Genomic DNA, 54,339 nt, shown 5'->3' with positions numbered 1-54,339 from the left:
GGAACTGTTAACGCGTGCTGACGCTCATCCCCGGATCGTTTGCCGTATAGAAGAGGATAACGCTATGGCCGGTCTCGTTGCCGCCGGGTACGGCGTGGCCATTATGCCTGATTTCTACCTCCTCAAATATTATGCTGTTGAACGGATTCCCATTGCCGATAAGGCGGATCGCCGTTATCTGTTCATGGCCGTCCATAACCGGCACAATATGTTGCCTGTAGTGGAACGGTTCCGTAATTTCGTTCTGGCCAGAGGCAGGAATACGGAGGCATGATGGAAGCGTTTTGTATGAAGAAAAAGGAGGCATATATGCTTTAAAATAACTGTCTGAAGCCGTTTGCCGCAGCGGTTAAAAATTGTTGACAGATAGAAGTTTATTGGCTATAATTGGTTATGTTCTGTTAGGCGAGCCGACATAGCTCAGTTGGTAGAGCAACTGACTTGTAATCAGTAGGTCGTAGGTTCAAATCCTATTGTCGGCTCCAGAATCGGTGGGATTCCCGAGTGGCTAAAGGGAGCAGACTGTAAATCTGCCGGCGTCCGCCTTCGAAGGTTCGAATCCTTCTCCCACCACCAAATATTGTCGCGGGGTGGAGCAGTTGGTAGCTCGTCGGGCTCATAACCCGAAGGTCGTAGGTTCAAGTCCTGCCCCCGCTACCAAATTTTTTTTGCCTTTTCGGCAAGATAAAAGCATAGCTTTGAACGGTTTTAAGCTGTTGTAGCTCAGTCGGTAGAGCGTATCCTTGGTAAGGATAAGGTCACCGGTTCAATCCCGGTCAATAGCTCCATACTTGGCGGCTTAGCTCAGTTGGCTAGAGCATGCGGTTCATACCCGCAGTGTCCAGAGTTCGAATCTCCGAGCCGCCACCATACTCAAATGACCTCGTTTATCGAGGTTATTTCTATATAAGAAAGGAAACCGGAAGGATTTTCCCGTTTTATATAGAATATATAAAGTGATGTACTCTGTCTTTTCCTAAAAGGAGGAAATGAAAAATGGCAAAAGAAAAATACGAAAGAACGAAACCGCATGTCCTTTAGGGACAATCGGGCACGTAGACCATGGCAAAACGACATTGACGGCGGCCATCACGAAAGTATTGTCGGAAAAAGGCTATGCGGAATTCTCGGACTATGCGAATATCGATAAAGCACCGGAAGAACGGGAACGGGGGATAACGATCAATACGGTGCACGTGGAATACCAGACGGACAAACGGCACTATGCGCACGTGGACTGCCCGGGGCACGCCGATTATGTAAAGAACATGATCACGGGAGCGGCGCAGATGGACGGGGCGATCCTGGTGGTATCGGCGGCGGACGGACCGATGCCGCAGACGCGGGAACACATTCTGCTGGCACGACAGGTAGGCGTACCGGCCATGGTAGTCTTTTTGAACAAAGCGGACCAGGTAGATGATCCGGAACTGATAGAACTCGTAGAAATGGAAGTGCGGGAACTGTTGAGCTCGTACGATTTCCCGGGAGATGAAATCCCCATCATCGTAGGGTCCGCGCTGAAAGCTCTTGAAGGAGACGAAGAGGCGAAGAAAGCGATCCTGGACCTGATGGATGCGGTAGACGACTACATTCCGACACCGGACCGGCCGACGGACCAGCCGTTCCTGATGCCGATAGAAGACGTATTCACGATTACCGGCCGCGGTACGGTAGCAACGGGCCGAGTAGAACGTGGGACGGTAAAAGTAGGGGATACGGTAGAAATCGTCGGGATGCAGGCGGAAGCCAAATCGACGCGACGAACGGGCGTAGAAATGTTCCGGAAACTGCTTGATATGGCGGAAGCGGGCGACAACATCGGGGCCTTGCTGCGAGGGATAGACCGGAAAGAGATCGAACGGGGACAGGTACTGGCCAAACCGGGCTCGATACATCCGCACACGAAATTCAAGGCACAGGTATACGTGCTGACGAAAGACGAAGGAGGGCGGCACACGCCGTTCTTCACGAACTATCGTCCACAGTTCTACTTCAGAACGACGGACGTAACGGGCGTTATCCAATTACCGGAAGGGGTAGAAATGTGCATGCCCGGGGACAACGTAAAAATGGAAGTGGAACTGATCACGCCGATCGCCATTGAAGTAGGGCTGCGCTTCGCTATTCGCGAAGGGGGCCGGACTGTAGGCGCCGGTGTCGTATCGGAAATCGAACAGTAAGGCAGGCGGCAGACTGACCGCCGTGACTCCCGTCGCGTCAGCGGCGGGAGTTTTCTTTACACGTAAAACTGTACTATATATAAATATATATTTCTGTATATTTTTATATAGTCAGAGATGCGGTATAATAACTCCTGGAGAGGTGATATGATGAAAGCGAAACCGAGTACGACTGCGGCGGAATCAATTATATCGACGAAGCGGTTGACCATGGCGGCACTTTTTATGGCTATGAATATAGCTCTCAGTTCATTCGGCATTCCCGTTCCGGGCGGACATCTGTACATCAACGATATTGTTATCTGTTTGGCGGCGCTTCTGTTTACTCCTAAGGAAGCTCTTTTCGTCGGCGGTATAGGGGCTTTTCTCGGAGATTTCTTCTTCTATCCGGCGCCGATGTTTGTTTCTCTGGTAACACACGGTATTCAGGCCGGAGCGATAGCGTACATCATTGCGCGAACAAAAGGCGGAAAATCACGCGGAAAAATTATCATGGCGCTTATGGTCGGCGCCGTTATCATGGTTACGGGGTATTCGTTGGGCAGAGCATATGTGTACAGTACGCCCGAATATTCGCTGATAAAATTGCCTTTTGAAATATTACAGGCCATGATTGGCGTCGTGTGTTCGTATTTCCTGTATTTTCACACATCCGTACGGGACATTTGGAAAAAGCATATTGAAGGATAAGTAGTCTAATACTATATCTGCGGTGCATCATTTGGAATATTCATGATGCACCGTTTTTTTACGGTCAATATACGGAGTTGGCAAGGTTATTGCAATTAGAAAATGACATTGCTATAATTAAAATTAATTATTATATAATAGTTATCATAGAAAGTAAAGCGATTTTTCAACACTTTCATAAATATTCGCAGTCGCTGTTGTCTAACGGAGGGAACGCGTTATGGAAAGGAAAGAGAGGTTTACGGGCTGTATGCTCGGCGGAGCGGCAGGCGATGCACTCGGCTATGTTATCGAATTTGACAGTCTTAAAGCGATTCAGCAAAAATACGGCCCCCACGGGCTGCGAACAATTTTGAAATGCAAAAAAGAAGGTAATAAGGCTGTTATTTCCGATGATACTCAATTGGCGCTTTTTACGGCAGACGGACTCCTTTGGGCGGATCAGGACGGCGCGGATCCGGTGGAACGTATTTTTCGCTCTTATATGCGTTGGTATTATACGCAGACGGAACGAATTGTTAAACCGGAACAGACGGATTGGATGAAACAACAGCCTCATGAGAGTAAATGGGGATATAATCTCATGGGGACGGAGGAGTTGTATGCGCGGCGGGCACCGGGTAAGACCTGCCTTATGTCCTTGGCAACGGGTGTGTCCTTTGCCGCGCACGAAGTACCGAACTCCAGCAAGAGCGGCGGTGCGGTGAAACGGGCGGCCCCGATTGGGCTATATTATTGCAACAATCCGAAGAAGGCTTTTTATGTCGGCTGTGCTACTGCTTTTCTTACGCATGGCGGAGCGGAAGCGGTCATCACGACAGGCGCATTTTCCGCACTTGTCGCGTTATTGTCGGAAGGGCTTCCCTTACGTGATGCGGTGCTGCGCATAGCGTCCTTCACGCGGCGGGAAGAAGGCGGCGAGATTACGGCGCAACGTCTGGAGCTGGCGCTGAGTGAAGCTGATTCGGAGCGGTTGCCTATTGAAAGTATCCGGAACCTCTGCGACAGTAAGCATGCGGCCGGGATCCTTGCCGTCGCCGTTTATTGTCTCTTAAAAACCGACAATTTGCGCAGCGCCGTGATTATGGCGTGCAACCATGATGATGACAGTAATTCATGCGGTACTGTTTGCGGCAGTTTGGCCGGGACTATTTACGGCGTCGGCGCTCTTCCGCCGGGATGGCTCAATACGCTTGAGTGTTTTGACCTTCTTGTCGGTATGGGCAATTCTCTCTATGAAGCGGTTTAGATCTTGCCTGCAGCAGATTTTACCGATTTATCCGAAGCGTATGCAAAATGGAGCGGGGAACGGCGCCGGTATTCTTTAATGTTTAAAGAGCGATCTTGTTCAGACCGCTTCTTTTTCATTTTACTTCCATGCAGGCTTGGGAAATCGTTTTGACGGCCCTTTAACGCAATTCGAATATATGGTAGAATAGGGACTACAACAGTCGGTTTTCAGGACGGTCGTCGTGTTGCCGACGAGTTACACGTATCTATGAAATAAATGCATGATCGCCATTGACGGTCACGGTAAGGAGATAGTTATGACTGTGGAAACGGAAAAGTTGACGGGGACGCTCGCTGCGGCGAGAGTACACCCTTACAAAACCCGTGAGGGCGGTGCGACCGTAACCGTATTCGTTCCGTATAATTGTTTAAATAATTGCCCTTTTTGTATTAATAAAGCGGAATATGATAATCCCACAGGATTTTCTGCTGAAAAAATTTGTGAAAGTATTCAGCGTATGGATGCGATTACACCATATTGTGATTTTGTTTTTACGGGCGGAGAGCCGTTCGCGGATTTGCGGGTTTTGCAGCAAATGCTGGATATTATCCCGCCGACGCACAAGGTATATATCAACACGACTCTGCCCGTTTCTGCATTGCAGACAGAAGACGATATAATTGCTTTTACGGCGCGTAATAAAGATAAGATTACGTGTATTAATGTATCCCGCCATATGCAGCATTATGTCGTTGAGTCGAATGACGGCCTTTTAAACCGCTTGGCCGTTCCCTTCCGCATAAATTGTGTTTTGTATAAGAACTATCCGAAAAAGGACATGATTCCTTATTTGGAACGCTTCAGGGCCGTGCCGGGCGCATCTATCCAATTTCGTTTCGATTATACGGAAACGACACCTGACAATTTGTATGAGGCGGATCATGATAAGATTTTGCTTGATTTAAAGGAAATTGCCGTATATCGCGGTCTTGACGGCTGCCGTATGCGCTGCGGGTTTCATTTTGATTATAAAGGATTGGAGCTTACGTATCATAAGACCTTACCGTACAGTACGATAGTTGAAAAAGATCCCGCAGACGGTATGACCTACGATATTTTGTATGATATTCTTATTAAACAGACCGGCGAGATTCATTCCGACTGGGACGGTACGCTCCTTGATGTACCGGCTTATGAAAAAGTGGTATATGAACCGTATGATTTACGATGGCTTGAAAAAGTCGATCCTAAGACGGGCCTTGTTTTTAAAGAAGGCCGGACAGCTGTCTGAACCGCCACCTCCGCCATATGGCGGAGGTGTTTCGCGTTTTTCATATTTTTTGACTGATTGACGTAAGAATGCGGTGAAATAAAATATTGCGGCAGTCGTATATGCCGAAAAATACCGGCCCTCATCTCATTGAAGGCCTGTAAATAAAAGTTTATTTTTACCTGTAAGTAGTATATAATAGTAACGTTAGATTATTCATAGGAAGAGTTGAAGCCGAATTGAAGCGGGTTTTAGTCAGCGTTACCAGTATCCAGCGAGATAACAGCGGGGAAGAGATAAAGTTGGAACTCGTTTCGGCGGGTAAATATTATGAGAAGGAGCGGGCTCGGTATTTCGTTTATAAAGAAAGCGAGATTACCGGCATGGAGGGCGTGACGACGGTTATTAAACTGGCAGCCGACGGAACGCTCGTCTTATTGCGCCTCGGCAAGGTTCGTAACCGTCAGGAATACGCTGTCGGCAAGGTGCGAAAATCAATTTATCAAACACCTTTCGGTTCAATGGAAATAAGCATGAAAACCTATGAAATAAAAGTCGATTTACATGACGGTATAGGTGAGATTTATTTGGCTTATGACGTTCTTCTGGGAGAACTGGCATCAATATATAATCAGTTAATTATTACTGTGCGGGAGGATAAGGCTTAATGGAAATGAAAGAAACGGTAAAACAGGGGATTGAAGCGGCGGTGCAGGCTGCCGTCCGGGAAGGGGATTTGCCGGCAGGTGAATACCCGTCTGTCCTCCTGGAAGTTCCGCCGCAGAAAGAATTCGGCGACTTTGCGACTAACATTGCCATGCAGTCCGCTCGTACGGCCCGTAAATCGCCGCGTGATATAGCTGCCGTTATCCTCAGACATTTGAAAGCGCCCTGGCTTTTGAAAGCGGATGTTGCCGGAGCAGGTTTCATTAACTTTTTTTTAAAGCATGATCTTATGTATGATACACTGCAGGACATTCTGGCGGCCGGCGGAAAGTACGGCACGGCTCCTTTGCGTGAAGACGATACGGTTCAGGTGGAGTATGTCAGTGCCAATCCGACGGGACCTCTTCATGTAGGACACGGCCGCGGCGCCGCTTACGGCAGTGCCCTCGTAAATCTCTTGCGTGCGGCCGGCTATAACGTACAATCTGAATACTATATTAATGACGCAGGCAACCAGATGGATAATTTGGCCGTATCCGTTAACGCCCGCTATTTGGAGCTTTTGGGGAAACCTTCAAAAATTCCGGAAAACGGCTATCACGGTGCGGACATTATTGAAACGGCGCGCGCCATTATTGAGCAGGACGGCGATAGATATCTCCAGCTGGACGAAGCGGAACGTCTTGTTATTTTTAAGAATCGTGCATATGAGGAAAAATTGAAGGCTTTAAAGCGCGATTTGGAAAATTTCAATGTAACGTATGATAAATGGTTCAGTGAGCGAAGCCTTCATCCGGAAGCAATTCGTGAAGCCTGTGAAACATTAAAGGCAAACGGCAATATTTATGAGAAAGACGGAGCGCTTTGGCTGAAATCGTCGGCTTACGGCGATGATAAAGACCGCGTGGTCATTCGCGATAACGGAGTGCCTACTTACCTGGCGGCCGATATTGCCTATCATAAAAACAAGTATGAACGCGGCTTTAAGAAAATGATTAATATCTGGGGCGCCGATCATCACGGGTATGTGGCCCGCGTTAAAGCCGCCATGGAAGCGTTGGGATTTGATGCGGATAAGCTTGAAATTCTGCTGCTTCAGATGGTCAGTCTCTTTCGGAACGGTGAGCTCGTCAAGATGTCCAAACGTACGGGCCGGGCGGTTACTCTTAATGAACTTATTGAAGAAGTCGGTACCGACGCGGCACGTTATTTCTTTATTATGCGGTCTCTTGATACACAGCTTGATTTCGATTTGGATCTGGCTACGTCGCACAGTAATGAAAATCCCGTTTACTATATTCAGTATGCCAATGCCAGGATTTTCAGCATATACAGACAGGTTGCCGAAAACGGCGATACGTTCGATATGACCTGGAAAAATGTCGTGTGGAACAAATTGCAGGAAGAACGGGAATTGGAGCTCATTAAAAAAATATCCGCCTATCCTGAAGAGATACAAACGGCTGCGGCCGACAGAGCGCCGCACCGTATTGCCCGCTTTGTTTATGAATTGGCAGGCCTTTTCCATGCATTTTATAATAATTGTCACATTATCCAGTCCGATAAGGAGTTGGAAGAAGCGCGTCTTGCTTTGGTTACGGCGGTTCAGATTACCATTGCCAACAGCTTGGCCGTATTAGGTATTTCGGCGCCTGAGAAGATGTAATCATATCGGCGCAACCGGTAGCAGTTTATACAGTCTTTAGTGCAGAGAAGGCGTAAGCCGGACAGGGAGGAATCATGGCTAAATATATATTTGTGACGGGCGGCGTTGTATCTTCGTTGGGAAAGGGGATTACGGCGGCATCTTTGGGGCGTCTGTTGAAAAACCGCGGCTATAAGGTGACGATTCAGAAGTTTGACCCGTATATCAACATCGATCCCGGTACGATGAGCCCTTACCAGCACGGTGAAGTATTTGTCACTGATGACGGCACGGAAACGGATTTGGATTTAGGACATTATGAACGCTTTATCGATATTAATCTCGGTAAGAATTCCAATGTTACAACCGGCAAAATTTATTGGTCCGTCCTTCAAAAAGAACGCCGCGGCGACTACCTCGGTTCTACCGTTCAGGTTATTCCTCATATTACGAATGAGATTAAAAAGAATGTGCATCGTGTAGGTGATGATGATAATGCGGATATCGTCATTACGGAGATCGGCGGCACGGTAGGCGATATTGAAAGTTTGCCGTTCCTGGAGGCTATACGGCAGATTAAAAAGGAAGTAGGCCGTAATGACGTGCTTTATATCCACGTGACGCTTGTCCCGTATATAGGCGCGGCCGGCGAGCTGAAGACAAAACCTACACAGCACAGTGTGAAAGAGCTGCGCAGTATCGGCATCCAGCCGGATGTTATCGTTTGCCGTTCGGAAAAGCCCTTATCTGAAGAAATGAAGGAAAAACTGGCTCTCTTCTGTGACATTGATAAAGAGGCGGTTATTCAAAACCGCACGCTCGACAGCATTTATGAAGTGCCGCTGCTTCTTGCGGAAGAAGGTCTTGATAAAATTGTTCTTCATAAATTGGCGCTTCCTGATACGCCTTGTAATATGGCCGATTGGGAGAAAATGGTCTATCATATTTACAATGCGGAAAAAGAGGTTGAAGTTGCTCTTGTCGGTAAATATGTCACCCTCCATGATGCGTACCTCAGTGTGGCGGAGGCATTGAGCCCGCCGGTATTGCGTATAAAGCGAAGGTGAATATTCACTGGATCGATTCGGAAGCGCTTGAAAGTGAAGATGCCGACCTGGCAGCGGTGTTTAACGGAATAGACGGAATTGTCGTTCCCGGCGGGTTCGGCGGCCGCGGTGTCGAAGGCAAGGTTCGGACGATACAATATGCCCGTGAAAATAAGGTGCCGTTCCTCGGTCTTTGTCTGGGCATGCAATCTTCCGTCATGGAATTTGCTCGCAATGTTTGCGGCATGGGCGGAGCCAATTCGACGGAATTTGATGAAGCCTCTTCCTATCCCGTCATCGATCTTATGGCGGATCAGGTGGATATTTCTGAAAAAGGCGGTACCATGCGGCTCGGTCTCTATCCGTGCAAGCTTGCTGAAGGTACGAAAGCGCGTGAAGTATACGGGGAAGATTTAATTTACGAGCGCCATCGCCATCGCTGGGAATTTAATAAATAAGTACCGTAAAGAGTTAACCGCTGCGGGTCTCGTCATTTCCGGCACGTCTCCCGACGACAGACTCGTGGAAATCGTTGAAGTTGCCGATCATCCATGGTTCGTAGGGTGTCAGTTTCATCCGGAGTTTAAATCCAGACCGACAAACGCCCATCCGCTTTTCAAAGGATTGATTAAAGCGGCTTTGGAATTTAAAGAAAATTAATATAGATCGGTTTTGATGGAAATAAATTTATAATATTGCCGCCGCTTTTCGCTATTTGCATAAGACGTATGCGTGACAATTCTGCCGCAAATAAGAGAATAAAGATAAAGGCTTATGCGAATGTAAGTGGAGCGGGAAAGTCATCTTTTATACAGAAAAATATACCGTGACAGTACATTTTAATGCATATTGATATAGTCTATCAATATGCATTTTTTGCTGTATAAACGTGTGATTGAGCCGATTTTCACGTTGAATAATGGTATTTATAATGATATAATGTAAGCGATTGAAAAGGTAATTGATTCAAAAGGTCATGCCTGCTGGAATAGGTATGCGTAAAATCAGAATAAGGTTTCCTCTTATAGACTGTTGGAGAAATCCCATTGTTCCGTGAATATACAAAACGATGGGAACCCTGAAAATGGATATTTATGCAAATAAGAAATAATGAATTATTTCCAGAAATCATCCGTGCGGTTTCGCAAGCTATGCTGAATGGACGGTACAAGACATTCTCTGACAATCGAAAAACGTTGCCTCGTATTTACGGCATGATACTTTGATCCGAACCTTAAGATTTTTGTTCAGTCTTCATTATTTTTTCATTCGTATTTTTTATATTGAGGTGATTTCAGATGATGAAAAGCTTTATCGGCGGGGTTCATCCTGATGACGGCAAGGCTTATGCCAAGGACAAAGCCATCGAAACCCCGGCAATACCGGATGAAGTAGTCATCCCTATGAGCCAGCACTTCGGCGCCCCCTGTACTCCGACCGTCAAGGTTGGCGACCACGTGAAAAAAGGCCAACTTATAGGGACAAGTGACGCGTTCCTGCATGCCGATATCCATGCATCCACTTCCGGTGAAGTTGTCAAAGTGGCTCCTATGCCGCACAACATGATGGTTACCTGTATGTCCGTCGTTATCAAAGCCGACGGCCTCGACGAATGGGCTGACGGCTTGCCGGACGAAAAAGATTGGCGGCAGCTTGATAAGACGGAAATCGTTGAACGTATCAAGAAAGGCGGCGTCGTAGGCTGCGGCGGCGCTACATTCCCGGCGCATGTCAAATTGACGCCGAACAAACCGGTTGATACGTTTATTGTCAATGCCGCCGAATGTGAACCCTATTTGACCTGTGACTATCGGCTCATGCTTGAACAGGCCGAAAAACTCGTTACAGGCGTTCAGATCTGTATGAAAGCTTTAGGCGTTGACAAAGGATATATCGGCATTGAAGATAACAAACCGGAAGCCGTCAAAGTATTGACGGAAGCATTTGCGAGTGTACCGGAAGTTACAGTTGAGGCGTTGCCGACGAAATATCCGCAGGGTGCTGAAAAAATGCTCATTAAAGCGGTGACTGACCGTGAAGTTGAGCCGGGCGGCCTGCCGATGGATGTGGGCTGCGTAGTCAGCAACGTAGGTACGGTAATTGCCATTACCGACGCCGTATGTCACGGGATTCCGTTCATTGAACGTGTAACGACGGTTACAGGCGACTGTATAAAAGAACCGAAGAATCTTTCCTTGAGAATCGGCACCCCTTTCCAATATGCCATTGATTACTGCGGCGGCTTCTCAAGCCAGCCGGATCGTGTAATTGCCGGCGGCCCGATGATGGGACTCGCTCAGTTTCAGCTGGATGTTCCCGTTGCCAAGGGCGTATCGGGTATTCTTGCATTGTCGCCGGAAAAATGCCAAGTCGGCGTGGAAGATCCCTGTATTCGTCGAGGCCGTTGTGTAGATGCATGTCCTATGGGGCTTATTCCGAGTCAGCTCAGTATTTTTTCGTCTTGCGAAGCATGGGACAAGTGTATGGAATATGGTGTCATGAACTGTGTTGAATGCGGCAGCTGTGTCTATGTATGTCCGGCTAAACGCAACATCGTTCAGTACATCCGTAACGCGAAAGCGCAGGTAAAAGCACAGCAGCAAGCTGCAAAGGCAAAAGCAGAAGCCAAATAGGCTAGTCTTAAATGGAAGAAGGGATAATTATGGAACAGAGTACACAAGAAGTCGTTCTGACTGTGTCCTCCTCACCGCATGTCCGTTGTAATGAATCCATCCCCAAGATTATGTGGACTGTTGTGGCAACTCTTGTGCCGGCAGCAGCTTTCGGTGTATATTACTTCGGAATGAATGCGTTACTTAATGTTATTGTCGCTATCGTATCGGCAGTGTTCTTTGAATGGGCTTGGGAAAAGTTCATGCATAAGAAAATTACAGTCAATGACGGCAGCGCTGTTATTACAGGTCTTTTATTAGCTATGTGCTGTCCTCCGACCCTGCCGTGGTGGATGAGCATTATCGGTTCCTTTATCGCTATTGTAGTCTGCAAGCAGGCTATGGGCGGTTTAGGTTATAACCTTTTCAATCCCGCCCATATCGGCCGTGCAGGGTTGATGGTATCCTGGCCGGTCGCCATGACGACATGGACACAGGTTGACGGCAGCGTCATCGACGGTGTTGCCGGCGCAACTCCGCTTAACGTTTTAAAACAGGGCGGGTATGATGCATTGCTTCAGCTTCGGTTTAACGATCCGATGATAATGTATCAGAACATGTTCCTCGGTTTCCGTAACGGTTCTATGGGTGAAACGTCTACTGTACTTCTCATTCTCGGCGGCTTATATCTTATGTACAAAGGGTACGTGAAATGGCAGGCTACCTTTGCTATGATTGCCACGGTAGGTATTCTCATGTGGATCTTTGGCGGTGCGGTAGGCGCGCATGCTGCGGGCGGCCTCTTTACGGGCGACCCGATTTTCCATATGATGGCAGGCGGTTTGATCATCGGCGCGTTCTTCATGTCAACCGATATGGTAACGGCACCTATCACGTTGAAGGGCCAGATCATCTTCGCAGTCGGCGCAGACGTTTCACCGTTTTGATTCGTCTCCTCGGCGGCTATCCCGAAGGGGTCTGCTATTCCATCCTTTTGATGAATGCCGTAACACCCTTAATTGACCGTATCGTTAAACCGAAAATCTTCGGTTCGGTCAAGGCAAAGGAGGCAAAGTAAGATGTCCGAAACTACTGGAAACAACATTTTTAAGATTGCCCTTAATCTTATCCTCACTTGCTTAGTATCCGGCTGCATCATCGGTGCGGTTTATTATGTAACCGGCCCGATTGCCAAAGTTAAAGCGGAACAGATGAAACAGGACTCAATGAAAGCCCTCGTTCCCGATGCGGAAAAATTTGCTGAAGTTCCCGGCGAAAAAGATACATATTTTGCGCAGAAAGACGGCAAGACAATTGCCTATGTAATACCTACCGAACCAAAAGGATACGGCGGTCCCATCAAGTTGCTGACGGCCGTGGCCTTAGACGGTTCCGTAATGGATTATACGATGCTTGAACACAATGAAACTCCGGGTTTGGGTGATAATGCTTCAAAACCGAAATTCCGGGATCAGTTCAAAGGTAAAAAAATCGACAGCCTGGAAGTCACGAAAGAGCATAGCGACACGAAACACATTCAGGCTATGACCGGCGCTACCATTTCTTCCCGTGCAGTTACTCGCGGCGTAAAAGAAGCTGTTGAAAAAGCAGCGAAGTTAGGGGGGAACTAATCATGAGTTTATGGAAAATATTCAGTAGAGGTATTATTGAAGAAAACCCGTACTTCGTATTGGCCTTGAGCTTGTGCCCCGGTCTCGCCGTAACGACGAGCGTCATCAACGGGTTAACCATGGGGCTCACTGTATGGTTCGTTATTACTTGTAATAACGTTGTAGTTTCCATCATTCGCAAGACTATTAATAAAAAGGTTCGCGTGCCTGTATATATTACCTGTATCGCCACTATCGTAACCTGCGTGCAACTCTTTCTCCAGGCATTTGCTCCCGACCTCTATAAAGCGTTGGGCGTATACCTTGACTTGGTCGTCGTATTTGCGATCATCCTGGCTCGTGCGGAATCCGTTGCTTCGAAGAACGGCGTTGTCGTTTCTTTCCTGGACGGCATGGGTATGGGCGTCGGCTTCACCATTGCCATGTTCCTCATTTCCTTTGTTCGTGAAATCCTGGGGAACGGCTCCCTCTTCGGTATTCCCGTATTCGGTGACTGGTACCAGCCGGCTCTGATTATGGCGTTGCCGCCCGGAGCGTTTATGCTCATCGGCTTTATCATGGCAGGCTTTAAAGTTTGGAACCAGAAACGTGAAAAAGCACGGCTGTTGAAAGAACTTGAAGGGAGTGAAGCATAATGGGTGAATACTTAACGCTGTTTATCGGTGCAGTATTGATTAACAACTTCGTACTGACCAAGTTCCTGGGCTTGTGTATTTTCTTCGGGGTTTCTAAAAACTTAAATGCTTCCATCGGTATGGGGTTTGCCGTAACTTCCGTTATTACGTTAAGCACGATTTTGGCTTGGTTGGTTTATAATTTCGTTCTCGTACCGCTTGATCTTACCTTCCTGCGTACGATTACATTCGTTGTACTTATTGCCAGTTTTGTACAGTTATTGGAAATCATCATTAAAAAAGAATCGCCCACGTTGTATAATATGTGGGGGATTTACCTCATGCTTATCGCTACGAACTGTATCGTATTGTCCGTACCCGTATTGAGTGTTACCAATAACTATGATTTTATTGAAAACATTGTTTTTGCAGTCGGTTCCGGTATCGGTTTCGCCCTCGCGCTGATCCTCATGGCGAGTGCCCGTGAAAAACTTGATTTTGCCGACGTTCCTGCAGCGATGAAAGGGACCCCGATTGCATTTGTAGTGGCCGTGTTGTCCCTGGCTTTCCTCGGCTTTTCCGGCATGTTATAAGATAAGAGGTGACATAACATTATGAACGAAACCTTATTTATTTCCATAATGGCTATCGTTATTATGGTCTGTGTAGGCGTCGTCTTCGGTTTTGTCCTCGCCGTCGCAGATAAAAAGTTCGCCATGGAAGAAAACCCTCTCATCGGCGAAGTTAAAGAAGCATTGCCTCAGGGGCAATGCGGTGCCTGCGGTTATGCAGGTTGCGCTAAATATGCGGAAGCCGTTGTTAATGATCCGGATGTTCCGCCTAATCTCTGTGTTCCCGGCAAAGCGGAAGTCGCCGCGGAAGTCGCCAGACTTACCGGTAAGGTTGCGGAAGCGGCCGAAGCCAAGTTTGCCCATGTTAAATGCCGCGGCGGTATCGGTATTGCCAAAATGTCTTATGAATATAAAGGGGTTCATGACTGCGCCGCTGCAAAACAGATTCAACAGGGCCCGAAATCCTGTAAGTTCGGGTGTCTCGGTTTCGGCAACTGTGTGCGTAATTGCCCCTTCGGCGCCATGACAATGGGGGCTAACGGTCTTCCGCAGGTTGATAAGCTGCTCTGTACCGGCTGCGGCAAGTGTGCCAGTGTCTGCCCGAACCACGTTATCGAGTTATTGCCGGTCAGTGCCAAGGTCAGTGTAAGCTGCAGCTCCAAAGAAGCGGGCGCGGTCGCTAAAAAATCCTGCTCCGCCGCATGTATCGGCTGCGGTCTTTGTGTCCGCAACTGCACTCATGAAGGCGGTGTTAAGGTGGTTGAACACCTGGCTGTCGTAAATCCGGAAATCTGCCGTGAATGCGATGATCCGGCCTGCGTTTCCAAGTGCCCGACAAAAGCTATCGCTGCGTATGTTAAAGCGGCGAAAAGTGAAGAAAAGATCGGAGAATATTTATGAACAGAAGAAGCTATACGAAATTATTCGCTGTTGTCTCCTTCACGGTTCTGTCGTTGGTCTGCTCCGGATGCAATTTGCGTTCGGAGCAGTCTTTCGATAAGAACGGCATTGCTATGGACACGGCGATTTATTTGAAGGCAACGGGCGACGAAGCAAAAGAAGCGGTTGAAGAAAGTTATGCCAGGATTCAGAAGTTGGACGAACTGGCCGGTTCACAACGGCCCGACAGTGATGTCAGCAGGCTCCGTGCGGCGGCCGGCAAAGAGTATATACAAGTGGATCCGGCTATATATGAAATGATCTCTTTTGCAAAAGATTACTCCGAAAAATCACAAGGCGCCTGGGATATTACGACCGGGGCCGTCACTGAACTCTGGGGCATCGGTACGGATAAACAGCATATTCCGTCGGATGAAGAAATTGCCGCGGCAGAGCGTCTTGTCAACTATAAAAATATTCTCCTTCGTCCGGAAGATCACAGTGTTATGCTTGCCGAAGCGGGGATGAGCCTGGACCTCGGCGGTATAGCCAAAGGATTTGCCGTTGATGAAGTACGTAAGATCTATGAAAAGCATCATATTGAAAACGGTCTTATTAATCTGGGAGCCAGTTCAATGTACGTCCTCGGTACAAATCAGAAAGGAAAGCCGTGGCGCATAGGGATTAAACATCCTCGTAAAGATGAAAAAGATGTTTACCTGGGGGTTGTATCCGTAAGTAACAAAAGCATTTCCACATCCGGTGATTATGAACGTTTTTTTGTACAGGACGGCGTGCGGTATCATCATATTTTTGACCCGAAGACGGGACGGCCTGCGAGAAGCGGAGTTATAGGTGATTCCGTCCTTGTCGATGCATCTGTTGAACACGGCGGTATGCTCAGCGATATGATAACGACCATCATCTTTGTCCTGGGGCCCGAAAGAGGCCTGGAATTTCTGCGCGGACTCGACGGCGTTGAAGGTGAGATTACGACCGAGGACGGTACCGTATATATGACCGACGGTTTTAAAGAATATTTCTCCGACCTGAACAGTGATTTTCGTTATGGACAATAATGTTTTTCGCTCCGTAAAGGAAGCTGAATGAAGTGAATGCTGATTTTGCATTTAATATTTACTTTTCTTTTATAATATAAGATAATAAAAGTAATATAACGAAATTTTTCACAAAGGGCGGTAGAGACATGGATCATATTGATGAACATATTTTGGAGATTTTGAAAAAGAACGGGAAAGTATCGGCAACCGAAATCAGCAAAGTTGTAGGGTTATCAATACCTGCAGTTGCCGAACGTATTCGGAAAATGGAACATAACGAGATCATTGAAGGATACGGCGTAAAGTTGAGTCGCCGCAAAACAGGCTATAACGTGACGGCATTTATTATGGTCACGGTTGAACGTGCCGTAACTGATGATGAATTCCGAAGACGTATAGTGCTTTTTCCGGAAGTATTGGAATGTCATCATATCGTAGGCGCTTTTGATTATATTTTGAAGGTACTTGTAAAGACACCTGACGACCTGGAACAATTCATTATGAAAGAATTAAATGAAATTCCGGCGGTTACGTCGACACAGACTTTCCTCTGCCTTTCGACTTTGAAAGAAGAATGGAACGTATAGTAAAAGAGCTGCAGGTTTGGGCCTGCAGCTCTTTCTGTTTTCCATGCAGTTAGATGAAGTACGGCCCCATGTCCGTACTTCTTTTTTTTGACGGCCGTCGTTGCGATGCTTATCTTCCCTTGGGAGATGAACTTTTTCGGTTTCCGAGGCGGCGGGATGTCAGAAATTGTGCTCTCTTTCAACAATGTGGACAGGATTATGCTGAAAACGGTTGCAGTGAACTCTTGATAAAAATTTACGGATTTTTCTTTTTATGAGAACGGCGGAAAATATTTTTTATTGAAGCAGTGTAAACTCGTCCTTTTTATAATCTATGAGCCCGTCTTTTTTCATACGGCTCAATTCTGCCGACATAGCGCTTCTGTCAACGGACAGAAAGTCAGCCAATTGCTGCCTGTTGAACGGGATGGTAAAGGCGGAGGCGCGGTGTGTTCTCGCTTCATCCGAGAGATAGGCCATGAGTTTCTGCCTGGTTGAGCGCTGTGAAATATAACGTATTTTTTGTGCCAGGAGCAGATTTTTTTGTGCCAGCAGTCCCATCAGGTTGCGCAATACTTTTCGAGCGGCACTGGGCAAGGCGTTTTCTGAGTTCATGAGGGAATCAACACTGATGAAGAGGATTTCACCTTTTTCGATAATGATGACATCGACGACGGCTTTAGCTTCAGGTAAGGCGGCAAAGGCTTCACCAAAGAGCTGTCCCGGCTGAATGGTTGTAAGAATGTTACGGTTTCCCCAGTAATCCTCCTGCACAATATGTGCCAGCCCCGATAACATAATGCCGATCACATTGATGTTATCGCCTGCATAAAAAACGAAATTTCCTTTGTCAAAACGACGTTTTTTCGCTTCCATATGTTGCAGGAGCGCTTCTGTTTCTTTTTCGTTGACCCCGTTGAAAAGAGCCGTTTGCTTTAAAAGGGGAATATATGTTTCCATTTACACACCTCAGTTATAAATACAACGGACATATTGATTTAATTGTACTACACTTTACGTACGAACAAAACGACATTTTTCTGTAAATCTGTAAAGGGAGTCTCAACGATGCTGCGGAAGATAGTATATATTGATGAACCTAAATGTAACGGCTGCGGTATTTGTGTTGCCGCCTGCCATGAAGGAGCGATGGCCATATTGGACGGCAAGGCCAAACTTTTGCGTGATGACTATTGCGACGGCCTCGGGAATTGCTTACCTGCCTGTCCGCAAGGAGCGATTACGATTATAGAACGTGAAGCTTTGCCGTATGATGAGGCCGCTGTAGCGGCCTCACAGGCTGCCCGTCAAGGAGTTTGCCCGGGGCGGCGTATGCGCGTTATCACACCTTCCGAAAACGGCACCCCCGTTTCAGGCACGTCCCGGCTCCGGCATTGGCCCGTACAATTAAAACTCGTTCCGATCAACGCGCCTTCCTTTACCGATGCGGATCTTCTTATTGCAGCCGATTGTACGGCCTATGCATACGGTCGGTTTCATGATGATTTTATAAAGGAGCGCACCGTCCTCATAGCTTGCCCGAAACTGGATGATACCGATTACAGGGGCAAACTTACCGAAATTTTCCGTACAAACAGCTTACGCAGCATCACCTTGACCAGAATGGAAGTGCCGTGTTGCGGCGGGCTGGAACAGATGGTGCGGGACGCCTTACTGTATAGCGGCAAAACCATTCCGCTTGACATAAAGGTTATTTCACTTGACGGGAAAATAATGTAAAATGTTGTCGGAATGTAAATTTTTGGTGCCGGAAAATGAGTGTTTCCGTTTTAATGGAAGCCGGCCGATATAATGTAAATAAACGCAAACGGGTAAGGGGCATATGCCCTTTACCCGTTTTTTACCGGTTCAGTGAAGATGGGGGAGAATATGCCCCATCTTATTTCTCTTTGTTTCCAAATAGAATTCGTCGTATTGTTGCGGTACCATTTCAATCGGCACGCGCTTCGTAATTTCGACGCCGAATCCTTCGAGCCCGTAAATTTTTTCGGGATTGTTCGTAAGGAGGCGAATCTCTTTTGCGCCTAAATCCTGAAGGATCTGTGCGCCAATCCAATATTCACGGAGATCCGGAGCAAAGCCCAGTTTTTCGTTTGCTTCGACCGTATCGTATCCCTGTTCCTGAAGGGCATAAGCTTTGAGTTTGTTAATCAGGCCGATGCCGCGGCCTTCCTGGCGCATGTAGAGGAGAATGCCGCGGCCTTCCTTGTCGATTTGCGTCATGGCGGCTGCAAGCTGTTCCCCGCAATCGCAGCGGCAGGAGCCGAAAACATCGCCTGTGAGGCACTCGGAATTATACACGTACAAGAAGGTCTTTGCCGTCGCCGATATTGCCTTTGACAAGAGCTACGTGATGTTCGCCCGTTAAGTCGTTTATATAGCCGAAAATTTTAAATTCACCGTAATGTGTCGGCATTTCTGCTTCCGCTTCACGGATAACATGCTTGTCATGGCGGCGGCAGTAGTTTTGCAGATCTTTAATGGTAATGAATTTGATACCGTATTTTGCGGCTATCTGCCAGAGACCGGGTGTGCGCAACATGGTGCCGTCATCGGCCATGATTTCACAGCAGAGGCCGGCCTGCTCAAGGCCGGCGAGGCGCATTAAATCCACCGTTGCTTCTGTATGGCCGTTACGCGTGAGGACCCCACCTTTTTTCGCGATGAGTGGGAACATATGGCCGGGCCGACGGAAGTCTTCGGGGCGTGTGTTTTCATCAACTAATTTACGGGCCGTATAGGCGCGTTCAACGGCGGAAATACCGGTTGTCGTATCAATATGGTCTATAGACACCGTAAATGCTGTTTCGTGATTATCTGTGTTTTGCGCTACCATGGGGGATAAATTCATTTTACGGGCATATTCACGGCTGACGGGCATACAAATTAATCCCTTCCCGTGTGTTGCCATAAAATTCATGTTTTCCGTTGTACAAAATTGCGCGGCACAGATGAAGTCGCCTTCGTTTTCACGATCGGGGTCGTCTGTAACGATAATGAGATGACCGGCACGCAGTTCTTCTATTGCTTCCTCTACCGTATTATAGTGCTGTTTTTTCTGTGTCATACTGAGACCTCCTGAATATATAAAAGCCCTGAATTCCGGACGGAAATCAGGGCGATACGGCTTGCACCATAAAAAATACCGTAACTCTATCTTCTCTCATCCAGACTATACTGTCGGTTTCGGAGTTGCACCGAATCTACGCATGGCGTTCGCGGACTGTACCGCCGATCGGGAATTTCACCCTGCCCTGAAGATATAATTGTATAAGATTTTTCTTACGTTATTATTATACCGACGCCTGCTTGAAAATGCAATACCGAAATCAGTCGTCCAATTTGAAAATTTTACCGGGATTGAGTATATTATTCGGATCCAACGCTTTCTTTATCGCTTTCATCATAGAAAGTTCAACGGGATCCGTGAACCGTTCCATTAAGCCGCGGCGTTTGTAACCGATGCCGTGCTCGCCGGAGAGGCGTCCGCCGAGACTGTAAACATAGGTGTATAATTCCGCCTGGTTATTGGCGATGCGTTTTTCCCACTCTTCATAAGGGATATCTTCGTTTTTTAAAATATTCAAATGAATATTTCCGTCGCCGGCATGGGCCGCAATCCGGGTAATGAGATTATATTTTTGGGCCTGAGCGAGGATGAAATGCAAAAGCTCGGGTTCTTTGTCGACAGGAACGACAAGGTCTTCCTTGCAGACGATCAGGCTCTCGGCGCGCACTGCTTCGGCAAAGGATTTACGCGCTTTCCAAATGCGCTCGGAGTCGGCGACGAGCACTTCGGCAGCCCCCCGTTTTGTGCAAATTTCATCGAGGCGCATTATTTTATCGTCCAGGTCGTCTTCAGTTTCACCTTCCAGTTCGATAATAAGATGATTTCCGACGTCGCTGCCGGGAAGTGTCGTCTGTAAGAACCGTTCTACCGAATGAAGCGTAATATTATCCATAAACTCAACGCATGTCGGCGTGATATGTTTTTTTAAGATCTCTTTTACCGTGTCTATGGCCGCATCGGCGCTTTGAAACACGGCGAGAATATCAATCTTGCAAGGTAATTTCGGCAGGAGTTTAATCGTTGCTTTCGTAATGATGCCTAACGTCCCTTCCGAGCCGATAATCAGCTGATCCAGGCAGTATCCTGTGGACTGCTTTTTTAAACGGCTGCCGAGCTGTACAATTTCGCCGAGAGGGTTGACGACAGTGACTGCATAAATCTGGTGACGTGTCGTCCCGTATTTCACGGCTCGGTTACCTCCGGCATTAGTGGCGATGTTGCCGCCTATCTGACAGGAGTCGCCGCTGCACGGGTCGCCTGCATAAAACAGCCCTTTCGCTTCAGCCTGCCCGCTGTAAATCGGATGTCCGTACACCCGCTTCAACAACCGCATACAATGCGTCTTCATTGATTTCCTCTATACGGTTCATCTTTTCGAGCGATACGACGAGACCGCCATAGATGGGGACGGAACCGCAGGCAAGGCCCGTGCCGGCGCCGCGGGGAACGACAGGAAAATGTTCTTTATTGGCAAGCTTGACAATAGCTGCCGTTTGTTCCGTTGTCTCCGGCAGGACAAGCGCGTCCGGCAGGCGGTGATAGGCCGGGTCCGTCACTTCATCGTGTGCGTACGGTTGCAGGCGGTCTATATCGGTAATAACGTTCTTTGCGCCTGCAATCCGTTCTAATTCGGACAGGATTGCAGGTGTCAGTGTATTATATTTCATCCTCGTGTCGCGTCCTTTCACATCATCAGGTAGTATCTTTATTATAAAAGAGACGGTCCCGTTTTAAAAGAGAAAAGTAAAGGTGTGCATAAATATAAAAATAAACCGTGTAGGCTGCGGCGGCAGGCTTTATCAGGGCTGCAATTAATGATATACTGATAATTACATTAATTGAAACGGTAAAAGGAGTGACACCATGGCTGAAGTCAGAAGGCGCCGTCCCGGTCGGAGGAAGACCGTACGCCGTCGTCGGCCGAAAAGACGGGAGACATCCGTATATAAACGTATTATTATCGGTATTCTCATCATAGGCGGGCTTTTTCTCCTGAATCGTCTTTATCTGCTTTGGGAAATTCACGGCGACATGGAAGCGACTGTTAAACAGGAAGAGGAGCTGACGGAAGAGAATCGGGCCTTAAAAGCGGAAAAGGATAAACTCATCGATCCGGAGGAATTAATCAATAGGGCCCGTACGCAGTTCGGTCTTGTCAAACAGGGAGAAATCCCGTATAAACAGTAAGGGCGGGCCGGTGCCTATGTTAAAATATTAATTGAATTTTTCACATCTTATAGTATAATAATTAGTAAATATTCGGCGTTTATGCCCAAGGAGGATTAGTACACAGGATGGCGATTGAAGCAGAGAGTATGCTGGAAGGTATCGTTACGGGGATTACGAATTCGGCGCTTTTATTGAATTACCTGAAAAGAAAGTCGGTCTCGTACATATTTCGGAAGTAGCCGATGAATATGTAAAAGATGTCCATGACTTCTTACAGGTAGGCGATAAGGTGGCGGTTAAGATAGTATCCGTTGATGACAAAGGCAGGATCGGGTTATCTATCAAACAGGCTCAGGCGCCGACGGAACGTAAAGAAATCCGGACGAAACCGGAATTTCGTGAGCGTAAATTCGATTCTCATCGCCGTTCTAACGGAACGGCATCGTTTGAAGACCGGTTGAGCAGGTTTTTGAAAGAAAGTGATGAACGGCTCATGGATTTGAAGCGGAATACAGAATCCAAGAGAGGCGGCCGCGGAGCGCGTCGCGCCGACTGAGCCGGCAGGAACGTCGGGCAACGGGAGTATTCCTGAGGGAATGCTCTTTTTGTTTTCTTATTTATGAACCGGGAGAATATCTTGTGATGACAGATACGGAATACGCCGTTGTGGATATCGGCTCTAATTCACTGAGGCTCATGCAGGGAATATTCAAAAAAGGACAGTGGCGGTTTTATCCGAAGCGCCTGGCGACGACCCGCTTGGCAAAGGGGTTGAACGAATCGGGGCATTTGTCTCCCGAAGGCATCGTTAATTCTTTTGCCGTCATGGAGGAGTGGAACCGTGACCTGCAGGGGATTCCCGTTTGTGCCGTCGCCACGTCGGCCGTGCGGGAAGCCAGAGACGGACAGGCTTTTTTGGCGGAAGTGCGGTGGCGCTTCGGCTGGCATTGCCGTATCGCTTCCGGGGCGGAAGAAGGGGCGCTGAGCTTTTGCCGGGGCTGTTTCAACGATCCCTGCCGGTACGGTTGTCGCCGTTCTTGATATCGGCGGGGGCAGTACGGAAGTGGCTCTCGGCAAAGACGGTCATGTGACCTGGTCGCACAGTTATCCTTTAGGTGCAGTGCGGTTGACGGCGGCGGAACAAATGGGGATTCGGGAATTGAAAGAAGTCCGGAAACGATGTGACGAAACATGGCTGCGGCAGCCTGTAAAACCGGAGAAATTAATCGGTGTCGGCGGTACTCTTACTTCGCTGGCGGCCATTGATGCGCGGATGGACGTGTATGATCCGGAGCGGGTGGACGGATATGTTCTTTCCAAAACCGATTTGGCGGGGTGCCTTCACCGGCTTGCTTCCATGAGCGATGGGGAACGCAAACATGTGCCCGGTCTTATGGCACAACGCAGTACGATTATTTTGGCGGGCCTGGTTATTGCCGAATCGTATATGGATTACTATAGTATTGATGAAATTACAGTGAGCGAACGGGATTTGCTGGAGGGCGTCTTCTATAAACAGGCCTTTTACGATTCCTGCCGTATATATAAACCCTGATTATGACGATCTTAGAAAAAGTTAAGTCCTTTTGTCATCATGAAGGGCTGCTTAAAGAGGGGCAGACCGTAATCGTTGCCTGCTCCGGCGGTCCTGATTCGATGACGTTGCTCCATATACTGGGAGCCCTGAAAAAATCATATAACTTACAATTAATTGTTGCGTACGTTCATCACGGCTTGCGGGCCGCAGCGGCTGCGGAACTGAAATTTGTCGAGGCGGCGGCTGTAAAACAAAACGCTGTTTTTTGCAGCACATATGCCGATGTAAAGGCCTTAGCCGAAGCGGAAGGCCTTTCCGTGGAAGCTGCCGGGCGAGAGGTTCGCTACGCTTTTTTTGCGGACCTTGCCGGAAAGTACGGCTCTTCCGCCGTTGCAGTGGGCCATCATGCCGATGATCAGGTTGAGACTGTGCTTTTGCATCTGATTCGCGGCGGCGGCACGGGCGGGGCGACAGGTATGCAAAGTAAAAACGGACATATTATCCGCCCTCTTTTATGTTTGACCCGTCAGGAGATTTTGTCGTATATAGAAGAAAATCATCTTTCCTGCTGTTTTGATGAAAGCAATGCGAGCCGGGAATATCCGCGCAATCGTATCCGCCTGGATGTGGTACCTCTGCTGCGCTCGTATAATCCCGGTATTGCGGCCGCGTTCGGACGGTTTGCCGAGATCGCCGGGAGTGAGGATGACTGTTTAACCGTGCAGACAGAGCGCCTTTTTAAAGAACTTGTCTGTCTTGATGACGTATATCGCCTTGCCGTCGCTAAGGCTGCACGACTTCACAAAGCGTTACAGCGGCGGCTTGTCCGCCGCATCTGCGCGGCTGTAAAGGGCAACGATAAAGACCTTACCTTTGATTTTACGGAAAAGGTATTGGCTCTGATGCGTAAACAGAGCGGCCGGCAAGTACACATGAAGGAGATAACCGTCTACAGAAGCGGTGCCTATCTGTGTTTTACCGGCCCCGGCGGGCGTGATGAACCGGTCGGCACGGCCTTGCCGGGCGACGTCGGCGTTACCGGTACGGGCACATACGAATTGAACGGCTGGAAACTGACCGTTCAAAAGGTTTTGACGGACGGATATACATTGTCGGCAAACGAATTTTTTCTGGCGGCCGATCCGGCTGAGAAACCGCTGACGTTCCGTTACCGGCGCGGCGGAGAAATAATCAATATAGGCGGCGCATACCATAAAACCTTGAAAAAATATTTGATTGAAAAGAAGATACCGGCGGAACGAAGGGGACATATACCGCTGCTGTGCGACGGCGATACCGTTTTGTGGCTTTGCGGCTGCAGTGCGGACATTACGCGGCCTCTCGCGCTCAAAAAGGGGCCGCTGGTATGTACTGTTTCGGGAGGAGACGACCATGCATAAGGATTTGGAAAAAATATTGTTAACCAGGGAAGAAATCGCTGCACGCGTGCGTGAGCTGGGAGCACAGATTACTGCGGATTATGAAGGAAGATCCATTTTGCTCGTTTGCATTCTTAAAGGGGCGGTAACATTTTTTTCCGATTTGGCCAGAGAAATTAAAGTTCCTGCAGAATTCGACTTTATGGTATGTTCCAGCTACGGAGACGCTACCGATTCAAGCGGCTTCGTGAAAATCCGCAAAGATTTGGACAGTGATGCCGCAAATAAAGATGTACTTATCGTTGAAGACATTATTGATACGGGTACGACCTTGAGCCGGCTTAAACCGATCTTGGAAGATCGCGGTGCAAAATCCGTTAAAATAGCGACAATTCTTAATAAGCCGTCGCGCCGTAAAGCCAACGTGACCGTCGATTATAACGGCTTTGAGATCCCTGACGCTTTTGTCGTGGGATACGGCCTTGACTACGCCGGGCGGTACCGCAATATCCCGTACATAGGCATTCTCAAGGAGTCTGTTTATAAGGCCCGCATATTGTGACATCGGCTTAAGTATGGTAACATAGGAATGTCCACAGTTTTACTGTAGAAACGAAGTAAGAGAGAAAGGAGCAGTATTTTGAGTAAATTTGTTCGCAATGTCGGCTTATATTTACTTCTTATTGTTGTGGCGGCAAGTATCATCGATGCCGTTGTCAGCAGTAGACCGGATAAGTCTGAAATTACATATACGAATTTTATGGCTCAAGTGCAGCAGAAGAAGGTCGATTCCGTTCAGATTACGGCAGACCACGCTATCACCGGCCAGCTGAAAGACGGTGCGTCCTTTACAACCTATGCGCCTACTGATGCGGCGTTGATGCCGGCGCTTAAAGACGCGGAAGTCAATGTCGTGGCTAAACCGCCTGAACAGCCTTCCTGGTGGATGAATGCGTTGGCGTCGATCGTGCCTATTCTCATCCTTGTAGCCGTATTTTTCTTTTTTATGCAGCAAACACAGGGCGGCGGCAGTCGCGTCATGAATTTCGGCAAAAGCCATGCCAAAATGCACGGTGAAGGAAAGGTGAAAGTGTCCTTTAAGGATGTCGCCGGTGCAGATGAAGCAAAAGAAGAATTATCGGAGATCGTGGAATTTTTGCGTAACCCCGGTAAATACAATACTATTGGCGCTAAAATCCCCAAAGGGGTCCTTCTCTTCGGACCGCCGGGCACGGGGAAAACATTGCTTGCCAGAGCCGTAGCCGGTGAAGCGGGCGTGCCTTTCTTCAGTATCAGCGGCTCCGATTTCGTGGAAATGTTTGTCGGCGTCGGTGCGTCCCGCGTACGCGACCTTTTCTCGCAGGCGAAGAAAAATGCGCCCTGTATTATTTTTATTGATGAAATTGACGCGGTCGGACGCCAGCGCGGCGCCGGGCTGGGCGGCGGCCATGATGAAAGGGAACAGACGTTAAACCAGTTGCTCGTTGAAATGGACGGTTTCGGCGCCAATGAGGGCATCATTACGATTGCCGCAACGAACAGACCGGATATCCTTGATCCGGCGCTTTTTCGTCCCGGCCGGTTTGATCGGCAGATTACGGTAGACCGTCCGGATCTTCAAGGCCGGGTCGCTATTCTTAACGTCCATGCCAAAGGCAAACCGCTGAGCAAAGACGTCGATTTGAAAACAATTGCCAAGAAAACGCCCGGATTTACCGGCGCCGATCTCAGCAATCTGCTGAATGAAGCGGCTCTCCTGGCTGCCCGTGCGGATAAGAAGATCATCGGCATGGCCGAACTGGAAGAAGCAAGTGAAAAAGTTGCCTTCGGTCCGGAACGGCGCAGCCATGTTATCAGTGAAAAAGAAAAACGTTTGACGGCAATTCACGAGTCGGGCCACGCGCTCGTCGCATACCTGCTTCCCGAAGCGGATCCCGTGCATAAAGTCACGATTATTCCGCGCGGCCGTGCAGGCGGCTATACGATGATGTTGCCCGAAGAAGATCGTTCGTATGAAACAAAGTCTTATTATCTTGCGCAGATTCGTGTTGCTTTAGGCGGCCGGGCGGCTGAAGAAATCGTTTTTAACGAAATCAGCAGCGGAGCGTCCGGCGACCTGCAGAGCGTAACTCGTATCGTCCGTCAGATGATCACCCGTCTCGGCATGAGTCCGAAACTCGGGCCTATGGTTTTCGGTGAACAGCAGGACCAGGTATTTCTCGGCAAGAGCCTCGGGCATGAACGCAATTACGGTGAAGGCGTAGCCGAATTGATTGATTCGGAAATGCATGATATGGTAACGCAGGCGTACGATGATGTTATCAAAATGCTTACGGACCATCGTGATGCCTTGAACAATATGGCGGCGGCCCTGATGGAAGTCGAAACGATCAATCATAAACAAGTGGAAAATCTCATTACATACGGATCTCTTGAAAATCCGGAAGAGCAAAAGGAAGAAGCTGCCGGACCGCAGGTAGGACCGGAGCCTGAAGCGGAAGAAACGAACCCTGCGGCAAAGCATGTCAGTCCCTGGGGCAATGAGCTGTCTTCACCGCAACAGGAAGCGACAGTTGTTTCCAAAGAAACGGAATAAAGTAATACACCTCGTTCCGGCGAGGTGTATTTTTCTTTGCCCCTTCCAAGAAAAAGGAGGCGGAAAAAGGCGGGGCGGCTCAAAGGCATACACATGATGTCGTCGGCAGGACAGGATCATTTTTTGTGTTAATTCAGGTATGAATACGGAAGGGTTTTATCTTTTACTGAATATGATAAAATAGGGCTTGAAATGGTCTTGTTCAATTTGCTTCGGAGGGGTGGCCTATGCGTCAGGATATTTTAGAGTATTTGCTGGAACATCGCGGCGAGTTTGTTTCAGGTCAGAAGTTGTCCGATGTGTTGGGAATTACGCGTACTGCTGTTTGGAAGCATATTTGCACCTTGCGCGAAAAGGGATATGTTGTCGAATCATTTACAAAAAAAGGCTATCGTCTGACCGGGGTGCCTGAATTACTTGATGCGGACGCCGTTTCGGTATCCTTACACACAAAGAGTATCGGCCGGACAATTGTTTATCGTGAGCGGGCGGATTCTACCAATACGTTGGCTAAAGAGCTTGCCGACAAGGGGGCCGTTGAGGGGACGGTCGTTACGGCTGAAGAACAGTCGGGCGGGAAAGGGCGCCTTGAACGGTCGTTTTATTCGCCTTACGCCAAGGGACTTTGGTTTTCCGTCATTTTACGGCCGCCTTTTCCGCCGATAGAAGTTTCCAAGATAACCTTGCTTGCAGCTGTTGCCGTAACGCGTACCCTGCATCGGTTCGGCCTGGCCGGCTGTGTCATTAAATGGCCGAATGACCTATTGGTCAACGGCAGGAAGATCGTCGGTATTTTGACGGAGCTCAGTGCGACAATGGAACAAGTAGGCTACGTTGTCCTGGGCATAGGAATTAATACAACCGTTACGCTTGATGAAATGCCGGAAGAAATACGGGCCGGCGCGACCAGTTTTGCCGCTGAAGGCATTATCGTAAGCCGTAACGAGTTGTGGCGGGCCGTTATGGAGTCGCTGGAGAAGTACTATGAAAAAGCGAAAAAAGAAGGATTTTCATCAATTCTCGACGAATGGCGCATCTTGTCATCCACATTGGGAAAGACTGTTGAAGTTACCTTGCCGCGGGAAACACTTATCGGCCGGGCCGTTGATATTGACGGGGACGGGAATCTGCTCGTCATGAGTGAGAAGGGAATGGAGCGTGTTGTCGCCGGCGATGTGCGCGTACGGACAAAATAATTGTTAATGCAATTATTCGCTTGTTAAGTTGACAATAAAGCCGCCTGTTTGATAAGATGGAGTTAACGTATCGTTCAGGAGGTTTTTATGTCTATCCGTACTATGACAGCCATTGCGATTTTTGCGGCCCTTATAGCGGTTTTTTCTCAATTTTCCGTGCTTATCGGGCCGGTGCCGCATACACTGCAGATTTTTGCTGTAACGCTGGCCGGTATTGTATTAGGGGCGAAGCGCGGGGCGTTCGCCGTTTTGATTTGGATCCTTTTAGGCGCATTCGGGTTGCCTGTCTTCGCTATGGCACAGGGGAGCCTGTCTGTTGTTTTCGGACCGCTTATCGGCTTCTTTTTCGGTTTTATCGTTCATGCATGGATATGCGGCCGCGTACGGGTAAAGAATTTTTTTGTATCCTTCCTCGGCGGCGCTGTTTCGCTTGCGTTCGTCTACTTCCTCGGCGTCGCCGGGTTTTGGGCGGAATACAATTATATCCTCGGCAAGTCCCTGTCCGTGGGTAATGCTTTTGCGGCCTGTGCCGCCCCTTTTATTATTTTTGATTTACTTAAACTGGCGGCGGCCGTCGTTGCGGGCCGCCGCATTTTAAAAATCCTGGCAAAGGCGGGTATTGATTTAAGTTGAAAAGCTGTTCTTTTTCGCTGAACTTTGTTATAGTAGTAACGATATAAATCGAAGTATAGGGAGAAGGAACAGCATGTTACTGGTTATTGATGTAGGCAATACAAATATAGTTCTCGGTATTTATAAAGGAACGGAGCTCCTGGATCACTGGCGAATATCTACGGACCGTCTTCGCACGACCGATGAGTACGGAGTATTGATCCGCAATCTTTTCTTTTGGAACGAAATCAGTGCCGATTCCATCGATGCGGTTATCATTTCTTCGGTAGTGCCCCCGATTATGCCGACGCTGGAACGGATGTGTCAACGTTACTTCGGTATTTCACCGCTTGTCATCGGACCGGGTGTAAAGACGGGTATGGATATCCGTTATGACAATCCGCGGGAAGTCGGTGCCGACCGCATTGTCAATGCCGTGGCAGCATATGATAAATATGGCGGCCCTGTAATCATTGTCGATTTCGGTACGGCGACGACGTTCTGTGCCGTTGACGGCAAGGGTGCTTATTTGGGAGGCTCCATCTGCCCGGGCGTCGGCATCTCGACGGAAGCGCTTGTCCAGCGCACGGCTAAACTGCCCCGTATTGAATTGCGCCGTACGGACGGCGTTATCTGTCATAACACGGTAGAAAGTATGCAGGCCGGTGTTTTTTACGGGTTTGTCGGGCAAGTGGAAGGGATTGTCGCACGGATGCGCAAAGAATTGGGAGGAAACGCAAAAGTGGTGGCTACAGGCGGCCTGGCTGTCGTCCTTTCTCCGGCAACCGGCGCGATCGATGTCGTTGAACCGATGCTTACCCTGGAAGGGTTGAGAATTATTTATGAACGGAATTGTTAAACCGTTGCGTATAGGCTCGGTAATTATAGATTCACCGCTGCTCCTGGCCCCCATGGCGGGAGTTTGTGATTTACCGTTCCGCGTCATTGCCCGCCGCTATGGCGCGGCTTTAGTTTGTACGGAAATGGTCAGTGCTAAAGGGCTGGCCTACGGTAATGAACATACGCGGGAAATGCTTTCTATAGACGCGGGAGAACATCCGCTGTCCCTGCAAATTTTCGGCTCCGACCCGGAGATAATGGCGAAAGCCGCCGTTGCGGCGGAAGAAAGCGGCGCCGATATTATTGACATTAATATGGGCTGTCCTGTTCGCAAGGTCGTGCAGAACGGAGAAGGGGCGGCTCTGATGAAAGACCTTCCTCTGGCGGAAAAAGTTGTTAAAGCCGTCGTTGCCGCCGTATCCGTCCCCGTAACCGTGAAGATGAGAACCGGTTGGGATGATTCGTCCTTTACGGCTCCCGAACTGGCCGTACGGTGCGAACAGGCGGGTGCGGCAGCCGTTGTCGTGCACGGCAGAACGCGGGAACAGTTTTACAGCGGTAAAGTCGATATAGAAAAGATTGCGGCTGTTGTCGCCGCCGTGTCCATACCCGTTATCGGCAACGGCGATATTGCGGACGGCCCTGCGGCGGGGGCCATGTTTGATCATACCGGTTGTGCCGGTATTATGATCGGGCGGGCGGCCCGGGGGAATCCCTGGATTTTCAGAGAAATTGAAGCATATCTTACGAGCGGCGCGGTTATAAAGGCGCCGACAACGGCGGAACGCTATAAGCTGCTTTCGGAACACTTCGAAAGCCTGCTGAAATTTAAAGGTGATTATATAGGACTTCGCGAGATGAGGGCACACGCTTCCTGGTATACCCGGGGCATGTTCGGTTCGGCCGCCTTGCGGGACCGTTTTAACCGGGCCGCGTCACCGGAAGAATTTCGTTCCCTTATTCGCCGGGCGGCAGGTGACGGAGACGGTTCGGACGGGGTATACTGATTGACATCAGGACGCTATAAGAATATAATTATACATACTTGCGTACTATATAGATTTCAGGGATAGAGCTTTTTCAGGACAGCCGTTCCTGTCTACAATCATACAGATAAAAGGAGCATTCAATTCATGGCTAATGAAACACTGATCACTGCGGCAGGGCTTGAAAAACTGAAAGAAGAATTAAACGAGCTTAAATCGGTTCGCCGCATTGCCGTTTCGCAACGTATCAAAGAAGCGATCGCGCTAGGCGACTTGAGCGAAAACTCCGAATATGACGACGCCAAAAATGAACAGGCGTTTATTGAAGGCCGGATTGCCGAGCTGGAAAATAAAATCAGAACCGCAAAAATTATTGAAGAGGCGACTGATGACGTTGCCAGAGTCCGCTTGGGCTCAAAAGTCATTTTGGAAGATGTGGCGACGAAGGATCGGTTTGAATATACGGTTGTCGGCACGGCCGAAGCGGATCCGTTCAATAACCGCATTTCCAATGAAAGTCCTGTAGGCGCCGCCATTTTAGGCCAGAACGTGGATAAGGAACGCCCCGTCGTCGTATCCGTAAAAGCTCCGGCCGGAGAAGTCCGGTACCGTATTTTACCGTTTGAAGCCTAAAGACCGGGAGGATTGAGATGGCTGATCAGGAAAAGAAAGCCGTACCGGCTGCAGAAGAAGAAAAATTAAACGATCAAATGATAGTCCGCCGTGAAAAAATGCGACAGTTTGCCGAAGCCGGCATATACCCGTTCGGCCAGAAATATGAGTGGGATCATCATGCGCGGGACATAAAGGATAATGCGGAGACCTTGGCACAGGACGGCACACATGTGAGTCTGGCAGGCCGTCTTATGGCCCTGCGCCGTCACGGTAAAACCGCTTTCTGCGTGCTCCGCGATTTGAGCGGTGAAATTCAGCTCTATTTCCGTAAAGATGTCGTCGGGGAAAAATCGTATGAACTCTTTAAACTTCTCGATATAGGGGATATCATCGGCGTAGAGGGTGACGTATTCACGACGCATACCGGTGAAATTACGGTACGCGTGGAAAAATGGACGCTCCTTTCCAAATCGCTCCGCCCGCTGCCGGAAAAATTCCATGGCCTTACAGATAAGGAAACAAGATACAGACAGCGGTATCTCGACCTCATCGTAAATCCGGAAGTTACAAAGACTTTCGTCATGCGTTCGCGTATTATCAAGGGTATTCGCGAATATCTCGATAAGAAAAATTTCCTTGAAGTGGAAACCCCGATGCTCCATAATATTGCCGGCGGCGCAGCCGCGCGTCCGTTTATTACGCATCACAATGCGCTTGATATGGATATATACTTGCGTATTGCACCGGAACTGCACTTGAAGCGGCTCCTCGTCGGCGGTCTCGAACGCGTATATGAAATGAACCGCTGCTTCCGGAACGAAGGCATCGATACGCGTCACAACCCTGAATTTACGACGGTTGAACTGTATCAGGCGTACGGTGATTTGGAGGATGTTATTCATATTACGGAAGAGCTCGTTTCCGAATTGGCTGTAAAATTGTACGGGACGACGAAGATTACTTACCTTGATCGGGAAATCGAATTGGCAGCGCCTTGGCAGCGTATGACCATGATCGAAGCTGTTGAAAAATACACGGGTAAAGATTTTTCGAACGTTACGACCGTTGCGCAGGCGCGTGCTGTTGCCGCTGAACTCCATGTCGAATACGGTGAATACGACGGTATCGGTAAGATTATAAACAGCTGCTTTGAAGACTATGTTGAAGAAAATCTTATTCAACCGGTGATTATTACGGGCCATCCCCTGGAAATTTCACCGCTTACGAAGCAGGACGAAACCAATCCGCTTCTCACACATCGTTTTGAAGCGTTCATTTACGGACGGGAACTGGCAAACGGGTTCTCCGAATTAAATGATCCCGTTGACCAGCGCAATCGTTTCCTTAAGCAGATGGAGGAGCGTGCTCACGGCGATGACGAAGCCCATCAGATGGATGAAGATTATTGCCGCGCGCTCGAATACGGCTTGCCGCCGGCCGGCGGTTTGGGTATCGGCATTGACCGGCTCGTTATGCTTCTTACAAACAGTCCGTCTATTCGCGATGTCCTCTTATTCCCCTTGAGCCGTCCTGAACAGAAATAGTTTGCTCGGCACCCCTTGAAGGCTTTCAGAGGGTGCCTTTTTCACATAATGAAGGAGAAAATATGAAACGGCATATTTCCGCCGCCCTGATTTTTTGTATAGTGACCCTGACGACGACTGCATTTGCCGCAACCGGCAGCGGCGACAGGACCGAAAAGGAAATACATTTGTTGAAGCGGGCTTCCGCCGGGCATGGCGATAAGAAACAGAGTCATAATGACAAGGCGGATAAAGAAAAAACAAATTATAAGGTAAAGGCTATCGAGGACTCTTTAAAACGGGACACTTCCTGGCAGAATACTGTCAACCCCAATGGGAAAGCTGTTTTGCCGGAAGGTATCGAAGCGGCGCCCGTACGTCCTCTAAAAGATGAGCTTTTCGTTGTCGGCGGCCTGCGTAAAGGCATGTCTGCCGCTGAAGTGCTGCAAAAGTACGGACAGCCTCAGGAACGGTCCGAAACAACGCATTTTCTTAAACTCGTATATCGTACGGATGATTTGGGAATGCGTGTTGTTTTGCGTAAACCGGTGGCTGAGTCCCTCCGCCTTAATAACATTGATAACGGCGTTATTGAAACGGGCGTTGAATCCGTATTTCTTACGAAAAGCGATACTCTCGTTATAGGGGAAGATATAACGCTCGGCTCGCCTGTCGAGCTTTTAGTGCGCCGTTTCGGCGTACCTGATACTATATTGCGCGACAATGACGCTAATGTTTACTATTTTGTCTACTCGTCACAGGCTCTCCACGAGGATATTATTTTTGCCGTCGGTGACAGAAAAATCCAGCGCGTGGCCATGATGCCGCCGCGCATGCCTTATGCGGCAAAAAACAGCCGTGCCTTGCCGTACGATATGCCGGCCAAAGAAGATTTCACACTCATGGGGTTTGCGCCGGCCGCTCCGTTCACTCAAAACAAATACAACACGTGGCAGACCGTGATCAAACGGGGCCATACCAACTTCTGGCTTTACGGCGATTACGGCGTGGAAGTGGACAGTACGGGTACGGTGCACAATGTTTTTCTCTTATCCAATTCGGCCTTTACGGGCCGCGGCATTACGTTGGGCTACCACGTTTCCACTCTTTTGGCTGCGTACGGTGTGCCTAACCGCATAGATATCGGACCTGATACGGAAGATTCTGTGGACGCATACTATTATGACAGTCCTTTTGACAGGGGCACGTCGCTGGTTTTTATTTTAAAACATGATAAACACTATATAAGTGATATTATTCTGACGGACAGACCGATCAAAGACCTTCAGGATTCTTTAGGACGTTACGATTTAAAGGAAAAAAAGGCTATCCCAAAAGAATATACATAGAACCTTTACTAAAGAGACTCTAATCAAGTATAATAAAACCAAATTAAATCTATCCAATTCTAGCAAATGAAGGTGATTTTCATGGTTACAGATGCAGAAGTCTTAAAACGTTGGAAGTACATTGCGCAGGAAGATGAAAAATTATTGATCATTATCGGCGGCCCCGGTTCGGGAAAGAGTCAGCTGATCCGCGATTTGACCTACCAGGAAGGGTGGAAGATTTGTGAAGCCAGAGAGCTTTTTGATGATGAATTCCTGGAAATTCCCCGTGCGGACCGCCCGGAAAAGGCAATCGACCTGATTGCCAACGCGATCAGACGCTTGAATGCCCGCGTCGTCATGATCGATAATGTAGGTTTTCTCTTCGCACCCATCCTTAACTTGAATCCGGTCGACATGTTGAAAAAACTCAGCAGAGAATGCCCCATTATTGTCAGCTGGAGAGGGAAACTGGAAGGAAATACGCTTTACTTCGAACACAACGGAGACCCGAAATACGCCAAGTTTATTGTTGAAAATCCGAATCATGTTATTTCACTTGACTAGTTATGAAAAGCAATGCGTGAGCGCATTGCTTTTTTTTTGTCCTGCTCTGTGATATAATGAGCGACGTATTATAAGTTTCTCAGTACACAAGGAGCGGATTATGAGCGATTATATAATAGCCGTTATACTCGGTATTGTCGAAGGCGTTACGGAATATCTTCCCGTTTCTTCTACGGGGCACATGATCCTCATCGGCGACTGGCTCGGGTTTGACGGGCCGAGAGCAGGCGTTTTCGAAGTATTTATTCAATTAGGCGCTATCGCAGCGGCGCTCTGTATTTATAAGGAAAAATTTCTTTACATGCTGCGTCAATATGACTGCGTACACCTTTTAAAACCCGAAAATTGGTATCGCCGTGACACGGGCCTGACCTTGGCGCATGTCGCGGTCGGCATCGTTCCCGTTATGCTCATCGGCTTCTTTGCCCATCATGCGATTAAGACCTACCTTTTCTCGCCGAGTACCGTGATTATCGGCCTTATTGTCGGCGGTATTTATATACTTATGGCGGAAAAGGCGAAGATCCCCGTTGTCTGTAACGATGTCGAAAAGATGACGATTATGCAGGCGTTTTTAGTGGGGATTTTCCAGATTTTTGCTCTCGGCCCGGGTTTTCCCGTTCCGGCTCGACTATAGGCGGCGGTATCCTTTTGGGCATTAGTCGCAAAGCGGCGGCTGATTATTCATTTATTATCGCCGTGCCGGTTATGATCGTTGCCTGTTTCTATGACCTCCTGAAGAGTTTTAGCGATCTCGGCGGCGGCGACCTTGCCATGATTGTCGTCGGCTTTGTCACCGCGTTTGCGGTAGCTTATGTTTCCGTTCTCTGGTTCCTTAAATTCCTCAACAAGTCGACGCTTGCTTTTTTCGCCTATTACCGCTTTGCCGTGGCGGCAGTCGCCTTCATCTATTTCTTCGTGCTTTAATGAAACGTACCGGGCGGTACCCTGACGGGTGCCGCTTTTGTATGTAACCGTGCCGTGAGCGGTCTGCCTGAAAAAGGGCCGGTTTTTTTCCGGCATATAAAAAAGACCGCTTCCAAAAACGGCGGCCCGCTTCAGCTGGATATCTGCTTCAAAGGCCGGGCAGCAGAAATGAAGCATATCTCCTTTGAAATGTCCCGAACTAAGTATCGCCGTGCATAGCCGTCGGAAAGAGAAAGCCGATTTCCGTCAACGCAGCGGTAATTTCACCGAGTCTTTCGAGCGCTTCCGTGTCATGGTCCGCCATGACGTGAAGAAGGGGAGGCAATGTTTCCGTAATGGCTTCACGCAAGAAATTAGAAGTAAAAAGTCCTTCCGAACCGGGAAGATATTCCTATATGCGGGGATTGGACATAACGTATCCCTGCTTGATTTTACCGGTAATACCGTATTCGGGGTTCAGGGGAAAATTTGAGTCAAAATCCATAATATGATACCATTGTAAAGAAATGCGTATTGTCTGTTTTATGCGGGAGGAAAGCATGGTAAAGGCAAAAAAAATAAAATTGCAGAAGCGTTCCGTACCGGACGCTCGTGTTCATGAAGGATTGTCGCTGCCGGCCGGTGCAGGCGGGAGCGGTTATATAGGATTTAAAAATACGGCCGATTTAAAAGCGAAGTATTTTGTCCGGACAGGGCGTTTGGCCAGGGTGCCGTTTGTTTTACGTATGCTTGTCCTTTTTTTTGCGCAATTCATCTTTACCTTTGTCCTGTACAGCCGCATGGCGGAAGGTATTTTACTGAATCAACCGCTTATTGCCGCTCTTTTCGGACTCCTTCTGCTTGCCTTTACCGTGCCGACCTTTTTTTCTCAACTTTCGTTGGGAATCCGCCGGTGTCATGATACGAACAGAAGCGCCGCTTATATCGCCCTGCCGTTAAGTTGTTATTACGGAGCCTTTTTTTTTCCGCTCCTGGGGCTTGGTGAAGCCGGTACATTTGCGCAGTTCGCGGCCTTCATAGCGTATGCGGCCTTGGCTTTTATGAAAGGCTCCGTCGGTGCGAATAAGTACGGCAACGCCGATTAGAGGCGTCATATCCGTACGGGTAAAATACGATGCAGATTGAGGGATATATATCATGTCCGCGTTTATGATAAGAACGGAACATCTCAGCCATACATATAAAGACGAAACGGGGAACCTTGTTTATGCCGTAAAAGATGTGTCCCTGACGGTTGCACCCGGTGAATTTGTCGCCGTTATCGGTACCAACGGCTCGGGGAAGTCGACCTTGGCAAAGCATTTTAATGCGCTGCTTTTGCCGACGGAAGGAGTTTGTGAAGTTGCCGGCATGCGGACGGATATCCGGGAAAATGTCTGGAATATTCGTCAGCATGTAGGCATGGTGTTTCAGAATCCCGACAACCAGATAGTGGCGGCCGTGGTCGAGGAGGATGTGGCTTTCGGACCGGAAAATCTCGGCGTGCCGCCCGCAGAAATCCGTGTTCGCGTTGATACGGCCCTGGAACGTGTCGGTATGTCGGCGTTTGCCAAGCAGGGGCCCCACCTGCTGTCGGGCGGACAAAAGCAGCGCATTGCCATCGCCGGCATTTTGGCCATGCAGTCCGATTGTATTGTCCTGGATGAACCTACGGCCATGCTTGACCCGTCGGGCAGGGCGGAAGTAATGAAGACATTATTGCAGCTCCATGAAGAAGGCATAACCGTTGTTCTTATCACGCATTTTATGGAAGAAGCGGTGCGAGCCGACCGTGTCGTTGTCATGAACAAGGGCGAACTGCAGATGGACGGCACTCCCCGTCAGATTTTTTCGCATGTGGCGGAACTCCTTTCCATGGGTCTGGATGTGCCTGTTGCGGCGGAAATCGCCGTTCGTCTTCGGGAACGGGGCGTACCTGTAAAAGGGGATATTATCAATAAAGAAGAGTTGGGAGATGCATTATGTCTATAAGACTGGAAAATGTATCCCATACGTACGGGAAAGGAACGCCCTTTGAACAGACTGCGTTGGAACCGTTGAGTCTGGAAATAAAAGAAGGGGAATTCGTCGGTATTATCGGCCATACAGGTTCGGGAAAATCAACGTTGGTTCAACTGTTGAACGGCCTCCTGCAACCGACTGAAGGGACTGTTCATGTAGACGGGATAAACATTGCCGAAAAAAGCAAAGAGGCGTTTTCTGCACGCCGCCGCGTCGGCATGGTATTTCAGTATCCGGAATACCAGCTCTTTGAAGAAACGATAGCCGGAGATATTGCTTTCGGCCCGAAAAACTTCGGCTTGAACGAGGCGGAGACGGCCGAGCGCGTTCGTGAAGCCATGGATTTCGTCGGCCTTGATTACGATGAATATGCGGAACGGTCGCCCTTTCGGCTCAGCGGCGGTCAAATGCGCCGTGTTGCCATTGCCGGCATTATCGCCATTCGGCCTAAATACCTTATCCTTGATGAGCCGTCGGCGGGCCTGGATCCCGCAGGCAGACGTGAAATTTTTGCGCAGATCCGCCGCCGTTATGAAGAAAAGGGCATTTCTGTTATTCTCGTCTCCCATAATATGGAAGATATTTCGTCCCTTGCCAACCGGCTTATTGTGCTTTCGCACGGTAAAATCGTATTGGACGGAGAGCCGTTGACCATTTTTTCCGCCTGTCGTGATGCCCTGCAGGAGGCCGGTGTGGATGTGCCGCCTGTGACACAGGTTTTGCAATACCTGCAGACAAGAGGGCTGGACGTATCCGATAAAGCTAGAACGGTGGCTGACGGTACGGCCGCCGTTTATGATGCCCTGAGGAGGAACGGATATGCTGACTGATATAACCTTAGGTCAATATTTCCCGGGGAATTCCTTCCTGCACCGGCTTGACCCGCGGATAAAAATTATTGCGACGATGATAGTTATTATCTCGGTTTTTCTGGCGAAATCATTTTTGTCGTATGCGGTTCTGACGGCTTTTATCGTCTTTTCATACCTCCTGTCACGCTTACCGGCAGGCAACGTGTTCAAGTCTTTGAAGCCCTTGTGGGGAATTATCTTTTTCACGATGGCTGTACATCTCTTTACGACGCCCGGTGAAGCGTTATGCCAATACGGGATCATTCATATCACAAAGGAGGGTATCCGCCAAGGTGTGCTCATGACCCTGCGCCTCGTGTATTTAATCGTATTCTCGTCTCTTTTGACGTATACGACATCCCCGATTGTCCTGACTGACGGTATTGAGCATCTGTTAAATCCTTTTAAGCGGATTGGCGTGCCCGCTCACGAACTGGCTATGATGATGACCATAGCTATGCGCTTTATCCCTACATTATTGGAAGAAACGGACCGTATTATGAAAGCTCAGACCGCCCGCGGCGCAAATTTTACGACAGGCAGTTTATGGCAGCGCGGTAAGAATATGGTCCCCTTGTTAGTGCCTCTTTTTATCAGCGCGTTTCGCCGGGCCGACGACTTGGCGACAGCCATGGAATCACGTTGTTATCGCGGCGGAGAAGGCCGTACGCGGCTCCATGAATTGGCCTGTACATGGCGTGACGGAGCCGCTCTGTGCGGTGTCGTTTCTGTGACGGGTGTCCTGGCGGTGTTGCGATGGCTGATATAATGAAAAACATATGCCTTCGTATTGCTTACGACGGTACGGATTTTTTCGGTTTTCAGCGCCAGTCCGATTTTCCGTCGGTACAGCAGACGATGGAAGAAGCCCTGGAAGGATTGTACGGCTGCAGGATCCGCGTTTATGGGGCGGCCCGCACGGATACGGGCGTTCATGCACGCGGGCAGGTCGTAAATTTCTATGCTCACGATCGTATTCCCGTCGATAAGCTGCCGTATGCGTTAAAGGGAAGTCTGCCGCCGACAATCGTCGTTCTGGATGCGGTTGAGAAAGCGTATGATTTCAGCGTTCGTCATGACAATAAGGGCAAACATTATCGTTATATTGTTGTCAACGGACCTGTGCACGATCCCTTTATGCTGCGTTACGCATGGTATATCCGCAAGCCCCTGGATATAGAAGCGATGCAGCGGGCTGCAAACACGCTCATCGGGACGCACGACTTTTCAGCCTATAAAGGGGCCAATACAACCCCGCATAACCCTGTCAAGACGATGTATGAAATCGCCGTGTCGCGTGCCGGCGGCCGCGTCCGTATCGATGTCCTGGGAAGCGGGTTTTTATATCATATGGTCCGTAATATCGTCGGCGCCCTTGTGGACGCGGGGCTGCACCGGAAAAGCCCTGAAGCGCTGGCACGTATTCTCGACGGACGGGATAGGCGTAAACTCGGGGCGACGGCGCCGGCTCAGGGATTGTTTTTAGAAGAAGTATTTTATACAAAGGACGGCGTGCAGAAGCGGCGCGACGCGCTTTATGCCGGAAGGGCGAGTGATACGGGTTCCGCAAGGTGTTCCGACGTATCTATAAAATGAGGGCGAATATGGTATAATATACATGTCCGGTTCACAATACGGAAGAATTGTGGGTTTGGCATGGACAGAACCCTGCATTTGTATGGTATACAATACGACAGGTGTTGAAATAACGTATGTAAAGGGCAGACAGAAGCTTATGAGTGATAAAACAGCAGGTTGGATAACGCGTGACGCCGTCGGGATACTCGTTGTCATTGCCGTATTTTGGGCCATTAAGTTAGTACAGCCCGACTTTTATTCGATCATGTGGGAATTGACCGTGCTGGGCGATATAGACGGTATGACCGCATATATGGCTTCATTCGGGTACAAGGCAATTTTTGTCAGCGTTTTGATGGTAGCCTTTGTTAATGCCATCGGTATTCCGTCCGTACTGTTTCTGACGGTTAACGGCGTTATTTTCGGTCTTGTTCCGGGAATCGTCATTTCCTGGATCGGTGAAGTCGTCGGTATAGAAATCAACTTTCGTTTGACGCGGACCTTGTTCCGCGGCCAGGCAAAGAAGGTCATCAGCCGCAGCAATATGCTTGAACGTCTCGATTCGTACAGCTGCATTCGCACGATTATGGCGGGACGGGCTATTCCCTATGCGCCTAATGTCTTCGTCACGGCTCTGGGCGCGCTTAGCCATATCAGCTATCGCGACCATTTCGTCGCCAATGCTGTCGGCAAGTTACCGGCGGTCGCTATCGAAGTGTGGCTGGGACATGATTTGCTGCTTATACATGAACACTGGCCGCGCCTTCTGGCCGTATCGGCTATCGTTGCCTTTGTTTACGGCCTGTTATGGTGGCGTCGGCGCCATCAAACTACATAACCGGTTACGACAACTCCTCGAAAGAGGGGTTGTTTTGCGTACGTCGGATACGGAAGGGGATATCTTTCTATGAAACAGGTGGATCAAATAAGGACGATTTGTAATCTCGGCTGCGGTACTATGGGGTTCAGTACGGCCGTCGTTTTTGCCGGAGCGGGGTACGAGGTAAGGATGTTCGGCCGCAGGACGGCGAGTATTGAGCGGGCTATGACGAATATCAAGGCCGCCTTGGCAGGGCTGACGGACAACGGGCTTTTGTCACAGGCCGAGGCGGAAAATCTGCGCGGCCGTATCCGCGGCGTCACCACGATTGAAGAAGCTGCGACAGGCGCCGATTTTGTCATCGAGTCGGTGGCTGAAGACATCTCCGTTAAACAAAGCGTCTATGCGGAAACGGAAAAATATATCGATGATGACGTGATTATCGCCACTGATTCATCGGGCCTCAGCCCGACGGAACTTTCGGCCTGCATGAACCTTCCCGGGCGGTTTATTGTCGCCCATTTTTGGAACCCGCCTCATCTTTTGCCGCTCGTTGAGATCGTTCCGGGGGAAAAGACGGCTGCGGAAGTTGTTTCTCTCACTAAAGAATTAATGGAAAGAATCGGCAAGAAGCCCGTAACTCTTTTAAAGGAAGCGCCCGGTTTTATAGGCAACAGGCTGCAGCTCGCCCTTTTGAGGGAAGCGCTCCACTGCGTCAGGGAAGGGATTGCGACTGCCGGGGATGTGGATGCCGTGTGCAAATACAGTCTCGGCAGACGTCTCGGGGTTACCGGCCCTATTGAAAGCGCCGATTTGGGCGGCCTTGATATTTTCTACAATATTTCAGCCTATTTGTATAAGGAACTGGACGATACTAAAAGCGGCTCCGAAATTATGAGAAAATGTGTAAATGAAGGCCGCCTGGGGGCAAAGACGGGGGAAGGGATTTTTTCCTGGACTGAAGAAAAGAAACGGATGCTCATGAAAAAACGGGAAGACGTCTTGATCGAATGGCTGAAAAAGGACGGGACGGCCGCGGGGAACCCTTGCACAACTGGTATTTAAGCATGAAATATTGTAAAATACTACTATCTGTTATAGTGTCACTCGTGTGATGGGAGAATATATATGGCGTATATACCGGTTCAGGGATTTATCAGCAGCTTCCGGCTGTTGGATATTTTAGACATTGCCCTGGTTGCTTTTTTCTTGTATAAGCTTTTTTTACTGCTTCGCAATACCCGTGCCGTAGCTCTCATTAAAGGGCTTGCCTTCCTGGGTGTTATTACGGTGAGCAGCCGTGTGCTCAATTTACACGTCGTCAACTGGATATTACAGCAGGGCATGACGGTTATCCTGGTCGCATTACCCGTCGTCTTTCAGCCTGAATTGCGCCGGGCCCTGGAACACATCGGCCGCGGCAGACTTTTCCGTTCCGACCATTTGATCAGCCAGGAAGAACTGGCGCATCTTCTTGATGAAGTCGTTCCTCTTTCTGAGACATTGTCCAAAACTCGTACCGGCGCCCTTCTCGTTTTTGAACGGGAAGTGGGGTTGAATGAAATCATTGATACGGGAGTAGCTATCGACGGGCTCGTATCCAAAGAGCTGTTGGGCAATATTTTCATTCCCAACACGCCCTTACATGACGGCGCCGTCGTCATTCGCGAAAATCGCATTATGGCGGCGGGGTGCCTTTTGCCGTTGACGACGGACCGCTCTTTGTCGACGGAACTCGGTACGCGGCATCGGGCGGCTATCGGTATCAGCGAAAAGTCCGATGCCGTCGTTGTCGTTGTCAGTGAAGAAACGGGTGCTGTTTCTTATGCGTACGGCGGTCACATTTACCGGCATCTTACCGGTGAAAGATTACGTCAAACATTGGAAGGATTTTTTTCGAAACAACCGCAGGGGCTGGCTAACATTTTGAAATGGAGGTCCGGCAAATGATAAAAGCACCGCAGGAGAAATGGAAGATACAGATAATTTGCGTTATTGTCGCTATCGGTCTCTGGTTTGCCATCATAAGCGAACAAAATCCTGTCAGTGAAGGCAGTTATACGGTTCCTGTCGTCGTGGAAAACCTGGATTCTCAATACGTGGTCTCGCAGGTGCCGAAAAACGTTTATATCCATCTTTCAGGACCGCGTAACACGATTATTAATATCGATCCGGCGGAGATCAAGGCCTATGTCGATTTATCCGCTGCGCAGGAAGGGACCGTGACGGTTCCCGTACATATAGAAATCCCGGCAGGGACGGAATTGAAGAAGCAAAGCGTGAACGACGCCACTATCATTGTCGATGTCTACGCCGTTCAGGAATTTCGCCTGACGCCCCACCTCGTCGGCAAACTGCCGGACGGAGTGGCCGTGACGGGCATTAAGCTGCTGCCCGAAAAAGTCGTCGCATCCGGTGCGAAACGTCTGCTTAACGAAGTAAGCAGGGCCGTTATAGAGATCCCCGTAGCCGGTAAAAATTCGGGCTTTACTGTCATGGCCCCGATTCATCTCGTGCATGCCGACGGCACTCCCGTCGACGGCCTTGATCTAACGCCCCATCAGAGCAGCGCGTCCCTTACATTCGTGCAAAATGCCGCCTCTAAGAAGGTACCCGTTAATGTGCCTACCTATGGGGAAGTGGATGCTTCGGTGCGCGTAAAGAATGTTACGGCCTCACCGAGCAGTGTGGAAATTCGCGGTGATCGGGATAAGCTGAACACCATTTGGGCAGTCACCCTTGAGCCTATCGATCTGACGGGGCTCGGTTCCGACAAAGAGTGGCGCGTCAGTATCCCCTGGTCTACAGGAGACGGCACGGTCGAGCCTGACGTCGTTACCGTAAAGGTGGAGACGGAAACTGCCGAATAAAGGAGAGAAGACGTTGATACGTTTGACCAATATACGTGCTGCCGTACCGTTGCGGGCGGACGTCACGGACCTTGCGGCGGCTAAACTTCACTGCAAACGGACGGAAATAGAAGAGGTGACCGTCGTACGCCGTTCCGTCGACGCGCGCCGCAAACCGAATATATTTTTGGTTTTTACCTTACAAGTGACGGTAAAACGGGAAAAACAGATCCTTTCCCGATGTCGGCAAGATAAGGACATTCAGCCTGTAACCCCTGTAAAGGCGGTGACCCCCGTTTACGGTACCGTGCCGCTGACGGCTCGGCCTGTCGTTGTCGGTACCGGGCCTGCCGGGTTGGGGGCCGCGTTGGCATTGGCCGGGCACGGGTATCGGCCGATTGTATTGGAACGGGGATATGACGTGGACAGGCGGACCGAAGATGTGCGGAAGTTTTGGGAGACGGGCATTTTTAATGCAAAGTCCAACGTGCAGTTCGGTGAGGGCGGAGCCGGCACGTTCTCTGACGGTAAACTGACGACACGCGTCAATCACCCTCTCCTGCGGCCTATTTTAGAAGAGCTGGTTGAAGCGGGTGCGCCGACGGATATTCTGTATATGTATAATCCCCATATCGGTACGGATATATTGCGGACGGTCGTAAAGCGACTGCGTTTTAAAATTGAACGGCTCGGCGGTACCGTCCGTTTTGACAGCCGTCTTACGGATATTATTCTCGATGAGGGCGGGGCCGTTCGGGAAGTCGTCGTAAATGACGGCGGCCGGCTGGCAACGAACCTCGTCATTCTCGGTGTCGGTCACAGTGCGCGCGATACCTATTATATACTCCATGCACGGCATGTATTTCTTGAAAAGAAGCCCTTTGCCGTAGGCGTCCGCATTGAGCACAAACAGGAGCTCATAGATAAAGCGCAATATGGATGCAATGCGGCTGAGCTCGGCCTGGACGCGGCGGAATATAATCTCGTATATCACGGGCCCGGTAACAGGACCTGCTATTCCTTTTGTATGTGTCCCGGCGGTACGGTGGTGGCCGCGGCTTCGGAAGAAGGGCGCGTCGTAACGAACGGCATGAGCCGATATAAGCGTGACAGCGGAACAGCCAACAGCGCCCTTGTCGTCAATGTGACCGTTGACGATATGGGCGGGAATTCACCGCTCGGCGGTATCGAGTTCCAACGCCGCTATGAAGAAGCCGCATATCGTGCCGGCGGCTGCAGTTATAAGGCACCGGCTCAGACGGTCGGCGATTTTCTCGGGCGCACGGGGGCCGGTCGGGCCGATTCGGTGCAGACGTACAGGCCGGGTGTGGTCCGGACGGATTTGCGCCGCGTTCTGCCTGAATTCGTTACGGAAACGTTGGCGGCCGCGTTGCCGTACTTCGGCAGGAAAATACGCGGCTTTGACGATAACAATATTATCATGACCGGCGTTGAAACGAGGACAAGCGCCCCCGTTCGTATCAGGCGCGATGAAACGACGCGAGAAGCGGTAAGAACGAAAGGCCTTTATCCCGTAGGGGAAGGCGCCGGTTATGCCGGCGGCATTATGAGCGCTTTTCTTGACGGTACGGAAACAGCAATTGAAATTATGAAAAAATATCGCCCTTTGGAGGTAAGATAAATGGCAAGATTATTCGGAACCGACGGCGTGCGCGGTGTGGCAAACGATTCTTTAACGCCTGAATTGGCATACCATTTGGGCAGAGCGGCGGCTTTTGTCCTCGGCAAGGACAGAGAACATCCGACTTTTTTAATCGGCAGGGACACGCGACTCTCCGGCACGATGCTTGCCGACGTTTTAGCCGCGGGAGTCGCCTCCGCCGGCGGGAATTGCTTTATGGCCGATGTCGTTCCCACTCCTGCGGTCGCGTATCTGACAAAAGCCCGGCATATGGATGCGGGTGTGGTTATTTCGGCGTCGCATAATCCCTTTGAATATAACGGCATTAAGTTTTTCGATAAATACGGGTATAAACTTCCTGATGAAACGGAAGATCTGATTGAAGAGTATATGCTCAGAGACGAACGATCCGGCCAGGAAAACAGGCCTACCGGCGCCGCTATCGGTACGGTTACGGAACTGCCCGATTTGCAGGAAGAGTATATCGGCTATATCCTCAACAGTACGGATATCGATCTGAGCGGTATTAAGATCGTACATGACGCGGCTAACGGCGCAGCCTATAAAGCGGGGCCCGAGATCTTCCGCCGCCTCGGTGCGGAACTCATCTCCGTCCATGCCGAGCCGAACGGTATCAATATTAATGATAAATCCGGTTCAACTCATTTGGAAAGCGTTAAGGCCGCTGTTTTGAAATACGGGGCGGATATCGGTATTGCCAATGACGGCGATGCCGACCGTTGTCTCGTTATCGATGAAAAGGGAAACGAATTGGACGGCGACCAGATCATGATTATTTGCGCTTTGCAGATGAAAGAAGAAGGGCGTCTTCGCGGCGATACTATCGTCGGTACGGTTATGAGCAATATCGGGTTCCATAAGGCGGCTAAAGAAATGGGGTGCAAAACGGAAATTACGTCTGTCGGCGACCGTTATGTGCTTGAGTGCATGCGGCGGAAGGGGTACTCCCTCGGCGGCGAACAGTCCGGACACATTATTTTCCTTGACTATAACACGACGGGTGACGGCCTTCTGACGGCCGTACAGTTTATGACGGTTATGAAGAAGCAGGGGAAGAAAGTTTCCGAGCTGGCCGGCCTTATGACGAAATACCCGCAGATTTTGAAAAATGTCCGCGTTGAAACAAAATCGGGCTGGGAAGAAAACACGCTTATCGCCGCCGCCGTTTCGGCGGGGGAAGAAGAGCTCGGCGAAGAGGGGCGTATTCTCGTTCGTCCGTCCGGGACGGAACCGCTCATTCGCGTTATGGCGGAAGGTGCCGATCTGGTACAATTGGAACGCATTGTCGACGATATTGCGGGCGTTATCGATCATGAGATGGGGGAAATAAAATAAGAACGTATTCCATGCGGTTTTTCTCTTTTCGGGAGGTCCTTTCGGGGACCTCTTTTCGCGTTTCCGCAAAGCGGCCGTTTTTTCCGGGTACTGCGGTCCGCCGCTTTTATCGCTTCTTTCATAGCCACGGTAACGGTAAGATGATATAATAACAAATTAGGTAATCCGTGTGGAGGGAATTTTGTTATGAAAGAGGTCGTACACCGCATTTTACGTGCTTTGAACGATGCCGGTTTCGAGGCATATGTTGTCGGCGGCGCCGTGCGCGATTTACTCATGCATAAGGAACCGCATGATTACGATATTACTACCTCCGCCCGGCCTGAAGAGATTATGGCCGTTGCGGCAAAACAGAATTGGCAATCTGTCGATGTAAACGGTAAGACTTTCGGTGTTGTCGTTCTCGTTATCGGCGGGGAGACATATGAGGTCGCCTCGTTTCGCGGCGAGGTGTACGGGGAAGACAGCCATCGTCCGGAACGCGTCTGGTATGCGGCGTCTTTGCGTGAAGATGTGATGCGTCGCGATTTTACGATCAATGCGCTGGCAATGGATACGGCCGGACAAGTTTATGATTATGTGGGCGGCCGGAAAGATATCCGTAAGAGACGTCTTGCCGCCGTCGGCAATGCGAAAGAACGGTTCCAGGAAGATGCACTGCGGCTTTTTCGGCTCTGTCGTTTTGCGGGTCAGCTTGATTTTTTGCCGGAAAAGAAAACGCAGGACGCTATGCCGCAGGCATTCGGACGCGTAGCCGGGCTTTCGTCGGACCGGGTCGTTGCGGAAATTGAACGCCTTCTCGTTACACCGGCCGCCTATAAGGGTCTCGATATTCTCGTGCGCTCCGGTCTGGGAAACTGTTCGTGCAGACGGAAAGAAAACGGCGCGTATGTAAATGTTCCGATCATGCCTGAATTTTCGCATCTTCCCGACACGCCTCAATCCCCGCCGTTTCATGTGTTTGATGCGTGGATACATACGCTTGCCGTCATCTCATATACACCGGCCGATCTGACGCTTCGTTATGCCGCTCTTTTCCATGATGTGGCCAAAGGGTCGGCCGGCATACGCAGCATCCGTGACGGCCGCTATACGGATTACGGTCATGATCGGGCGGGGGCGCGCATAGCCGCCGAAGTGATGATGCGGTGGCGGCGCAATAAAGCGTGTATTCGCCGTGTCGCATGGCTCGTAAAAACACATATGAAGTTTCATTACTTTGCCAATACCGGTCAGGGAAACGTGGTCAAATGGCTTCGTCATGAAGCCGGGAGCAATGACTTTCACAGCACCGCCGAACTTGCGGCAGCCGTGCGGCAGGCGACGGCGTTAGCCGTTGCCGATGCAAAAGGGTGCCGCCCCGATGCAAATACGGACGGCACCGTTTCTTTCGGTAAATATATGGAAGAGCTGGCCGGTTCCATGCCGGTCGGCACCGGAGACCTGCAGTATGACAGAAGAGTTCCCGAGATTTGCGGATCCCGTACGGGCGATTGCCTGCGCGTCCTCTTAAAGCGGGTGCAGGACGGGACACTCGCCAATGAGCCCGATGTTTTTGCCGATGCGGCGGAAAGATGGATGAAGCGGCGTTCAACATAAGGAAAGAAAACTATGGATAACGAATTGAAAGCAAAAGCGGATAAGCGCAGAGAGCAAAAAATGTGCAGGCGCATAATAACGTGCCTTATCATCTTATTCGCTTTTTGTGCGGCTGCTGCCGGCCGGCTTTTCTGGCTTCAAGTCGTCAGGAGCGCCGAATTATCGGAACGGGTTGACGCGCAAAGCGAAGCGGACCGTAAAATTCAGTCGCCCCGCGGCATGATTCTTGACAGAGACGGCAAAGTCCTGGCTATCAGTGAAGTTGCCAAATCACTGTACGCCGATCCGACGATGACGGAAAAATCGCCGGCCGAGATGGCAAGGCTCCTGGCGCCCTACCTGCGTATCAGCGAAGAGGCCATAGAAGAACGGCTCAGCCGCGATACTGCGTTTGTCTGGCTCGAGCGGACGATGGATAATGATAAATACGAAAGATTAAAAGGATTCATTGCCAAAGAACAGATAAAAGGGCTTCGTTTCGTTGACGAAAACAGGCGTTACTATCCGAACGGGACTTTGGCCGCTCAGCTTATCGGCTTTGTCGGTGATAACGATCACGGCTCGACGGCATTGAAATGGTTCTTGACGACGAGATTCGCGGTGATACGCAGAAGCTTCGGCTCACCACGGACAGTAATAACGTGCCTATTTTTGATTCGGCCCTGGAAAAAGTGCTGCCCGACAAGGAACGTTCCGTTCGTCTCACCATTGACAGCACGATTCAATACATTGCCGAAAAAGGCCTTGACGAAATCGTGAAAAAAAACAAACCTGAAGGGGCCGCCGTCATCATTATGGATCCGAAAACAGGCGAGATTCTGGCTATGGCGAGCCGGCCGAATTTTGATCCCAATGATTACGGCAAAGGAAATGCGGCGGCCTATAAAAACAGAGCGGTTGTCAACCTTTACGAGCCGGGATCGACGTTTAAACCGATTATGGCATCGGCAGCTCTTGACGCGGGGACGTGGACGGAAAACAAGGTTTATCATGATATCGGGTATATTCATGTTGATGACCGCACCATCCATAACTGGGACGACAGCGGCATGGGCAATGTAACGCTTAAAGACATTCTTAAATTTTCCATCAATACGGGGATGGCTGAAATAGGGATAAGCACGGGCGGGGCCGTCCTGTCAAGAATCATGCCGAAAAATACGGGTTCGGCAAGCCTACGGGCATTGAACTTCCCGGAGAAGGAGAAGGGATCCTCTTTGATCCTGAAGAAATGAGCCGTGTCGATACGGCAATTATGGCCATCGGTCAAGGCATTGCCGTCACGCCGCTGCAAATGGTGCAGGCCTTCGGCGGGTTGGCTAACCGCGGGACGATGATGAAGCCTTTCGTCATTAAAGAAATTGATAATCCTGACGGTTCCGTTTACAAAAAGACGGAACCTGTTGAGGCGGGGCGGCCTGTCAGCCCGGAAGTCAGCAGGACAATCAGCCGTATTATGGCCGAAGAAATCAACTCCGGCGGCGGCATTAACGCGAAAATCGACGGGTATAATTTCTGCGGTAAAACAGGTACGGCGCAGCGCCTGAATGCGGAAGGTACGGGTTATGCCGAAGGGCAGTATATCGGCTCCTTCGTCGGGTTCGGCCCGTTGGAAGATCCGCAGTATGTGGTGCTCATTGTCGTTGATAATCCGTCCGGCGTATATTACGGCGCGCAAGTCGCGGCGCCCGTATTTAAAGAAATGATGACCGATATCGTGCGGATCAAGGGCATCCGTCCTGCCGATCCGTCTGCCGTCAATGCGGGGATTTTCCGAAGTGAGGGCGGATCGGTACGGTCTTCCTTGCCGCCCGTATATGTGGATGCCGACGGTATTTTATTGCCTTCCTTTGCCGGCTTTGACTCGCGTGAAGTAAATGAATGGCTTAATGAAGCGGGCCTCAGTTTTATCCCTGTCGGTACGGGCTTGGCCGTGTACCAGCACCCTGACGCGGGTACTTATGTAGAACCGGGGAGCGATGTGACCGTTTCGTTTACACGATAACAATGCAGAAAAGGTGACGGTATGAGTATTTTAGACGGTAAAAAAACGGCGGCTGCCCGTAAAGAGCGGTTGGCGGCATACTTGCGGGAGCTGAAAGAAAAGGGAGAGGAGAGGCGGTTGGCCGTCTTAGCGGTCGGCGAAGATGCCCCGTCGGACATGTACGCCCGGACTGTACAGCGCGCCGCCCTGTCCGTCGGTCTGCCTGTCGAAATTTGCCGATACGCTGAAGATATCAGTGAAGAAGACCTTATACAGGCAGTTGCGGCGCTCGGTGAGCGAAAGGACATCGCCGGTATTTTACCGATGCTGCCGTTGCCGGAACGGTTTAACCGGGAGCGTGTTCTTAACCGTATTGCGCCTGAAAAGGACGTTGACGGGCAGACGGCGGCCGATAAGGGCCTGCTTTTTTCAGGAAGCCCGTGTTTTGCGGCCTGTACCGCCCGGGCGGTAATCGCTGTCCTTGAAGACTATAACATCACCCTTGAGGGCAAACATGTCGTTATCATCGGCAGAAGTGATGTTGTCGGCAAACCGCTTGCGCATCTTTGTTTAACCCGCAATGCAACCGTTACGGTATGCCACAGCAGGACAAAGAATCTGCCGGCATTGACGGCACAGGCGGATATTCTTGTCGCCGCTGTCGGCAAAGCGGCCTTTGTCACTCCCGATATGGTAAAAGAAGGCGCCGTTGTTATTGACGTCGGCATCAATCGTGCGGACGGTAAAACCGTCGGTGATGTAAGCGATGCCGCCAATGCCAAAGCCTCACAGTATACGCCGGTACCCGGCGGTATCGGCGCTGTCGTTTCAACGATAATTTTAGAAAATACGGCATACGGCAGGAGATAGACGACAGGCCTTGTATATGTAAGAAGATTTTTATAAAAACAGTCTTGTATAATACAGGCATAGCGGCTATACTGTATATAACGAATAATAATTATTGATTGTTAAGACAGGAGGAATGAATGATGGTCAAATTTTATCAGAATGAAGAAACCAAGGCGATTTTTATAAGTCTGAGCGGTGAAGTGTGTCCTGGGCTAAAAGAATTGGTTGCCAACACCACGGATGCGGCACAGGAAAAACACGTTCCCGTAGTCACGAGAGAAAACGGCCGGCTTCATGTACAGGTCGGTTCCGTTGAGCATCCTATGCTTCCGGAACATCATATTGCCTGGATTGCCGTTGAATCGGAAGGCCGCCTCGTGTTCAAGTATTTAAAGCCCGGTGAAAAACCGGCGGCCGAATTCTGTGACGCCCCGTCCGGTACCGTTTATGAATATTGTAACCTTCACGGCTTGTGGAAAGCGGAGTTTTAATGTAGATCGAGTTGACATATGCGGGGGCAGGCGCTCTTATTAGGGAAACTTAGTAAGAGCGCCTGTTTTTTTCTATTGGGAGCTGCTGACGGCTTTTAAACTGTTCGGTGTTTCCGATTTTGCGGCCCGTTTCTTCCCGGCCGTCATATAGACCGTCTTGAGACGCAAGAAAATATAGAAAAGTACAAGCCGCGCGGAATGGCCTGGTCCGATACGAATGTTATGCCGTTTATGGCCATAGAAGATTTGCCGGCTCATAAAGATATTCTTGTCATTACGGATCATAAAAATGCCGCTGCAATATGTGAGGACCTGCCCGGTACATGGGAAGAAGCGGGCGCGGCAGGGCGCTTCGTTTTCTTCAGGCGGTGCCGGCAATAGAAAAGGAGCTGTAACATACCGGCCCTCAAAAAATAAGATCTAATTTTGGGTTGCCCCCATCAGTCGGTATTTCTGATGCCGACTGATGGGGGCAATTTGTTTTTACCTTGATAAATAAGTGGTAAATACGCCGTTTCTTTTTAAAGGAACAATTCCGGTTCGGCCCGGCGCGTGTAAACCTCTTCCAAGTCTCTCTTATGGAACAGATATCCTTCGTCGTCGTAGTAACGGGCATGTCTAGGACAGCCTTTAATACAGGCGCCGCACTTGATGCAAATGCCCGTGAATTTTGCCGGATCGTCCGCATCAAGTGAGCCCATGGGACAGACAGCGGCGCAGATGCCGCAATACGTGCAGTCGTCCGTTATCTTTGACGTGACCTTGCGGATATCGATGGGCGTGCCGTCTTTCAGGCGGGGCGTGTAATAAGGTCGATACGGTGTTTCGCCGCGGACAAAAACGGGAGCCGTATCTATGGCGCGGGAGCGGATTTTTTCGGCAACGGCATTGCCGAAAGCTTCGGCTTTCGCCAGATCGGCCGCGTCCGGCCTGTGTGCGGCAAGCACCGTTGAAAAGGAATGCTCGCCTATAAAAGCTGCCGCGGCGACGGTGTGTATACCGCCTTCTTCCATGGCGTCACGCAGTTCGATGAGGGCGTCGTCGTAATTACGGTTGCCGTAGAGAACGACAGGGATGCCGAGGGCGCCCCGGCCGGAAAGTGTTTTTATATACTTGATTAATACATTCGGTACGCGGCCGGCATAGACGGGCGTGCCGAAAACGACCAGGTCATGCGATGAAAAGCGGAGCGCCTGCGTTCTCCTTTCGGGTAAGGTGAAATCATCGGTTGCTAACGGTAATTCCAACTCCCGGGAGAGCGTGGCGGCTATTTTCGTTACTGTTTTTTGCGTTGTCCCGGTCGGACTGAACCAGACGGCTTTGATCGTTGTAACGGCGGTCATAGGATCAACCTCCTTTGTAAACGGAGCGTGCGCAATGCAATTTTGGTAGTGTGTACAAACAGTATAGGCTTTTCTATAAAAGCCGTAAAGGCGGGGAAATAAATGGTATTGATATAATGTCAAAATAAAGTTGTGCTTCAAGGACGTAAAAGAGTGCGTATATAACCGGGACAACCTGCAAGGGCCGTCGGGTTTTGTATAATTACCTGTGCCGCCGCCTTCATTTATGAACAAAATATGGTATAATAAACATGCATTATAAATTATGACCTTATACTAGTAGTTGGTTTTATATACACCGTGTCGGAGGTATACATGGCTAGAGTAAAAATTACGGAAACTGTACTGCGCGACGGACATCAGTCCATTGCGGCAACGCGTATGCGTATAAATCAGATGATCCCCGTCCTGGAAGCGATGGATGAAATCGGTTATCATGCTGTTGAGTGCTGGGGCGGCGCCACCTTCGATTCATGTATGAGGTTTCTTGACGAAGATCCGTGGGAACGGTCAGATGCTTCTTCAGCATACGCACAAGATTGTATGCATCATACGGGGCGAGCAGGCCGGACATATCCTTGATACAAAGGGAATCGACGCCCATTTCCTGCAATTCAACGGCGCCCTTCGTAAAACTTTCCAGCGTATGAATGGGGCTGACCGTGTAAACCATAGCGCCCTGAACGTGAACGGACTTCGTATCTTTTCCCGCTTTAACGGCCGCTTCAAGGTTTCGCGAATCGTTAAGCGCGTCGAAGACACGGATAATGTCGATACCGTTGTCGACGGCACGATTCACGAATTCATACACCATATCGTCGGCATAGTGACGATACCCGAGAATATTTTGCCCGCGGAACAACATCTGTAACGGCGTCTTTTTCAAATACTTCTTTAACGTCCTCAGCCGTTCCCACGGATCTTCGTCAAGAAACCTCATA

The 54,339-nt window shown here is 49.6% G+C and carries 48 protein-coding genes, 5 tRNA genes, 8 pseudogenes and 1 riboswitch; of the genes and pseudogenes, 55 read left to right on the top strand and 6 right to left on the bottom strand.

Translation table 11 applies throughout. The features are described from left to right. The 22 genes and pseudogenes from HMPREF0080_RS03755 to HMPREF0080_RS03655 all read left to right on the top strand — a co-directional run. Window positions 1-274: LysR substrate-binding domain-containing protein (locus tag HMPREF0080_RS03755; RefSeq protein WP_006789900.1), on the top strand; the 274-nt coding region annotated here is incomplete at its 5' end. Window positions 275-409: 135 nt separating this feature from the next. After that, window positions 410-485: transfer RNA gene (locus HMPREF0080_RS03750), tRNA-Thr, on the top strand. Window positions 486-490: 5 nt separating this feature from the next. Further along, window positions 491-576 (top strand) — tRNA-Tyr (locus HMPREF0080_RS03745). A gap of 8 nt (window positions 577-584) precedes the next feature. Then, window positions 585-660: transfer RNA gene (locus tag HMPREF0080_RS03740), tRNA-Met, on the top strand. A 52-nt stretch (window positions 661-712) separates the two neighbouring features. Further along, window positions 713-788: transfer RNA gene (locus HMPREF0080_RS03735), tRNA-Thr, on the top strand. 5 nt (window positions 789-793) lie between these two features. Beyond that, window positions 794-870 (top strand) — tRNA-Met (locus tag HMPREF0080_RS03730). A gap of 126 nt (window positions 871-996) precedes the next feature. Further along, window positions 997-2,183 (top strand): annotated as a pseudogene (gene tuf, locus HMPREF0080_RS03725) (elongation factor Tu). A 147-nt stretch (window positions 2,184-2,330) separates the two neighbouring features. Next, window positions 2,331-2,873, top strand: coding sequence for an ECF transporter S component (locus HMPREF0080_RS03720; protein WP_006789897.1), 543 nt, complete (start codon window positions 2,331-2,333; stop codon window positions 2,871-2,873). 220 nt (window positions 2,874-3,093) lie between these two features. Continuing rightward, complete coding sequence (locus HMPREF0080_RS03715; RefSeq protein WP_006789896.1) at window positions 3,094-4,122, top strand: ADP-ribosylglycohydrolase family protein; 1,029 nt, start codon at window positions 3,094-3,096, stop codon at window positions 4,120-4,122. A 262-nt stretch (window positions 4,123-4,384) separates the two neighbouring features. After that, the gene (locus HMPREF0080_RS03710; RefSeq protein WP_006789894.1) at window positions 4,385-5,395 is read left to right on the top strand and encodes a 4Fe-4S cluster-binding domain-containing protein; all 1,011 of its coding nucleotides are present in this window, start codon (window positions 4,385-4,387) and stop codon (window positions 5,393-5,395) included. A 218-nt stretch (window positions 5,396-5,613) separates the two neighbouring features. Next, on the top strand, window positions 5,614-6,042 hold the full coding sequence (locus HMPREF0080_RS03705; RefSeq protein WP_006789893.1) for a YwiB family protein: 429 nt from the start codon (window positions 5,614-5,616) through the stop codon (window positions 6,040-6,042). Then, complete coding sequence (gene argS, locus HMPREF0080_RS03700; RefSeq protein WP_006789892.1) at window positions 6,042-7,706, top strand: arginine--tRNA ligase; 1,665 nt, start codon at window positions 6,042-6,044, stop codon at window positions 7,704-7,706. The genes HMPREF0080_RS03705 and argS overlap by 1 nt, the downstream gene beginning before the upstream one ends. 74 nt (window positions 7,707-7,780) lie before the next feature. Then, window positions 7,781-9,391 (top strand): annotated as a pseudogene (locus HMPREF0080_RS11275) (CTP synthase). Between the two features lie 638 nt (window positions 9,392-10,029). Continuing rightward, window positions 10,030-11,364, top strand: a complete 1,335-nt coding sequence (gene rsxC / locus HMPREF0080_RS03690; RefSeq protein ID WP_006789886.1) for an electron transport complex subunit RsxC — start codon at window positions 10,030-10,032, stop codon at window positions 11,362-11,364. 29 nt (window positions 11,365-11,393) lie between these two features. Then, window positions 11,394-12,290, top strand: coding sequence for an RnfABCDGE type electron transport complex subunit D (locus HMPREF0080_RS03685; protein WP_280959819.1), 897 nt, complete (start codon window positions 11,394-11,396; stop codon window positions 12,288-12,290). Then, window positions 12,287-12,421: an RnfABCDGE type electron transport complex subunit D gene (locus HMPREF0080_RS11655; protein WP_006789884.1), complete on the top strand. Its 135-nt coding sequence runs from the start codon at window positions 12,287-12,289 to the stop codon at window positions 12,419-12,421. The genes HMPREF0080_RS03685 and HMPREF0080_RS11655 overlap by 4 nt, the downstream gene beginning before the upstream one ends. Window position 12,422: 1 nt before the next feature. Further along, window positions 12,423-12,974: an RnfABCDGE type electron transport complex subunit G gene (locus tag HMPREF0080_RS03680; RefSeq protein WP_006789883.1), complete on the top strand. Its 552-nt coding sequence runs from the start codon at window positions 12,423-12,425 to the stop codon at window positions 12,972-12,974. Between the two features lie 2 nt (window positions 12,975-12,976). Further along, window positions 12,977-13,609, top strand: a complete 633-nt coding sequence (rsxE, locus tag HMPREF0080_RS03675) for an electron transport complex subunit RsxE (protein WP_006789882.1) — start codon at window positions 12,977-12,979, stop codon at window positions 13,607-13,609. Further along, on the top strand, window positions 13,609-14,181 hold the full coding sequence (locus HMPREF0080_RS03670; RefSeq protein WP_006789881.1) for an electron transport complex protein RnfA: 573 nt from the start codon (window positions 13,609-13,611) through the stop codon (window positions 14,179-14,181). Before rsxE ends, HMPREF0080_RS03670 begins: the two co-directional genes overlap by 1 nt. 21 nt (window positions 14,182-14,202) lie before the next feature. Next, the gene (gene rnfB, locus HMPREF0080_RS03665) at window positions 14,203-15,060 is read left to right on the top strand and encodes an RnfABCDGE type electron transport complex subunit B (RefSeq protein ID WP_006789880.1); all 858 of its coding nucleotides are present in this window, start codon (window positions 14,203-14,205) and stop codon (window positions 15,058-15,060) included. A gap of 113 nt (window positions 15,061-15,173) precedes the next feature. Further along, window positions 15,174-16,118 carry an FAD:protein FMN transferase gene (locus tag HMPREF0080_RS03660; protein WP_083817907.1) on the top strand — a complete coding sequence of 315 codons (945 nt, stop codon included), beginning with the start codon at window positions 15,174-15,176 and terminating at the stop codon, window positions 16,116-16,118. A gap of 128 nt (window positions 16,119-16,246) precedes the next feature. Then, entirely contained in the window at window positions 16,247-16,687 is a 441-nt protein-coding gene (locus HMPREF0080_RS03655; protein ID WP_006789878.1) for an Lrp/AsnC family transcriptional regulator, read from the top strand. A 276-nt stretch (window positions 16,688-16,963) separates the two neighbouring features. On the opposite strand, the gene HMPREF0080_RS03645 is transcribed toward HMPREF0080_RS03655, so the two are convergent. Beyond that, window positions 16,964-17,626, bottom strand: a complete 663-nt coding sequence (locus tag HMPREF0080_RS03645) for a Crp/Fnr family transcriptional regulator (RefSeq protein WP_006789875.1) — start codon at window positions 17,624-17,626, stop codon at window positions 16,964-16,966. A 108-nt stretch (window positions 17,627-17,734) separates the two neighbouring features. Here HMPREF0080_RS03645 and HMPREF0080_RS03640 point away from each other — a divergent pair, with 108 nt between their 5' ends. Then, entirely contained in the window at window positions 17,735-18,406 is a 672-nt protein-coding gene (locus HMPREF0080_RS03640; protein WP_006789874.1) for an ATP-binding protein, read from the top strand. Between the two features lie 129 nt (window positions 18,407-18,535). On the opposite strand, the pseudogene HMPREF0080_RS03635 reads toward HMPREF0080_RS03640, so the two are convergent. Beyond that, window positions 18,536-19,754: pseudogene (locus HMPREF0080_RS03635) on the bottom strand (bifunctional 3,4-dihydroxy-2-butanone-4-phosphate synthase/GTP cyclohydrolase II). Between the two features lie 84 nt (window positions 19,755-19,838). Continuing rightward, window positions 19,839-19,953, bottom strand: a riboswitch (FMN riboswitch). Window positions 19,954-20,016: 63 nt separating this feature from the next. Continuing rightward, window positions 20,017-21,424: pseudogene (locus tag HMPREF0080_RS03630) on the bottom strand (FAD-binding oxidoreductase). Between the two features lie 196 nt (window positions 21,425-21,620). Here HMPREF0080_RS03630 and HMPREF0080_RS03625 point away from each other — a divergent pair. The 16 genes and pseudogenes from HMPREF0080_RS03625 (at window position 21,621) to HMPREF0080_RS03555 (ending at window position 36,032) form a co-directional block, all read left to right on the top strand. Further along, window positions 21,621-21,944 carry an FtsB family cell division protein gene (locus HMPREF0080_RS03625; protein WP_006789868.1) on the top strand — a complete coding sequence of 108 codons (324 nt, stop codon included), beginning with the start codon at window positions 21,621-21,623 and terminating at the stop codon, window positions 21,942-21,944. A 107-nt stretch (window positions 21,945-22,051) separates the two neighbouring features. Beyond that, window positions 22,052-22,482 (top strand): annotated as a pseudogene (locus tag HMPREF0080_RS03620) (S1 domain-containing RNA-binding protein). An 86-nt stretch (window positions 22,483-22,568) separates the two neighbouring features. Then, window positions 22,569-22,967 (top strand): Ppx/GppA phosphatase family protein, encoded by a 399-nt coding sequence (locus HMPREF0080_RS10690; RefSeq protein WP_006789866.1) that lies wholly within the window; start codon window positions 22,569-22,571, stop codon window positions 22,965-22,967. Then, on the top strand, window positions 22,936-23,481 hold the full coding sequence (locus tag HMPREF0080_RS10685; RefSeq protein ID WP_342610078.1) for a Ppx/GppA phosphatase family protein: 546 nt from the start codon (window positions 22,936-22,938) through the stop codon (window positions 23,479-23,481). Before HMPREF0080_RS10690 ends, HMPREF0080_RS10685 begins: the two co-directional genes overlap by 32 nt. 2 nt (window positions 23,482-23,483) lie before the next feature. Continuing rightward, window positions 23,484-24,863, top strand: coding sequence for a tRNA lysidine(34) synthetase TilS (tilS, locus tag HMPREF0080_RS03610; protein WP_006789864.1), 1,380 nt, complete (start codon window positions 23,484-23,486; stop codon window positions 24,861-24,863). Continuing rightward, entirely contained in the window at window positions 24,856-25,404 is a 549-nt protein-coding gene (gene hpt, locus HMPREF0080_RS03605; protein WP_006789863.1) for a hypoxanthine phosphoribosyltransferase, read from the top strand. The genes tilS and hpt overlap by 8 nt, the downstream gene beginning before the upstream one ends. Before the next feature lie 78 nt (window positions 25,405-25,482). Continuing rightward, on the top strand, window positions 25,483-27,438 hold the full coding sequence (gene ftsH / locus HMPREF0080_RS03600; protein ID WP_006789862.1) for an ATP-dependent zinc metalloprotease FtsH: 1,956 nt from the start codon (window positions 25,483-25,485) through the stop codon (window positions 27,436-27,438). 227 nt (window positions 27,439-27,665) lie between these two features. Further along, complete coding sequence (locus HMPREF0080_RS03595) at window positions 27,666-28,634, top strand: biotin--[acetyl-CoA-carboxylase] ligase (RefSeq protein ID WP_006789861.1); 969 nt, start codon at window positions 27,666-27,668, stop codon at window positions 28,632-28,634. 87 nt (window positions 28,635-28,721) lie between these two features. Beyond that, a complete protein-coding gene (locus HMPREF0080_RS03590; protein ID WP_040347110.1) occupies window positions 28,722-29,267 on the top strand; it encodes a biotin transporter BioY in 546 nt (181 codons plus the stop codon). 73 nt (window positions 29,268-29,340) lie between these two features. Further along, window positions 29,341-30,105: a type III pantothenate kinase gene (locus HMPREF0080_RS03585; RefSeq protein ID WP_006789859.1), complete on the top strand. Its 765-nt coding sequence runs from the start codon at window positions 29,341-29,343 to the stop codon at window positions 30,103-30,105. Then, window positions 30,089-31,093: a tRNA dihydrouridine synthase DusB gene (gene dusB / locus HMPREF0080_RS03580; RefSeq protein WP_006789858.1), complete on the top strand. Its 1,005-nt coding sequence runs from the start codon at window positions 30,089-30,091 to the stop codon at window positions 31,091-31,093. The genes HMPREF0080_RS03585 and dusB overlap by 17 nt, the downstream gene beginning before the upstream one ends. Window positions 31,094-31,219: 126 nt before the next feature. Further along, window positions 31,220-31,705, top strand: coding sequence for a transcription elongation factor GreA (greA, locus tag HMPREF0080_RS03575; protein ID WP_006789857.1), 486 nt, complete (start codon window positions 31,220-31,222; stop codon window positions 31,703-31,705). A gap of 17 nt (window positions 31,706-31,722) precedes the next feature. Then, the gene (gene lysS, locus HMPREF0080_RS03570) at window positions 31,723-33,231 is read left to right on the top strand and encodes a lysine--tRNA ligase (protein WP_006789856.1); all 1,509 of its coding nucleotides are present in this window, start codon (window positions 31,723-31,725) and stop codon (window positions 33,229-33,231) included. Between the two features lie 62 nt (window positions 33,232-33,293). Further along, window positions 33,294-34,559 carry a hypothetical protein gene (locus HMPREF0080_RS03565; RefSeq protein WP_006789855.1) on the top strand — a complete coding sequence of 422 codons (1,266 nt, stop codon included), beginning with the start codon at window positions 33,294-33,296 and terminating at the stop codon, window positions 34,557-34,559. A gap of 81 nt (window positions 34,560-34,640) precedes the next feature. Further along, window positions 34,641-35,105, top strand: a complete 465-nt coding sequence (brxF, locus tag HMPREF0080_RS03560; protein WP_040347106.1) for a BREX-3 system P-loop-containing protein BrxF — start codon at window positions 34,641-34,643, stop codon at window positions 35,103-35,105. A 100-nt stretch (window positions 35,106-35,205) separates the two neighbouring features. Further along, window positions 35,206-36,032 (top strand): annotated as a pseudogene (locus tag HMPREF0080_RS03555) (undecaprenyl-diphosphate phosphatase). A 199-nt stretch (window positions 36,033-36,231) separates the two neighbouring features. On the opposite strand, the gene HMPREF0080_RS09890 reads toward HMPREF0080_RS03555, so the two are convergent. Then, entirely contained in the window at window positions 36,232-36,381 is a 150-nt protein-coding gene (locus tag HMPREF0080_RS09890) for a hypothetical protein (protein WP_156795293.1), read from the bottom strand. Window positions 36,382-36,571: 190 nt separating this feature from the next. Here HMPREF0080_RS09890 and HMPREF0080_RS03550 point away from each other — a divergent pair, with 190 nt between their 5' ends. From HMPREF0080_RS03550 to HMPREF0080_RS03475, 16 genes and pseudogenes are all read left to right on the top strand, one after another. Beyond that, complete coding sequence (locus HMPREF0080_RS03550; protein ID WP_040347101.1) at window positions 36,572-37,117, top strand: DUF805 domain-containing protein; 546 nt, start codon at window positions 36,572-36,574, stop codon at window positions 37,115-37,117. A gap of 52 nt (window positions 37,118-37,169) precedes the next feature. Further along, window positions 37,170-38,003 (top strand): energy-coupling factor transporter ATPase, encoded by an 834-nt coding sequence (locus tag HMPREF0080_RS03545; RefSeq protein WP_006789848.1) that lies wholly within the window; start codon window positions 37,170-37,172, stop codon window positions 38,001-38,003. Next, on the top strand, window positions 37,994-38,863 hold the full coding sequence (locus HMPREF0080_RS03540) for an energy-coupling factor transporter ATPase (RefSeq protein ID WP_006789847.1): 870 nt from the start codon (window positions 37,994-37,996) through the stop codon (window positions 38,861-38,863). Before HMPREF0080_RS03545 ends, HMPREF0080_RS03540 begins: the two co-directional genes overlap by 10 nt. After that, window positions 38,853-39,653: an energy-coupling factor transporter transmembrane component T family protein gene (locus HMPREF0080_RS03535; RefSeq protein ID WP_006789846.1), complete on the top strand. Its 801-nt coding sequence runs from the start codon at window positions 38,853-38,855 to the stop codon at window positions 39,651-39,653. The genes HMPREF0080_RS03540 and HMPREF0080_RS03535 overlap by 11 nt, the downstream gene beginning before the upstream one ends. Beyond that, window positions 39,641-40,480: a tRNA pseudouridine(38-40) synthase TruA gene (gene truA, locus HMPREF0080_RS03530; protein WP_006789845.1), complete on the top strand. Its 840-nt coding sequence runs from the start codon at window positions 39,641-39,643 to the stop codon at window positions 40,478-40,480. Before HMPREF0080_RS03535 ends, truA begins: the two co-directional genes overlap by 13 nt. 139 nt (window positions 40,481-40,619) lie before the next feature. Continuing rightward, the gene (locus HMPREF0080_RS03525; RefSeq protein ID WP_040347130.1) at window positions 40,620-41,300 is read left to right on the top strand and encodes a TVP38/TMEM64 family protein; all 681 of its coding nucleotides are present in this window, start codon (window positions 40,620-40,622) and stop codon (window positions 41,298-41,300) included. Window positions 41,301-41,369: 69 nt separating this feature from the next. Further along, window positions 41,370-42,347 (top strand): 3-hydroxyacyl-CoA dehydrogenase family protein, encoded by a 978-nt coding sequence (locus HMPREF0080_RS03520; protein ID WP_006789843.1) that lies wholly within the window; start codon window positions 41,370-41,372, stop codon window positions 42,345-42,347. A 63-nt stretch (window positions 42,348-42,410) separates the two neighbouring features. Then, entirely contained in the window at window positions 42,411-43,232 is an 822-nt protein-coding gene (gene cdaA / locus HMPREF0080_RS03515) for a diadenylate cyclase CdaA (RefSeq protein ID WP_006789842.1), read from the top strand. Further along, complete coding sequence (locus tag HMPREF0080_RS03510; RefSeq protein WP_040347099.1) at window positions 43,229-44,152, top strand: CdaR family protein; 924 nt, start codon at window positions 43,229-43,231, stop codon at window positions 44,150-44,152. The genes cdaA and HMPREF0080_RS03510 overlap by 4 nt, the downstream gene beginning before the upstream one ends. A 13-nt stretch (window positions 44,153-44,165) precedes the next feature. Next, the gene (locus tag HMPREF0080_RS03505; RefSeq protein ID WP_040347097.1) at window positions 44,166-45,773 is read left to right on the top strand and encodes an NAD(P)/FAD-dependent oxidoreductase; all 1,608 of its coding nucleotides are present in this window, start codon (window positions 44,166-44,168) and stop codon (window positions 45,771-45,773) included. Further along, complete coding sequence (gene glmM, locus HMPREF0080_RS03500; RefSeq protein WP_006789839.1) at window positions 45,774-47,129, top strand: phosphoglucosamine mutase; 1,356 nt, start codon at window positions 45,774-45,776, stop codon at window positions 47,127-47,129. Window positions 47,130-47,315: 186 nt separating this feature from the next. Next, complete coding sequence (locus HMPREF0080_RS03495; RefSeq protein WP_006789837.1) at window positions 47,316-48,728, top strand: CCA tRNA nucleotidyltransferase; 1,413 nt, start codon at window positions 47,316-47,318, stop codon at window positions 48,726-48,728. A gap of 12 nt (window positions 48,729-48,740) precedes the next feature. Then, window positions 48,741-50,733 (top strand): annotated as a pseudogene (locus tag HMPREF0080_RS11650) (penicillin-binding transpeptidase domain-containing protein). 21 nt (window positions 50,734-50,754) lie between these two features. Continuing rightward, window positions 50,755-51,582: a bifunctional methylenetetrahydrofolate dehydrogenase/methenyltetrahydrofolate cyclohydrolase gene (locus tag HMPREF0080_RS03485; RefSeq protein WP_006789833.1), complete on the top strand. Its 828-nt coding sequence runs from the start codon at window positions 50,755-50,757 to the stop codon at window positions 51,580-51,582. A gap of 119 nt (window positions 51,583-51,701) precedes the next feature. Further along, window positions 51,702-52,055, top strand: a complete 354-nt coding sequence (locus tag HMPREF0080_RS03480) for a desulfoferrodoxin family protein (protein ID WP_006789832.1) — start codon at window positions 51,702-51,704, stop codon at window positions 52,053-52,055. A 198-nt stretch (window positions 52,056-52,253) separates the two neighbouring features. Next, complete coding sequence (locus HMPREF0080_RS03475) at window positions 52,254-52,436, top strand: hypothetical protein (RefSeq protein ID WP_006789831.1); 183 nt, start codon at window positions 52,254-52,256, stop codon at window positions 52,434-52,436. A 140-nt stretch (window positions 52,437-52,576) separates the two neighbouring features. On the opposite strand, the gene HMPREF0080_RS03470 is transcribed toward HMPREF0080_RS03475, so the two are convergent. Together HMPREF0080_RS03470 and HMPREF0080_RS03465 are read right to left on the bottom strand one after the other, a co-directional pair. After that, a complete protein-coding gene (locus HMPREF0080_RS03470) occupies window positions 52,577-53,398 on the bottom strand; it encodes an EFR1 family ferrodoxin (RefSeq protein WP_006789830.1) in 822 nt (273 codons plus the stop codon). 493 nt (window positions 53,399-53,891) lie between these two features. Further along, window positions 53,892-54,339, bottom strand: a pseudogene (locus HMPREF0080_RS03465) (oxaloacetate decarboxylase subunit alpha); the annotation flags it as partial.

The organism is Megasphaera geminata F0357 (assembly GCF_000239275.1).
Taxonomy (GTDB): Bacteria; Bacillota; Negativicutes; order Veillonellales; family Megasphaeraceae; genus Megasphaera; species Megasphaera geminata.
Note: the sequence above shows the minus strand (reverse complement) of the source record. Positions and strands in the feature narration are given on the sequence as shown.

Excerpts from the sequence above, each read along its gene's own strand:
- greA (WP_006789857.1), top strand. The coding sequence starts at position 31,220 with ATGGCTAATGAAACACTGATCACTGCGGCAGGGCTTGAAAAACTGAAA.
- HMPREF0080_RS03710 (WP_006789894.1), top strand. The coding sequence starts at position 4,385 with ATGATCGCCATTGACGGTCACGGTAAGGAGATAGTTATGACTGTGGAA.
- HMPREF0080_RS03565 (WP_006789855.1), top strand. The coding sequence starts at position 33,294 with ATGAAACGGCATATTTCCGCCGCCCTGATTTTTTGTATAGTGACCCTG.
- argS (WP_006789892.1), top strand. The coding sequence starts at position 6,042 with ATGGAAATGAAAGAAACGGTAAAACAGGGGATTGAAGCGGCGGTGCAG.
- truA (WP_006789845.1), top strand. The coding sequence starts at position 39,641 with ATGGCTGATATAATGAAAAACATATGCCTTCGTATTGCTTACGACGGT.
- dusB (WP_006789858.1), top strand. The coding sequence starts at position 30,089 with ATGAACGGAATTGTTAAACCGTTGCGTATAGGCTCGGTAATTATAGAT.
- rsxE (WP_006789882.1), top strand. The coding sequence starts at position 12,977 with ATGAGTTTATGGAAAATATTCAGTAGAGGTATTATTGAAGAAAACCCG.
- HMPREF0080_RS03525 (WP_040347130.1), top strand. The coding sequence starts at position 40,620 with ATGAGTGATAAAACAGCAGGTTGGATAACGCGTGACGCCGTCGGGATA.
- HMPREF0080_RS03640 (WP_006789874.1), top strand. The coding sequence starts at position 17,735 with ATGCTGCGGAAGATAGTATATATTGATGAACCTAAATGTAACGGCTGC.
- HMPREF0080_RS03545 (WP_006789848.1), top strand. The coding sequence starts at position 37,170 with ATGTCCGCGTTTATGATAAGAACGGAACATCTCAGCCATACATATAAA.
- HMPREF0080_RS03540 (WP_006789847.1), top strand. The coding sequence starts at position 37,994 with ATGTCTATAAGACTGGAAAATGTATCCCATACGTACGGGAAAGGAACG.
- HMPREF0080_RS03550 (WP_040347101.1), top strand. The coding sequence starts at position 36,572 with ATGGTAAAGGCAAAAAAAATAAAATTGCAGAAGCGTTCCGTACCGGAC.
- HMPREF0080_RS03720 (WP_006789897.1), top strand. The coding sequence starts at position 2,331 with ATGATGAAAGCGAAACCGAGTACGACTGCGGCGGAATCAATTATATCG.
- HMPREF0080_RS03680 (WP_006789883.1), top strand. The coding sequence starts at position 12,423 with ATGTCCGAAACTACTGGAAACAACATTTTTAAGATTGCCCTTAATCTT.
- HMPREF0080_RS03660 (WP_083817907.1), top strand. The coding sequence starts at position 15,174 with ATGGACACGGCGATTTATTTGAAGGCAACGGGCGACGAAGCAAAAGAA.
- HMPREF0080_RS03510 (WP_040347099.1), top strand. The coding sequence starts at position 43,229 with ATGATAAAAGCACCGCAGGAGAAATGGAAGATACAGATAATTTGCGTT.
- HMPREF0080_RS03475 (WP_006789831.1), top strand. The coding sequence starts at position 52,254 with ATGGCCTGGTCCGATACGAATGTTATGCCGTTTATGGCCATAGAAGAT.
- cdaA (WP_006789842.1), top strand. The coding sequence starts at position 42,411 with ATGGCGTATATACCGGTTCAGGGATTTATCAGCAGCTTCCGGCTGTTG.
- HMPREF0080_RS03625 (WP_006789868.1), top strand. The coding sequence starts at position 21,621 with ATGGCTGAAGTCAGAAGGCGCCGTCCCGGTCGGAGGAAGACCGTACGC.
- HMPREF0080_RS10690 (WP_006789866.1), top strand. The coding sequence starts at position 22,569 with ATGACAGATACGGAATACGCCGTTGTGGATATCGGCTCTAATTCACTG.
- glmM (WP_006789839.1), top strand. The coding sequence starts at position 45,774 with ATGGCAAGATTATTCGGAACCGACGGCGTGCGCGGTGTGGCAAACGAT.
- hpt (WP_006789863.1), top strand. The coding sequence starts at position 24,856 with ATGCATAAGGATTTGGAAAAAATATTGTTAACCAGGGAAGAAATCGCT.
- HMPREF0080_RS03480 (WP_006789832.1), top strand. The coding sequence starts at position 51,702 with ATGATGGTCAAATTTTATCAGAATGAAGAAACCAAGGCGATTTTTATA.
- tilS (WP_006789864.1), top strand. The coding sequence starts at position 23,484 with ATGACGATCTTAGAAAAAGTTAAGTCCTTTTGTCATCATGAAGGGCTG.
- HMPREF0080_RS03715 (WP_006789896.1), top strand. The coding sequence starts at position 3,094 with ATGGAAAGGAAAGAGAGGTTTACGGGCTGTATGCTCGGCGGAGCGGCA.
- HMPREF0080_RS03535 (WP_006789846.1), top strand. The coding sequence starts at position 38,853 with ATGCTGACTGATATAACCTTAGGTCAATATTTCCCGGGGAATTCCTTC.
- HMPREF0080_RS03645 (WP_006789875.1), bottom strand. The coding sequence starts at position 17,626 with ATGGAAACATATATTCCCCTTTTAAAGCAAACGGCTCTTTTCAACGGG.
- HMPREF0080_RS03485 (WP_006789833.1), top strand. The coding sequence starts at position 50,755 with ATGAGTATTTTAGACGGTAAAAAAACGGCGGCTGCCCGTAAAGAGCGG.
- HMPREF0080_RS03495 (WP_006789837.1), top strand. The coding sequence starts at position 47,316 with ATGAAAGAGGTCGTACACCGCATTTTACGTGCTTTGAACGATGCCGGT.
- HMPREF0080_RS03520 (WP_006789843.1), top strand. The coding sequence starts at position 41,370 with ATGAAACAGGTGGATCAAATAAGGACGATTTGTAATCTCGGCTGCGGT.
- HMPREF0080_RS03585 (WP_006789859.1), top strand. The coding sequence starts at position 29,341 with ATGTTACTGGTTATTGATGTAGGCAATACAAATATAGTTCTCGGTATT.
- HMPREF0080_RS03655 (WP_006789878.1), top strand. The coding sequence starts at position 16,247 with ATGGATCATATTGATGAACATATTTTGGAGATTTTGAAAAAGAACGGG.
- lysS (WP_006789856.1), top strand. The coding sequence starts at position 31,723 with ATGGCTGATCAGGAAAAGAAAGCCGTACCGGCTGCAGAAGAAGAAAAA.
- HMPREF0080_RS03670 (WP_006789881.1), top strand. The coding sequence starts at position 13,609 with ATGGGTGAATACTTAACGCTGTTTATCGGTGCAGTATTGATTAACAAC.
- HMPREF0080_RS03685 (WP_280959819.1), top strand. The coding sequence starts at position 11,394 with ATGGAACAGAGTACACAAGAAGTCGTTCTGACTGTGTCCTCCTCACCG.
- HMPREF0080_RS03590 (WP_040347110.1), top strand. The coding sequence starts at position 28,722 with ATGTCTATCCGTACTATGACAGCCATTGCGATTTTTGCGGCCCTTATA.
- rsxC (WP_006789886.1), top strand. The coding sequence starts at position 10,030 with ATGATGAAAAGCTTTATCGGCGGGGTTCATCCTGATGACGGCAAGGCT.
- brxF (WP_040347106.1), top strand. The coding sequence starts at position 34,641 with ATGGTTACAGATGCAGAAGTCTTAAAACGTTGGAAGTACATTGCGCAG.
- rnfB (WP_006789880.1), top strand. The coding sequence starts at position 14,203 with ATGAACGAAACCTTATTTATTTCCATAATGGCTATCGTTATTATGGTC.
- HMPREF0080_RS03470 (WP_006789830.1), bottom strand. The coding sequence starts at position 53,398 with ATGACCGCCGTTACAACGATCAAAGCCGTCTGGTTCAGTCCGACCGGG.
- HMPREF0080_RS03595 (WP_006789861.1), top strand. The coding sequence starts at position 27,666 with ATGCGTCAGGATATTTTAGAGTATTTGCTGGAACATCGCGGCGAGTTT.